The organism is Streptomyces sp. NPDC001852 (assembly GCF_042891825.1).
Classification (GTDB): Bacteria; Actinomycetota; Actinomycetes; order Streptomycetales; family Streptomycetaceae; genus Streptomyces.
In genome coordinates this window covers 283,513-339,211 of the sequence record NZ_JBIATN010000007.1, presented here as the reverse complement: position 1 = coordinate 339,211, position 55,699 = coordinate 283,513, and the positions used below count along the sequence as shown (strand labels likewise).

General features: G+C 70.5%; 53 protein-coding genes and 2 pseudogenes (2 of these 55 running past the window's edge). 36 read left to right on the top strand and 19 right to left on the bottom strand.

Going from position 1 to position 55,699, the window contains the following annotated elements; all coding sequences use genetic code 11:
* The 5 genes from ACFYZB_RS15470 to ACFYZB_RS15450 all read right to left on the bottom strand — a co-directional run.
* A protein-coding gene (locus tag ACFYZB_RS15470; RefSeq protein ID WP_351207887.1) for a dipeptide ABC transporter ATP-binding protein crosses the window boundary here: on the bottom strand, positions 1-316 show its 5' end (the start). Its footprint begins 743 nt before the window's first position; only the first 316 of its 1,059 coding nucleotides appear in the window; it begins with the start codon at positions 314-316; its stop codon lies beyond the left edge, outside the window.
* A gap of 26 nt (positions 317-342) precedes the next feature.
* Entirely contained in the window at positions 343-1,368 is a 1,026-nt protein-coding gene (locus ACFYZB_RS15465) for an ABC transporter ATP-binding protein (protein WP_388758555.1), read from the bottom strand.
* Between the two features lie 11 nt (positions 1,369-1,379).
* Entirely contained in the window at positions 1,380-2,363 is a 984-nt protein-coding gene (locus ACFYZB_RS15460) for an ABC transporter permease (protein WP_351207890.1), read from the bottom strand.
* 95 nt (positions 2,364-2,458) lie between these two features.
* The gene (locus tag ACFYZB_RS15455) at positions 2,459-4,246 is read right to left on the bottom strand and encodes an ABC transporter substrate-binding protein (RefSeq protein ID WP_351207892.1); all 1,788 of its coding nucleotides are present in this window, start codon (positions 4,244-4,246) and stop codon (positions 2,459-2,461) included.
* 80 nt (positions 4,247-4,326) lie between these two features.
* On the bottom strand, positions 4,327-5,358 hold the full coding sequence (locus ACFYZB_RS15450; protein WP_351207894.1) for an ABC transporter permease: 1,032 nt from the start codon (positions 5,356-5,358) through the stop codon (positions 4,327-4,329).
* Between the two features lie 511 nt (positions 5,359-5,869).
* Between ACFYZB_RS15450 and ACFYZB_RS15445 the strand changes: the two genes are divergently transcribed.
* The 5 genes from ACFYZB_RS15445 to ACFYZB_RS15425 all read left to right on the top strand — a co-directional run bounded on the left by ACFYZB_RS15445 (position 5,870) and on the right by ACFYZB_RS15425 (position 11,653).
* Positions 5,870-7,492 carry an ABC transporter substrate-binding protein gene (locus ACFYZB_RS15445; protein WP_388758552.1) on the top strand — a complete coding sequence of 541 codons (1,623 nt, stop codon included), beginning with the start codon at positions 5,870-5,872 and terminating at the stop codon, positions 7,490-7,492.
* A 5-nt stretch (positions 7,493-7,497) separates the two neighbouring features.
* On the top strand, positions 7,498-8,421 hold the full coding sequence (locus tag ACFYZB_RS15440; protein WP_351207898.1) for an ABC transporter permease: 924 nt from the start codon (positions 7,498-7,500) through the stop codon (positions 8,419-8,421).
* Complete coding sequence (locus ACFYZB_RS15435; protein ID WP_351207900.1) at positions 8,414-9,391, top strand: ABC transporter permease; 978 nt, start codon at positions 8,414-8,416, stop codon at positions 9,389-9,391. Before ACFYZB_RS15440 ends, ACFYZB_RS15435 begins: the two co-directional genes overlap by 8 nt.
* A gap of 242 nt (positions 9,392-9,633) precedes the next feature.
* Entirely contained in the window at positions 9,634-10,626 is a 993-nt protein-coding gene (locus ACFYZB_RS15430) for an ABC transporter ATP-binding protein (RefSeq protein WP_388758550.1), read from the top strand.
* Positions 10,601-11,653, top strand: a complete 1,053-nt coding sequence (locus ACFYZB_RS15425) for a dipeptide ABC transporter ATP-binding protein (protein ID WP_351207904.1) — start codon at positions 10,601-10,603, stop codon at positions 11,651-11,653. The genes ACFYZB_RS15430 and ACFYZB_RS15425 overlap by 26 nt, the downstream gene beginning before the upstream one ends.
* A gap of 178 nt (positions 11,654-11,831) precedes the next feature.
* Here ACFYZB_RS15425 and ACFYZB_RS15420 read toward each other — a convergent pair whose 3' ends face one another.
* Positions 11,832-13,970 (bottom strand): prolyl oligopeptidase family serine peptidase, encoded by a 2,139-nt coding sequence (locus ACFYZB_RS15420; RefSeq protein WP_388758548.1) that lies wholly within the window; start codon positions 13,968-13,970, stop codon positions 11,832-11,834.
* Positions 13,971-14,134: 164 nt separating this feature from the next.
* Between ACFYZB_RS15420 and ACFYZB_RS15415 the strand changes: the two genes are divergently transcribed.
* The 4 genes from ACFYZB_RS15415 to ACFYZB_RS15400 all read left to right on the top strand — a co-directional run bounded on the left by ACFYZB_RS15415 (position 14,135) and on the right by ACFYZB_RS15400 (position 21,113).
* Positions 14,135-14,329 (top strand): hypothetical protein, encoded by a 195-nt coding sequence (locus ACFYZB_RS15415; protein WP_055707280.1) that lies wholly within the window; start codon positions 14,135-14,137, stop codon positions 14,327-14,329.
* Between the two features lie 129 nt (positions 14,330-14,458).
* Entirely contained in the window at positions 14,459-18,055 is a 3,597-nt protein-coding gene (locus tag ACFYZB_RS15410; protein WP_388758546.1) for a DEAD/DEAH box helicase family protein, read from the top strand.
* Positions 18,052-19,521, top strand: coding sequence for a hypothetical protein (locus tag ACFYZB_RS15405; RefSeq protein WP_388758544.1), 1,470 nt, complete (start codon positions 18,052-18,054; stop codon positions 19,519-19,521). The genes ACFYZB_RS15410 and ACFYZB_RS15405 overlap by 4 nt, the downstream gene beginning before the upstream one ends.
* Positions 19,518-21,113, top strand: coding sequence for an N-6 DNA methylase (locus ACFYZB_RS15400; protein ID WP_388758542.1), 1,596 nt, complete (start codon positions 19,518-19,520; stop codon positions 21,111-21,113). Before ACFYZB_RS15405 ends, ACFYZB_RS15400 begins: the two co-directional genes overlap by 4 nt.
* A gap of 12 nt (positions 21,114-21,125) precedes the next feature.
* On the opposite strand, the gene ACFYZB_RS15395 is transcribed toward ACFYZB_RS15400, so the two are convergent.
* Both ACFYZB_RS15395 and ACFYZB_RS15390 read right to left on the bottom strand, forming a co-directional pair.
* A complete protein-coding gene (locus ACFYZB_RS15395) occupies positions 21,126-21,335 on the bottom strand; it encodes a DUF397 domain-containing protein (RefSeq protein ID WP_388758541.1) in 210 nt (69 codons plus the stop codon).
* Positions 21,332-22,216, bottom strand: a complete 885-nt coding sequence (locus tag ACFYZB_RS15390) for a helix-turn-helix domain-containing protein (protein WP_388758539.1) — start codon at positions 22,214-22,216, stop codon at positions 21,332-21,334. The genes ACFYZB_RS15395 and ACFYZB_RS15390 overlap by 4 nt, the downstream gene beginning before the upstream one ends.
* Before the next feature lie 214 nt (positions 22,217-22,430).
* On the opposite strand from ACFYZB_RS15390, the gene ACFYZB_RS15385 reads away from it, so the two are divergent.
* The 11 genes from ACFYZB_RS15385 (at position 22,431) to ACFYZB_RS15335 (ending at position 32,975) form a co-directional block, all read left to right on the top strand.
* Positions 22,431-22,838 carry an ATP-binding protein gene (locus ACFYZB_RS15385; protein ID WP_388758607.1) on the top strand — a complete coding sequence of 136 codons (408 nt, stop codon included), beginning with the start codon at positions 22,431-22,433 and terminating at the stop codon, positions 22,836-22,838.
* Between the two features lie 226 nt (positions 22,839-23,064).
* The gene (locus ACFYZB_RS15380) at positions 23,065-23,997 is read left to right on the top strand and encodes a helix-turn-helix domain-containing protein (protein ID WP_388758537.1); all 933 of its coding nucleotides are present in this window, start codon (positions 23,065-23,067) and stop codon (positions 23,995-23,997) included.
* 52 nt (positions 23,998-24,049) lie between these two features.
* Positions 24,050-24,676, top strand: a complete 627-nt coding sequence (locus ACFYZB_RS15375) for a Uma2 family endonuclease (RefSeq protein ID WP_388758535.1) — start codon at positions 24,050-24,052, stop codon at positions 24,674-24,676.
* Between the two features lie 144 nt (positions 24,677-24,820).
* Entirely contained in the window at positions 24,821-25,495 is a 675-nt protein-coding gene (locus ACFYZB_RS15370; RefSeq protein WP_388758533.1) for a hypothetical protein, read from the top strand.
* Between the two features lie 20 nt (positions 25,496-25,515).
* On the top strand, positions 25,516-26,373 hold the full coding sequence (mshB, locus tag ACFYZB_RS15365; RefSeq protein WP_351207914.1) for an N-acetyl-1-D-myo-inositol-2-amino-2-deoxy-alpha-D-glucopyranoside deacetylase: 858 nt from the start codon (positions 25,516-25,518) through the stop codon (positions 26,371-26,373).
* A 20-nt stretch (positions 26,374-26,393) separates the two neighbouring features.
* Positions 26,394-26,786, top strand: coding sequence for a DUF6113 family protein (locus ACFYZB_RS15360; protein ID WP_388758606.1), 393 nt, complete (start codon positions 26,394-26,396; stop codon positions 26,784-26,786).
* 158 nt (positions 26,787-26,944) lie between these two features.
* Positions 26,945-29,344 carry a hypothetical protein gene (locus ACFYZB_RS15355; RefSeq protein ID WP_388758530.1) on the top strand — a complete coding sequence of 800 codons (2,400 nt, stop codon included), beginning with the start codon at positions 26,945-26,947 and terminating at the stop codon, positions 29,342-29,344.
* A gap of 157 nt (positions 29,345-29,501) precedes the next feature.
* Positions 29,502-30,428: an ABC transporter ATP-binding protein gene (locus ACFYZB_RS15350; RefSeq protein ID WP_388758529.1), complete on the top strand. Its 927-nt coding sequence runs from the start codon at positions 29,502-29,504 to the stop codon at positions 30,426-30,428.
* A complete protein-coding gene (locus tag ACFYZB_RS15345; RefSeq protein ID WP_388758527.1) occupies positions 30,425-31,168 on the top strand; it encodes an ABC transporter permease in 744 nt (247 codons plus the stop codon). The genes ACFYZB_RS15350 and ACFYZB_RS15345 overlap by 4 nt, the downstream gene beginning before the upstream one ends.
* A 5-nt stretch (positions 31,169-31,173) precedes the next feature.
* On the top strand, positions 31,174-32,364 hold the full coding sequence (locus ACFYZB_RS15340) for a sensor histidine kinase (RefSeq protein WP_388758604.1): 1,191 nt from the start codon (positions 31,174-31,176) through the stop codon (positions 32,362-32,364).
* Positions 32,361-32,975 carry a response regulator transcription factor gene (locus ACFYZB_RS15335; RefSeq protein ID WP_228623333.1) on the top strand — a complete coding sequence of 205 codons (615 nt, stop codon included), beginning with the start codon at positions 32,361-32,363 and terminating at the stop codon, positions 32,973-32,975. Before ACFYZB_RS15340 ends, ACFYZB_RS15335 begins: the two co-directional genes overlap by 4 nt.
* A gap of 4 nt (positions 32,976-32,979) precedes the next feature.
* On the opposite strand, the gene ACFYZB_RS15330 is transcribed toward ACFYZB_RS15335, so the two are convergent.
* On the bottom strand, positions 32,980-33,846 hold the full coding sequence (locus ACFYZB_RS15330) for a SirB1 family protein (protein ID WP_388758525.1): 867 nt from the start codon (positions 33,844-33,846) through the stop codon (positions 32,980-32,982).
* Between the two features lie 532 nt (positions 33,847-34,378).
* Positions 34,379-35,377: pseudogene (locus ACFYZB_RS15325) on the bottom strand (GNAT family N-acetyltransferase); the annotation flags it as partial.
* Positions 35,378-35,517: 140 nt separating this feature from the next.
* Here ACFYZB_RS15325 and fdxA point away from each other — a divergent pair.
* Complete coding sequence (fdxA, locus tag ACFYZB_RS15320; protein ID WP_023546973.1) at positions 35,518-35,838, top strand: ferredoxin; 321 nt, start codon at positions 35,518-35,520, stop codon at positions 35,836-35,838.
* 136 nt (positions 35,839-35,974) lie between these two features.
* Positions 35,975-37,066: a bifunctional succinyldiaminopimelate transaminase/glutamate-prephenate aminotransferase gene (locus ACFYZB_RS15315; protein ID WP_388758522.1), complete on the top strand. Its 1,092-nt coding sequence runs from the start codon at positions 35,975-35,977 to the stop codon at positions 37,064-37,066.
* Between the two features lie 88 nt (positions 37,067-37,154).
* On the opposite strand, the gene ACFYZB_RS15310 is transcribed toward ACFYZB_RS15315, so the two are convergent.
* Both ACFYZB_RS15310 and ACFYZB_RS15305 read right to left on the bottom strand, forming a co-directional pair.
* Entirely contained in the window at positions 37,155-37,559 is a 405-nt protein-coding gene (locus tag ACFYZB_RS15310; RefSeq protein WP_351207928.1) for an ATP-binding protein, read from the bottom strand.
* 287 nt (positions 37,560-37,846) lie between these two features.
* Positions 37,847-38,839: a heavy metal transporter gene (locus ACFYZB_RS15305; protein WP_388758520.1), complete on the bottom strand. Its 993-nt coding sequence runs from the start codon at positions 38,837-38,839 to the stop codon at positions 37,847-37,849.
* Positions 38,840-38,934: 95 nt separating this feature from the next.
* Here ACFYZB_RS15305 and dapE point away from each other — a divergent pair, with 95 nt between their 5' ends.
* Together dapE and ACFYZB_RS15295 are read left to right on the top strand one after the other, a co-directional pair.
* A complete protein-coding gene (dapE, locus tag ACFYZB_RS15300; protein ID WP_388758519.1) occupies positions 38,935-40,014 on the top strand; it encodes a succinyl-diaminopimelate desuccinylase in 1,080 nt (359 codons plus the stop codon).
* A gap of 140 nt (positions 40,015-40,154) precedes the next feature.
* On the top strand, positions 40,155-40,913 hold the full coding sequence (locus ACFYZB_RS15295; protein WP_351207934.1) for a TIGR00730 family Rossman fold protein: 759 nt from the start codon (positions 40,155-40,157) through the stop codon (positions 40,911-40,913).
* Between the two features lie 90 nt (positions 40,914-41,003).
* On the opposite strand, the gene folP is transcribed toward ACFYZB_RS15295, so the two are convergent.
* Positions 41,004-41,864 carry a dihydropteroate synthase gene (gene folP / locus ACFYZB_RS15290; protein WP_388758516.1) on the bottom strand — a complete coding sequence of 287 codons (861 nt, stop codon included), beginning with the start codon at positions 41,862-41,864 and terminating at the stop codon, positions 41,004-41,006.
* Positions 41,865-42,001: 137 nt separating this feature from the next.
* Here folP and ACFYZB_RS15285 point away from each other — a divergent pair, with 137 nt between their 5' ends.
* From ACFYZB_RS15285 to ACFYZB_RS15275, 3 genes are read left to right on the top strand one after another with little or no spacing between them, the layout of a single operon-like run.
* Positions 42,002-42,358 carry a DivIVA domain-containing protein gene (locus ACFYZB_RS15285; protein WP_388758514.1) on the top strand — a complete coding sequence of 119 codons (357 nt, stop codon included), beginning with the start codon at positions 42,002-42,004 and terminating at the stop codon, positions 42,356-42,358.
* Positions 42,355-42,945, top strand: a complete 591-nt coding sequence (locus ACFYZB_RS15280) for a DNA-3-methyladenine glycosylase I (protein ID WP_388758512.1) — start codon at positions 42,355-42,357, stop codon at positions 42,943-42,945. Before ACFYZB_RS15285 ends, ACFYZB_RS15280 begins: the two co-directional genes overlap by 4 nt.
* Before the next feature lie 4 nt (positions 42,946-42,949).
* Positions 42,950-43,594, top strand: coding sequence for a GNAT family N-acetyltransferase (locus ACFYZB_RS15275; protein WP_388758510.1), 645 nt, complete (start codon positions 42,950-42,952; stop codon positions 43,592-43,594).
* A gap of 160 nt (positions 43,595-43,754) precedes the next feature.
* Here ACFYZB_RS15275 and ACFYZB_RS15270 read toward each other — a convergent pair whose 3' ends face one another.
* The gene (locus tag ACFYZB_RS15270) at positions 43,755-44,558 is read right to left on the bottom strand and encodes an enoyl-CoA hydratase/isomerase family protein (RefSeq protein ID WP_388758508.1); all 804 of its coding nucleotides are present in this window, start codon (positions 44,556-44,558) and stop codon (positions 43,755-43,757) included.
* A 62-nt stretch (positions 44,559-44,620) separates the two neighbouring features.
* On the opposite strand from ACFYZB_RS15270, the gene ACFYZB_RS15265 reads away from it, so the two are divergent.
* Complete coding sequence (locus ACFYZB_RS15265) at positions 44,621-44,785, top strand: hypothetical protein (protein ID WP_388758507.1); 165 nt, start codon at positions 44,621-44,623, stop codon at positions 44,783-44,785.
* Between the two features lie 144 nt (positions 44,786-44,929).
* Positions 44,930-45,097: a DUF3117 domain-containing protein gene (locus tag ACFYZB_RS15260; RefSeq protein ID WP_018544333.1), complete on the top strand. Its 168-nt coding sequence runs from the start codon at positions 44,930-44,932 to the stop codon at positions 45,095-45,097.
* 87 nt (positions 45,098-45,184) lie between these two features.
* Here ACFYZB_RS15260 and ACFYZB_RS15255 read toward each other — a convergent pair whose 3' ends face one another.
* Positions 45,185-45,883 (bottom strand): O-methyltransferase, encoded by a 699-nt coding sequence (locus ACFYZB_RS15255; RefSeq protein WP_351208140.1) that lies wholly within the window; start codon positions 45,881-45,883, stop codon positions 45,185-45,187.
* Positions 45,884-46,117: 234 nt separating this feature from the next.
* Between ACFYZB_RS15255 and sigE the strand changes: the two genes are divergently transcribed.
* The 5 genes from sigE to ACFYZB_RS15230 all read left to right on the top strand — a co-directional run bounded on the left by sigE (position 46,118) and on the right by ACFYZB_RS15230 (position 52,001).
* Positions 46,118-46,828, top strand: coding sequence for an RNA polymerase sigma factor SigE (sigE, locus tag ACFYZB_RS15250; protein ID WP_351207948.1), 711 nt, complete (start codon positions 46,118-46,120; stop codon positions 46,826-46,828).
* Positions 46,825-47,886, top strand: a complete 1,062-nt coding sequence (locus ACFYZB_RS15245) for a zf-HC2 domain-containing protein (RefSeq protein WP_388758505.1) — start codon at positions 46,825-46,827, stop codon at positions 47,884-47,886. The genes sigE and ACFYZB_RS15245 overlap by 4 nt, the downstream gene beginning before the upstream one ends.
* Positions 47,887-48,635: 749 nt before the next feature.
* Positions 48,636-50,531, top strand: a complete 1,896-nt coding sequence (locus ACFYZB_RS15240; RefSeq protein WP_388758602.1) for a S1C family serine protease — start codon at positions 48,636-48,638, stop codon at positions 50,529-50,531.
* An 84-nt stretch (positions 50,532-50,615) separates the two neighbouring features.
* Positions 50,616-51,077: a sec-independent translocase gene (locus ACFYZB_RS15235; protein ID WP_388758503.1), complete on the top strand. Its 462-nt coding sequence runs from the start codon at positions 50,616-50,618 to the stop codon at positions 51,075-51,077.
* Between the two features lie 258 nt (positions 51,078-51,335).
* A complete protein-coding gene (locus ACFYZB_RS15230) occupies positions 51,336-52,001 on the top strand; it encodes a hypothetical protein (protein WP_351207954.1) in 666 nt (221 codons plus the stop codon).
* Between the two features lie 136 nt (positions 52,002-52,137).
* Here ACFYZB_RS15230 and ACFYZB_RS15225 read toward each other — a convergent pair whose 3' ends face one another.
* The gene (locus tag ACFYZB_RS15225) at positions 52,138-52,626 is read right to left on the bottom strand and encodes a tyrosine-type recombinase/integrase (protein WP_388758600.1); all 489 of its coding nucleotides are present in this window, start codon (positions 52,624-52,626) and stop codon (positions 52,138-52,140) included.
* Positions 52,621-52,740 (bottom strand): annotated as a pseudogene (locus ACFYZB_RS15220) (transposase domain-containing protein); the annotation flags it as partial. The pseudogene ACFYZB_RS15220 and the gene ACFYZB_RS15225, both read right to left, overlap by 6 nt.
* 365 nt (positions 52,741-53,105) lie before the next feature.
* On the opposite strand from ACFYZB_RS15220, the gene ACFYZB_RS15215 reads away from it, so the two are divergent.
* On the top strand, positions 53,106-53,321 hold the full coding sequence (locus ACFYZB_RS15215) for a hypothetical protein (protein ID WP_388758501.1): 216 nt from the start codon (positions 53,106-53,108) through the stop codon (positions 53,319-53,321).
* A 51-nt stretch (positions 53,322-53,372) separates the two neighbouring features.
* Positions 53,373-53,672 carry a hypothetical protein gene (locus tag ACFYZB_RS15210; RefSeq protein WP_388758500.1) on the top strand — a complete coding sequence of 100 codons (300 nt, stop codon included), beginning with the start codon at positions 53,373-53,375 and terminating at the stop codon, positions 53,670-53,672.
* A 259-nt stretch (positions 53,673-53,931) separates the two neighbouring features.
* Here ACFYZB_RS15210 and ACFYZB_RS15205 read toward each other — a convergent pair whose 3' ends face one another.
* Positions 53,932-54,369 (bottom strand): hypothetical protein, encoded by a 438-nt coding sequence (locus ACFYZB_RS15205; protein ID WP_355903474.1) that lies wholly within the window; start codon positions 54,367-54,369, stop codon positions 53,932-53,934.
* Between the two features lie 200 nt (positions 54,370-54,569).
* Positions 54,570-55,699 carry the 3' portion of an Mrp/NBP35 family ATP-binding protein gene (locus ACFYZB_RS15200; protein ID WP_388758498.1) on the bottom strand. 4 nt of this gene lie beyond the right edge of the window, so 1,130 of the gene's 1,134 nt are visible here — the last part of the coding sequence; its start codon lies off the right edge, out of view; it ends in the stop codon at positions 54,570-54,572.

Sequence of the window (55,699 nt, the reverse complement as noted above, 5' to 3'; positions counted from 1 at the left end):
ACGGGTCCTGGAAGATCATCTGGATCTCGGAGCGGATCGGCGCCAGCTCCTTGCGGCCCGCGTGCGTGATGTCCTGCCCGCGGTAGGTGATCTTGCCGCCGGTCGGCTCCAGCAGGCGCGTGATCAGCCGGCCCGTGGTCGACTTGCCGCAGCCCGACTCGCCGACGAGGCCCAGGCTCTCGCCCTCGCCGACCTGGAAGTCCAGCCCGTCCACGGCCTGCACCGCGCCGACCGTACGGCGGATCGGGAAGCCGCCCTTGATCGGGAAGTGCTTGGTGAGCCCGGAGACGTCCAGGAGGGGGTTCGTGTTGCTCATGGTCGTGAAGTCCCGTCTGCTGTCCGTCAGTTGTGCCGGGTTCCGGCGAAGTCGGAGAAGAGATCCCGCTTCTGCTCCGCCGTGAGGTGGCAGGCGGAGCCGCGGCCCTCGACCACCTCCAGCTTCGGCCGCTCGGCCGAGCACAGACCGCCGTCGACCTTCTCGGCGAACGAGCAGCGCGGGTGGAAGCGGCAGCCGGAGGGCGGGTTGAGCAGCGAGGGCGGGGAGCCGGGGATGGGGGAGAGCGGCACGTCGACCGGGCCGTCCAGGCTCGGCATCGAGTTCAGCAGGCCCAGGGTGTAGGGGTGGTCCGGGGTGCGGAGCACATCCTGCTTGGTGCCGCGCTCCACGCACCGGCCGCCGTACATCACCAGCACGTCGTCCGCGATGTCGGCGATGACGCCCAGGTCGTGCGTGATGAAGATGATCGCGGTGCCGAACTCCTGCTGGAGGTCCTTGAGCAGGTCCATGATCTGGGCCTGGACCGTCACGTCCAGGGCCGTGGTCGGCTCGTCGGCGATCAGCAGCTCGGGGTCGCAGACCAGCGCCATGGCGATCATCGCGCGCTGGCGCATACCGCCGGAGAACTGGTGCGGGTAGTCGTCCACCCGCATGTCCGGCTGGGGGATGCCGACCCGGCGGAGCATCTCGATCGCGCGGTCCCGGGCCTCCTTCTTGGAGCAGCCGGTGTGCTTGCGGTACGTCTCCGCGATCTGCACGCCGACCTTGTGGTACGGCGACAGGGAGGCCAGCGCGTCCTGGAAGATCATGGACATCTTGTTGCCGCGCAGCTTCTCCAGCGTCCGCTCGGAGGCGGTGAGAAGCTCCTGCCCGTCGAGCAGGATCTCGCCCTCCAGGGCGGTGCGCTCACGGTTGTGCAGGCCCAGGATCGCGAGGTTGGTCACCGACTTGCCGGAGCCGGACTCGCCGACGATGCCGAGGGTCTTGCCCTTCTCCAGGTCGAAGGAGAGCCCGTCGACGGCCTTGACGATGCCGTCCTCGGTGGAGAAGTGCACGCGCAGGTCGCGGACGGAGAGGAAGGGGGTGCTCATCTTGTCTCTCCTTAGGCGAGGCGGACGCGCGGGTCGATGAGGGCGTACACCGCGTCGACAAGGATGTTGAAGACGACGATCGCGGCTGCGGCCACCAGGGTGACACCGAGCAGCATCGGCAGGTCGTTGTCCTTCACGGCCTTCACCGAGACGGCGCCGATACCGTGCAGACCGAAAGTCTGCTCCGTGATGACCGCGCCGCCGAGCAGTGAGCCGAGGTCCAGACCGAGGATCGTCACGATCGGGCCCATCGCGCCGCGCCAGGCGAAGCGGAAGAACACGGTGCGCCAGGCGAGGCCCTTGGCCCGCGCGGTGCGGACGTAGTCCTCGCTCAGCGTCTCGACCAACTGCGAGCGGGTCATACGCGTGTAGTTGGCGGTGAAGATGATCGCCAGCACGAACCACGGCAGAATGAAGCCCCCGAACCAGGAGCCGGGGTTGTCCGTGAATCCGGAGTTGTCGTTCGGGCGGGGCAGGATGTGCCACTCGTCGGACAGGTAGAACATCGCGACGATACCGACGATGTAGATCTGCAGCGAGGAGCCGATCAGCGAGGCCGAGGAGGCGATCTTGTCCAGCGCCTTGCCCTGCTTGACGGCGGCGACCATGCCGGTGCCGACACCGAAGACGAAGAAGACGACCGCGCTGCCCAGCGCCAGGGAGATCGTGGTCGGGAAGCGGTCCAGGATGATGCCCGTGACCGGCTCACGGTTGATGAACGAGTAGCCGAGGCACGGGGCGTTGCAGTGTCCGAACGAGGCGTAGTCGCGGCCCACGAAGACGCCTTCGAGCCAGTGCCAGTACTGCACCGGCAGCGGATCGTCGATCCCCAGGTTGTGCTTGACCAGCGCCAGAGTCTGTGGCGTGCAGACCTTGCCGCAGGCGACCCGGGCGGGGTCACGCGGAGCGACGTAGAAGAGGAAGAAGGTGATGGCACTGATGATCAGCAGGATCACCGCTGCGCCGATTGTCCGGCGGACGAGAAAGCGGAACATGGCGATGGGATTCCCTGGGCGACGCCGTGGTGGGGGCGGAGGGGGACGGGCGGGGCGCCGGTGTGTGGCGCCCCGCCCCTGGACTGGCTTGGTCGTCAGGCCTTCACGTACAGCTTGTACATGACGAACGCCGAGAACAGCGGGTCGAACAGCGCGCCGCCGACCTTCGAGCCGTGCAGGTAGAACCGGCGCTGGAAGGTTTCGGGGATGATCGGCGCGAGCTCGGTCATGATCTTCTTGTCCAGCGCCTCCCAGGCCTCGCCGGCCTTCTTCGGGTCGGTGATGACGGCGTTCGTCTTGATCGCGTCGTTGACCCAGCTCACGTTCAGCTGCGAGACGTTGTTGGAGCCGTTGGCGATGGTGGCGCCGTCGAACAGCGGCTGCATGACGGTGTAACCGGTCGGCCAGTCCGGGGACCAGCCGAACCACATCACGTCGAAGCTGTTGTTGATCTGCTGGACCTGGTCGTAGTAGCTGGTGGAGTCCACCGGCTTGACGACCGGGTCGAAGCCCGCCGCCTTCAGGGCGTTGGTGATGACGACCGCCGTCTTGGTGTAGGCGTCGTTGCTGCCCTTGGGGTAGGTGTAGACGATCTTCTGGCCGAGCTTGCCGGCCTCCTTCAGCAGCGCCTTGGCCTTCTCCGGGTCGCCCTGCGGCGTCTTCAGCTTGCCGTAGACGTCCTGGTGCTCGTAGCCGAGGATGTCCGGGCTGATGATGGAGGTCGCGTAGTCACCTGCGGCCTGGCCACCGTAGATACGGCGGATCTGCTCCAGCGGCCAGGCGTAGTTGAGGGCCTGGCGCACCTTCGGGTCGGTGATCCGCTTGCAGTTGATGGCGTAGTAGTACAGACCGCTGAGCAGGCCGTTGATGGTGCGCTGCTTCAGCTGGGCGTCGCCCAGGACCTTCTGCAGACGCTCGGCCGGGACACCGCTGTAGGCCATGACCGCGTACTGGTCGTCGCCGCTCTCGGCGATCAGACGGTCGGTGGCCGGCAGCGACTCGGTTCCGAACTGGAAGGTGAAGCTGTCCGGGTAGGCGTTGCGGATCGAGTCCGTGGCCGGGTCCCAGTGCGGGTTGCGCACGAGCTTCAGGGACTTGTCGACGGAGTGCTGGGCGATCTTGTACGGGCCGGCGGAGACCGGGTCCTTGTCGTACTTGTCCTTGGTGTCGTGGCTGGCCGGCACGGCGCCGTAGGAGTGCATCGCCAGCGTGAAGTTGAGGTCCGGACGGGCCACCTTCAGCTTCAGCGTGATGGTCTTCTTCGTGTCGTCGGTGACGATCGAGTCCAGGTGCTTGCCGCTGAACGGACCCTTGTACTTGGACCGGAAGTCGCTGGAGCCGACGAGCGCGGACTGGACGTACTGCGCGCCCTCGGTGGTGAAGCTGGCGAAGCCGCGCTCGATGCCGTGGCGGACGTCCTCGACGGTCAGGTCGCTGCCGTCCTCCCACTTCAGACCGTCCTTCAGGGTGAAGGTCCAGGTCTTGCCGCCGTCGGTCATGGTGCCGGTGTCGGTGGCGAGGTCACCGACCAGCTTCATGGAGCCGTCCATGGCGATCTTGTAGCCGGTCAGGGCGCGGATGTACAGGTTGCCGACCGTGGAGTTCCACGCGAAGTAGATCCGCTGCGGGTCCAGGTGGGAGAAGTCGTCCGGACCGATGCCGATGATGTTGCCGCCCTTCTTCGCACCCGGGATCTCGGGTGCGGGGCCGGTCGAGTCCTCCTTCGTACCGACGGTCACGTGACCGGTGTACGTGTTGGTGCCGGCGTGGGCGCCGCTGCCGCTGTTCCCGCCACCTCCGCCGCTGCTGCACGCGGAGAGGACCATGGAGCCGCCGGCCGCGACCGACGTGGCGATGACGAAGTTTCTGCGGGAAAGGGACATGGTTTCCTGCTCTGGTCGAGGAGAGATACGAGCTTCTCCGGCGGGCCCCGTCGCCCGGACCGGAAGATGGAACGGGAGGTTCAGCGCCCGGCCTTGGGGTCCAGCGCGTCGCGCACCGAGTCACCGAGGAGGTTGAAGGCGATCACGAAGATCACCATCGTCAGGCCCGGGAAGAGCATGTACGTGATGTCGTCCTGGTAGTACTTGGACGCGTTCTGGACCATGACACCCCAGTCGGGCGTCGGGTCGGAGAGGCCGACTCCGAGGAAGGCCAGACCGGCCTCCACGGTCACGTACATCGGGAGCGCCAGGGTCGCCTGGATGAGGATCGGCGTCCACAGGTTGGGAAGCAGTTCCTTGAAGATGATGCGGCCCGGGGAGGCGCCGGTGACCTTGGCGGCCTCCACGAACTCCCGCTCGCGCAGGGCGAGTACCTCACCGCGCAGCAGCCGGGCGATGGGTGCCCAGCCGAACGCGGTCATGATGGTGATCAGGGAGACGACGATGAGCCAGGTCGGGGTCGCCTCGTCGGGCGCGACCAGGATCGTGAGCATCACCGGGAAGAAGCCGATGAAGAACAGGGTCTGCGGGAAGGCCAGGAGGATGTCGATGATCCGTCCGACCAGGTAGTCCGTCCTGCCGCCGAGGTAGCCGGCGGTGATGCCGATGACCACGCCGAAGAAGGCCACCAGTACGGTCGTCGCCGTCGCGATCAGCAGCGAGTTGCGGATGCCGTACAGCAGGAACGTGAAGACGTCCCGGCCCAGCTGCGGGTCGATGCCGAACCAGAAGTCCCCGCTCATGCCGCCGTTGGGCTTGACCGGGAAACCGAAGTCGTTGAGCAGGCTCGGGTCGTTCTGACCGTAGGTGGTGTAGGGGTCCTTGCCGTACACCTTGGCGATCAGCGGCGCGGCGATGCCGATGACGAAGAAGAAGATCACCACGAAGGCGGATATGACGCCCGTCCGGTCCCGCTTGAAGCGGGTCCAGGCCAGCCGTCCCGGAGAGCGGCTCTCGGTGCCCTTGGGGTTGCCGGGCTTCGCCGAAGTGGCGCTGTCTTCTTCGGTCACCTCGAGTGCGGCGGCCGGGGAAGGGGATGCGGGGGTGGTCATGATGCTCCGTGCCTTGTGGGTCAAGGCTCCGCAGGGCGCTCCCCTACGGGCTACGCCGGACTTTTTCAACGCAATTCATTCAAGGTCAATAAATTCTCGGTCGCCTTGGTTGCGTCTTTACCTTCTTTACTCGTACTTGATCATTCCGTAGCTACGCGGGTAGTACGCCGTAATCAATCCGTGCTTCACATCGGACCAACCGGGCGAATCAGGCAAGAAGTTCGATATGCGGACGGTGGGGTGTCGAAATGCGTACATCGACACGTCGCAATCCAACGTTTCGGCATCGTTGTCCGAAGATCTGTTGCGCGACTCCGGAAGATCGTCCGTCCGTGCCCGGTGAGATCGTCCGCCCCCTCCCGGCGGCCGCGCGCGTACGGGTCACGCGTCCCGCGCGCGTACGGGTCACGCGTCCCTCCAACGGCCCCTCGATTCGGCGGCACTCGCGCGGTATGTGTCGTATTAGCCGATATTGTCCGGTATTGGATCAGTGATCGCGGAGGAGGCAGCCATGCGGGGTACCACGCGCGCCCGATGGGCCGCCTGTGTGATCGCCGCCGGCCTGATGTGCGCCACCGGATGCGGGGGCGGCGCCGGATTCGGCGGACCCGGCGTGCTGACCTCCTCCTGGGGCGACCCGCAGAACCCCCTGGAGCCCGCCAACACCAACGAGGTGCAGGGCGGCAAGGTCCTCGACATGATCTTCCGGGGGCTGAAGAAGTACGACCCCAGGACCGGCAAGGCGCAGAACTGGCTCGCTCGGTCCATCCACACCACGGACTCGCAGAACTTCACGATCAGGCTGAAGGACGGCTGGACCTTCTCCAACGGCGAGAAGGTGACCGCCCACTCCTTCGTGGACGCCTGGAACTACGGGGCGAGCCTGCGGAACAACCAGAAGGACGCCTACTTCTTCGCCTACATCGACGGGTACGACAAGGTCCACCCCGACAGCGGCGCCCAGACCGCCGACACCCTGTCCGGACTCCGGGTCGTCGACGACCGCACCTTCACCGTCCGGCTGAGCCAGAAGTTCTCCAGCTTCCCCGACACCCTCGGCTACGCGGCCTTCGCCCCGCTGCCCCGCGCCTTCTTCACCGACCACGCCGCCTGGCTGAAGAAGCCGGTCGGCAACGGGCCGTACCGGATCGAGTCGTACACCAGGGGCTCGGCGATGAACCTGAAGAAGTGGGACGGCTATCCCGGCCCCGACAAGGCCCGGAACACCGGGGTGACCCTGCTGGTGTACACCGACAACAACACCGCCTACACCGACGTCCTGGCCGGCAACCTCGACCTGGTCGACGACGTGCCCTCCACCCAGCTCAAGAACGTCGGGACCGACCTGAACGGCCGCTACATCAACACCCCGGCCGGCATCCTGCAGACCCTCGCCTTCCCGTACTACGACCCGAAGTGGAACACCAGCGGGGCGCGCAAGGTCCGCACCGGCCTGTCCATGGCGATCAACCGCAAGCAGATCACCGACACCATCTTCCGCGGCACCCGCACCCCCGCCACCGACTGGACCTCCCCGGTCCTCGGCGCGGCCGGCGGCTACAAGCCCGGGCTGTGCGGGCACGCCTGCGACTACGACCCCGCGCAGGCCAAGAAGCTCATCCGGGAGGGCGGCGGATTCCCCGGCGGCCAGCTGAAGATCACGTACAACGCGGACACCGGCTCCCACAAGCAGTGGGTGGACGCCGTGTGCAACTCCGTCAACAACACGCTCGGCAACGACAAGGCCTGCGTGGGCAACCCGGTCGGCACCTTCGCCGACTTCCGCAACCAGATCGGGCAGCACAAGATGACCGGTCCCTTCCGGGCCGGCTGGCAGATGGACTACCCGTTGATCCAGAACTTCCTGCAGCCGCTGTACTACACGGGCGCGTCCTCCAACGACGGCAAGTGGTCGAACAGGCAGTTCGACCGGCTCGTCGACCGGGCCAACGCCGAGACCGGGCAGGCCGCGGCCGTCCGGCTGTTCCAGCAGGCCGAGGAGGTCGTCCGCGACAACATGGCGGCCATCCCGCTCTGGTACCAGAACGGCAGCGCCGGCTACACCTCCCGGCTCTCCGACGTGGCGCTCAACCCCTTCAGCGTGCCGGTCTACAACGAGATCAAGGTCGGCTGAGCGGCATGGGGCGCTATGTCGCACGGCGGCTGCTCCAGATGATCCCCGTGTTCATCGGGTCCACCCTGCTGATCTTCCTCATGGTCAACGTGATGGGGGATCCCATCGCCGGCCTGTGCGGCGAGCGGGCCTGCGATCCGGCGACGGCCGCCCAGCTGAAGCGGGAGTTCGGCTTGGACAAGCCGCTCTGGCAGCAGTACCTCACCTACATGGGGAACGTCTTCACCGGAGACTTCGGTACGGCGTTCAACGGCCAGCCGGTCACCGAGCTGATGGGGACGGCGTTCCCCGTCACCATCCGGCTCACGATCGTCGCCATCCTCTTCGAGATCGTCATCGGTGTGACCCTGGGCGTGCTCACGGGCCTCAGGCGCGGCCGGCCCGTCGACACCGGGGTGCTGCTGGCCACCCTGGTGGTGATCTCCGTCCCCACCTTCGTCACCGGTCTGCTGCTCCAGCTGCTGCTCGGCGTCCAGTGGGGCTGGATCAGGCCGTCGGTGTCGGCGTACGCGACCTTCGGCGAGCTGATCGTGCCCGGCCTGGTCCTCGCCTCCGTCTCCCTCGCCTACGTCACCCGGCTCACCCGCACCTCCATCGCGGAGAACAAGCGGGCCGACTACGTCCGTACGGCGATCGCCAAGGGCCTGCCCCGGCACCGGGTCGTCGTCCGTCATCTGCTGCGCAACTCGCTGATCCCCGTGGTCACCTTCATCGGCGCCGACATCGGCGCGCTGATGGGCGGTGCGATCGTCACCGAGCGGATCTTCAACATCCACGGCGTCGGCTTCCAGCTGTACCAGGGCATCCTGCGCCAGAACACCCAGACGGTCGTCGGCTTCGTGACGGTCCTCGTCCTCGTCTTCCTCGTCGCCAACCTCCTCGTCGACCTCCTGTACGCCGTACTCGACCCGAGGATCCGCTATGCCTGACCAGTACGAGCCCGAGCGCGCGATCGCCGGGACCGGCATGGGCGGCGCGATGGACCTGGGCGCGAGCGAGGCGGCCACACTGGAGCGGACCCCGGGCGGCCCGGAGGGCACGGGCCCGGCCGGCAGGCCGCGCTCTCTCTGGTCCGACGCCTGGCGGGACCTGCGCCGCAACCCGGTCTTCCTGATCTCCGCCGTGGTGATCTGCTTCCTGGTCTTCATCTCCCTGTGGCCCTCGGCGATCGCCTCCGGCAGCCCCCTGACGTGCGACCTCGCCAAGGCCCAGGACGGCGCGGGGCCGGGCGCGCCCTTCGGGTACGACGGCCAGGGCTGCAACGTCTACACGCGCACGGTGTACGGCGCCCGTACCTCCGTCACGGTCGGCGTGCTGGCGACGCTCGGGGTGGCCGTCGCCGGGTCGGTACTGGGGTCCCTGGCGGGCTACTTCGGCGGCTTCTGGGACTCGGTCCTGTCCCGGATCACGGACATCTTCTTCGCCATCCCGGTCGTCCTCGGCGGTCTCGTCCTGCTGTCGGTGGTGACGAGCAACACGGTCTGGCCGGTCATCGGCTTCATGGTGCTGCTCGGCTGGCCGCAGATCGGCCGCATCGCCCGCGGCTCGGTCATCACCGCCAAGCAGAACGACTACGTCCAGGCCGCCCGCGCGCTCGGCGCCTCCGACTCCCGCATCCTGCTGCGCCACATCGCGCCGAACGCCGTGGCCCCCGTGATCGTCGTCGCGACCATCGCCCTCGGCACCTACATCGCGCTGGAGGCGACCCTGTCGTACCTCGGCGTGGGGTTGAAACCCCCCAGCGTCTCCTGGGGCATCGACATCTCCGCCGCCTCCCCCTACATCCGCAACGCCCCCCACGCCCTGCTGTGGCCCTCGGGCGCCCTGGCCGTCACGGTCCTGGCCTTCATCATGCTCGGCGACGCGGTCCGCGACGCCCTCGACCCGAAGCTGAGGTGAAGGACGTGCTACTGGAGGTGTGCGGTGCGGGCGGCGGGCCGGTGGGAGGGGCGTGGTGCGCCCTGCCGCAGCCCTCGGAGGTGCCGGCGGTCCGGCCACCGGCTCTCTCCTGCCCGGCGACGCGATCCGGCGACGCCCTCGACCCGAAGCCGAGGTGAGGGACGTGGCACGGGACGTGCGGGGTGAGGGTGGGGAGTCCGGAGTCCGTGAGGCCCTCGATCCGAAGACGAGGTGATGGTGGCGTGCTGCTGGAAGTGCGGGACCTGAAGGTGGAGTTCCGGACCCGGGACGGGGTCGCGCACGCCGTCAACGGGGTGAGTTACGAGGTGGCGGCGGGGGAGACCCTGGCCGTGCTCGGCGAGTCGGGGTCGGGCAAGTCGGTGACCGCGCAGGCCGTGATGGGCATCCTCGACACCCCGCCCGGAAAGGTCACGGGCGGCCGGATCCTGTTCCAGGGGCGGGATCTGCTCACACTGAAGGAAGAGGAGCGGAGGAGGATCCGCGGCGCCGGAATGGCGATGATCTTCCAGGACGCGCTGTCGGCCCTCAACCCCGTCATCCCCGTGGGGGACCAGCTCGGCGAGATGTTCGTCGTGCACCGCGGGATGTCGAAGAAGGACGCGCGGGGCAGGGCCGTCGAGCTGATGGAGCGGGTGCGCATCCCGGGTGCCGCCCAGCGGGTGCGGGACTACCCCCACCAGTTCTCCGGCGGTATGCGCCAGCGCATCATGATCGCCATGGCGCTGGCCCTGGAACCGGCGCTGATCATCGCCGACGAACCGACGACGGCGTTGGATGTCACCGTCCAGGCCCAGGTCATGGACCTGCTCGCGGAGTTGCAGCGCGAGTACCGCATGGGGCTCATTCTCATCACCCATGATCTGGGGGTCGTCGCGGACGTGGCCGACCGGATCGCGGTCATGTACGCCGGGAAGATCGTCGAGTCCGCGCCCGTCCGTGACATCTACAAGGCGCCGGCCCACCCGTACACCCGCGGCCTGCTGGACTCCATCCCGCGCCTGGACCAGAAGGGGCAGCAGCTGTACGCCATCCAGGGCCTGCCGCCGAACCTGATGCACATCCCGCCGGGCTGCTCCTTCCACCCGCGCTGCCCGATGGCGAGGGACGTCTGCCGCACCGACGAACCCCCGCTGTACGAGGTCTCCGGCACCCGCGGCAGCGCCTGCCACTTCTGGAGGGAGTGCCTCGATGGCCTCGACGACCTCGGTGACTGAGCCGATCCTCGAAGTGACCGGACTGGTCAAGCACTACCCCCTCACCCGGGGCATCCTGTTCAAGCGGCAGATCGGCGCGGTGAAGGCCGTCGACGGCGTCGACTTCACCCTCGCCAAGGGCGAAACCCTCGGCATCGTCGGCGAGTCGGGCTGCGGCAAGTCGACGGTCGCCAAGCTGCTCTGCAACCTGGAGCGGCCGACGGCGGGGTCCATCAGGTTCAAGGGCGAGGACATCACCAGGCTGTCCGGCAAGGCCCTGAAGGCCGTACGCCGCAACATCCAGATGGTCTTCCAGGACCCGTACACCTCCCTCAACCCCCGGATGACGGTCGGCGACATCATCGGGGAGCCGTACGACATCCATCCCGAGGCCGCACCCAAGGGCGACCGGCGGCGCAGGGTCCAGGAACTGCTGGACGTGGTCGGCCTCGACCCCGAGTACATCAACCGCTATCCGCACCAGTTCTCCGGCGGCCAGCGCCAGCGCATCGGCATCGCACGGGGTCTGGCGCTGCGCCCGGAGGTGATCGTCGCCGACGAACCGGTCTCCGCCCTCGACGTCTCGGTCCAGGCCCAGGTGATCAACCTCCTGGCCCGTCTCCAGTCGGAGTTCGACCTCTCCTATGTGTTCATCGCGCACGACCTGTCCATCGTCCGGCACATCTCCGACCGGGTGGGGGTGATGTACCTCGGGCGGATCGTGGAGATCGGCGGGGACGCCGAGATCTACGACCACCCCACCCACCCCTACACCCAGGCCCTGCTCTCGGCGGTCCCGGTGCCGGATCCCGAGGCCAGGGAGCAGCGTGAGCGGATCATTCTCAGCGGGGACGTGCCGTCGCCGACGAACATCCCCTCCGGCTGCCGCTTCCGCACCCGCTGCTGGAAGGCGCAGGAGCGCTGCGCCCGGGAGGTACCGGCCCTGGCGGTGCCGGCCGTCTTCCGTGACACGTCCGGCCCGGCGGCCCACGCCTCGGCCTGTCACTTCGCCGAGGAGAAACGGGTCGTTCCGGCGGAGGAGGCGTAGGCGGGGGGAATCCGGAAGCGGGGGATCCGTGGGAGTGCGCGTACGGCAGCGGGCCGGGATGACATGGCGCACCCCGGCCCGCTTACGGCACCCGCACGGCCGTACGCTGATCAGCCTCGCGCGTCCGTATATCGGTACCGCTTCCGTGAAGTTGCCTGCGCGTTAACGCGGTTCACGGTCATTTTCCCTGATCGGGCAGCGCACGCCGGAGGAAGTCCAGCTGCAGCCGCAGCAGGTTCTCCGCGACCGTCTCCTGCGGGGTCATGTGCGTCACCCCGGACAGCGGCAGCACCTCATGCGGGCGGCCCGCGGCGAGCAGGGCGGAGGACAGCCGGAGGGAGTGGGCCACGACGACGTTGTCGTCCGCGAGACCGTGGACGATCATCATCGGCCGGTGCGGCTCCGCCGCGCCGACCAGGCCCGCGTCGTCGATCAGCGAGTTGCGGCGGTAGACCTCCGGCTGCTCGTCCGGGAGGCCGAGGTAGCGCTCCTGGTAGTGGGTGTCGTACAGCCGCAGATCGGTGACCGGGGCGCCGACGACGGCCGCGTGGAAGACGTCCGGGCGGCGCAGCACCGCCAGCGCCGCCAGATAGCCGCCGAAGGACCAGCCGCGGATCGCCACCCGGCCCAGGTCCAGCGGGAACTGCCCGGCGAGCGCGTGCAGCGCGTCCACCTGGTCCTGGAGCACGACGGCCGCCAGCTCGTCCCGGACCGCCTTCTCCCAGGCCGGCGAGTGCCCCGGAGTGCCCCGCCCGTCCGCCACGACCACCGCGAAACCCTGGTCGGCGAACCACTGGGAGGTGAGGTGGGGGTTGTGCGCGGCGAGCACCCGCTGGCCGTGCGGGCCGCCGTAGGGGTCCATGAGGACGGGCAGGGGAGTGTCGCCGTGGTAGTCCCGTGGCATAAGCACGGCGCACGGAATTCGACGTGCGCCCCCCTGGGTGAGCGTCACCCGCGGGGACAAACCGGGATCTTCGGCGTACGACCGGACACTCGCCGCCGGTTTTCCGTCACGCAGCACCTGGACACGGGAGCCCGGAGTGTCCGGCGTCGCGGACACGAGTACGGTCACGCCGCCGCCGCGCACCGCCGAGTGGACCCCGGGCTCCTGTGACACGCGCTCCACGCCCAGCTCGTTCACCCGGTACACATGGACCTGGCCGATCTCGGGCTCCGGTGCCTCGGGGCCGGCCGAGGCGGAAACAAGCACGTCGTGGTCGCCCACGTCCAGCACTGCGCGGAGGTGCAACTGGGCGCTGGTCAAGGGGCGTTCGCCGACCGTCAGCACCCGCGCGCCGCCCTCGTCCGCGATCCGGACGAGCTGCCCGGACGGGCTCCAGCACGGCACCCCAGGGAAAAGTTCCAGCCAACTTGGATCTTCGTCGGCGTGCACCATCCGGGTGGCCCCCGTGTCCGGGTCCACCGCCAGGAACAGCTGGCTGCGCTGGTCCCGCGCCTGCACCAGCAACAGCGGCGCTCCCGCCCCTGACCAGTGCACACGGGCCAGATACGGATAACGGTCCCGGTCCCACGCGACCTCCGTGCGCTCCCCGTCGAGCCCCAGCACGAACAGCCGTACGTCCGCGTTGGGGGTGCCGGCGGCCGGGTACGCGATGTTGTTCGGCTCACGTTCCGGGTGGGCCGGATCGGCGATCCACCACCGCCGCACCGGCGTGTCGTCCACGCGCGCCACGAGCAGCCGGCGCCCGTCCGGAGCCCACCAGAACCCCCGCGAACGCCCCATCTCCTCGGCGGCGACGAACTCCGCGAGCCCGTAGGTGACCCGCCCCGGTCCGTCCGTGGGCTCCGGCTCGGCGAGCGCCCGGTCGCCCTCGCCCCCGGCGTCCACCACCCGCAGCGCCCCCTGCGCGACGTACGCGACATGCGTGCCGTCGGGCGACGGACGCGGGTCGATCACCGGCCCCGGGACCCGGAGTTCACGCGCCGTACCCGCCTGCAGCTCGGCGACGAAAAGCCGCCCTGACAAGGCGAAAGACGCCAACTCCAGGGCGGTGTCGGTGGCATAGCCGACGATGCCGGCACCTCCCTCCCGGCTGCGCTCCCGGCGCGCCCGCTCCTCGGCGGAGAGTTCTTCCAGGGCGCCGCCGAGCAGGGCGCCGGGATCGGCCGCCAGGCGCTCCGCGCCCTCCGGAAGGTCCAGGATCCACAGGGAGTTGGCCCGGTCGGTGCCGGAGCCGGAGCGCAGGAACGCGACACGCGTACCGTCGGGTGCCACCGTGAACGCGCGCGGCGCGCCGAGCGTGAACCGCTGCGTCCGGGCGTGCCGACGGGGGAAGGAGTCAGACTCGGTCGTCATACCCCGACCATATTGGCCATGCGCCCCCTTGTGCGGCCGTGCGCCGAGCGATGCGCGAGCACGGATAGTTATGATCACTACCGCTGTGTGGGTATGAACCTGCTGGCGTCTGCATGGATTTGCTCAACTGATCTAGATCTGGCGATCTTTGGAGGTGAGCCGCCGTGGCACTCTCGATTTCGGCGGTGGTGCTGCTGGCGATCATCGTCTTCCTGTTGATCAAGAAGTCGGGGCTGAAGGGCGGTCATGCGCTCGTCTGCATGCTGCTCGGCTTCTACCTCGCCTCCTCGACCGTCGCCCCCACGATCAGTCAGCTGACGACCAACGTCGCCAGCATGATCAGCAGCATCAAGTTCTGACGGCCGCCGTGGCGGCGGCTGGACGGCTGACCACCCGATCTGGTCGCCAGCTGTCCGATTCCGCTGCCTGTAACCACCCGACTCCGTAAGCTGTGCCGTCCTGGACGAGCGAGGCTGGGGGGCCGGAGGGTGGACGACGAGAGCGTGGACAAGCGGCTTCGGGAGCTGGCGAAGGCGTCCCCCAACTTCGGACGTCTGTACGGATACCAGCCGCTGCTCGCCATCTACGGCTCCCAGGCCGAACTCACCGTCTTCACCAATCCGAACGCCGCCTACGTCAGCGCTGGCCAGTTCGGTGAGGTGCTGGCCGAGGAGTTCGTCACGCGGACGGGTACGCGCGTGCAGGGGACGAACCAGGTCGACCGCATCAACGCTCTGACCCGGGCCGGCGTCCTCGTCGGCTGGAGCCGTGACGCCTTCCACAAGCTGCGCCGGGGCCGCAACGACGCCGCGCACAATCACCTCTTCGACACCACCAGGGCTCTGGAAGCTCTGAAACTGTGCTGGCAGCTCGGCGACCTCTTCGACCGCGCCATGGGCGGCACCCGCGCGGTGACCGCGTTCGTCCCGCCCACGCTCCCAGCCGAGACGCCGGAGACCGACCCGCAGGAACTCGCGGAGCTTCGCGAGACGCTGGAGGGACACCAGCGCACGCTCGCCGAGTCCCGCGTGAAGCTGTCGGAGGCCGGCGACCGCCTGGAGGCAGAGCGCCGGGCCCGTGCCGAGGCCGAGAGGATCATCGCCAGCGCCGAGCAGGCCAAGGCGACGTACGCCGCACAGGTGGAGGAACTGCGGGCGCAGGTCGCGGAACTGAGGGCCACCCACCAGCAGCGGTACGACGTCGAGCGGCTCAAGCCCCGACCGGTCGCCTCCGCCGCCCGTGACGCGATCGTGGAGCGCGCCCAGCGCCCCGCCCCGCTCAACGAGGTGCAGGCACGGGAGAAGATCGACACCATGCTGGCCAAGGCGGGCTGGCTGATCCAGGACAAGACGGACGCCAATCCACTGGCGGGTACGGGCGTCGCCATCCGCGAGTTCACCCTCGCCACCGGCCGTGCCGACTACGTCCTCTACGTCGGCGGGAAGATCGTCGGCGTCATCGAGGCCAAGCGCGAGGGGACCCCCCTGGCCGGTGCCCTCGCCCAGAACGAGCGGTACGCGGCGGGCGTGCTCAAGGAGCACGCCATGGCCGTGTGGCGCCGCGACGAGCCCTTCGCGTTCCGCTACGCCACCACCGGCACCGAGACGTACTTCCTCAACCGTGTGGACCCGGACGCCCGCTCCCGCGAGGTCTTCACCTTCCACCGCCCGGACACCGTCCTCGCGTGGATGCGGCACGCCGACGAGCACCCGGACGCGCCGACCTTCCGAGCGGCCCTGCGGACCCGCATGCCGCTGCTGGAGACCCACGGCCTGCGCATGGCTCAGGTGGAGGCCATCACGGGTCTGGAGGGCTCCCTGGCGGCCGACCAGCCGCGCGCCCTCATACAGATGGCCACGGGCGCCGGCAAGACGTTCACCGCCGTCACCGAAACCTACCGGCTGCTCCGGTACGCCGGTGCCCGCCGGGTCCTCTTCCTCGTCGACCGCAACAACCTCGGCCGCCAGGCCCGCGCGGAGTTCGACAAGTACCGCACGCCGGACGAGAACCGGAAGCTCACCGACCTCTACAACGTCGACATGCTGGGCCGCGGCGGCCTCCAGGAGACCTCCTCGGTCGTCGTCTCGACGATCCAGCGGATGTACGCCCTCCTGAAGGGCGAGCCGTTGGAGGACGGGCCGGAGACCGAGGACCGCGAGGACGACGCGACCTCGCCCCTGGACGAGTCCTACGTGGCGGACGAGCCGATCACGGTCGAGTACAACCCCGATGTCCCGATCGAGTCCTTCGACGTGATCGTCGTCGACGAGTGCCACCGCTCGATCTACGGCCTGTGGCGCGGGGTCCTGGAGTACTTCGACGCCCACCTCGTCGGCCTCACCGCCACGCCCACCCGCCAGACCAAGGGCTTCTTCGACCACAACGAGGTCTCGCGCTACACCTACGAGCAGGCCGTCGCCGACGGCGTCAACGTCGACTTCGACATCGTGCGCATCAAGACCGACCTGCGGGACGAGGGCGCCGTCGCGACGATCGAGGCGGGCACGACGGTCCGCATTCGCGACCGGCAGACCCGTGCCCAGCGGTACGAGGAGCTGGACGAGGACTTCACCTACACCGCCCCGCAGATCGGCCGCACGGTCATCACGGAGGACGAGGTCCGTGCCGTGCTGACGGTCTACCGGGACAACTGGAAGCGCTGGTTCCCCGGCCGTGCCGACGTCCCCAAGACCCTGATCTTCGCCGGCCCCTACGACGACCACGCCGACGAGGTGCTCAAGCAGGTCAAGCAGGTCTTCGGCCGGGGCGACGAGTTCGCCAAGAAGATCACCTACCGCTCCCGCGACAACGGTGACGACCCCGAGGCCCTGATCAACGACCTGCGCAACTCGCCTCGGCTGCGCGTCGCGGTCACCGTCGACATGATCGCCACGGGCACGGACGTGAAGCCGCTGGAGTGCGTGATCTTCCTGCGGTCGGTGAAGAGCCCGGTGATGTTCGAGCAGATGAAGGGGCGGGGCGCCCGCTCCATCGACGCGGACGATCTGAAGGCGGTCACCCCGGACGCGGCGCCCGACCTGAAGAAGGACCGCTTCGTCCTCATCGACGCGGTCGGCGTCACCGACTCCCCGCTGGTGGACGCCCGCCCGCTGATCCCGGCCGGGGCACAGCGCGGCATCCCGCTGGCCAAGCTCCTCGACAAGGCCGGCACGCGGTCCCTGACGGCCGACGAGGCGGAGACGCTGGCCCGCCGCCTGGCCCGTATCGACCGACAGCTGGGAGACGAGGAGAGGACGCTCCTGGCCCAGACGTCCGGGGGAGTGAGCCTGGCCGACCTGGCCCGCCGCATCACGGACGCGGTGGACGTGGACACCCAGGACCGTGCCCGGCACGAGGGCGGCCCCGAACTGGCGCAGAAGCTGGTCCAGGACGCGGTGGCGCCGCTCACCGCCCGCCCGGAGCTGCGCAAGCTGATCCTGGAGATCCGCCACCAGCAGGACCTCACCTACGACGAGACGACCGAGGTGAAGGTCACAGAGCTGCGCGAGATCCCGAGGGAGGAGCGGGCACGCAAGGAGATCGCCGAGTGGAACGCCCTCTTGGAGAAGGAGCAGCGCGACGAGAACGCGGCGATCCGGGTAGCGCTGGGCAGCGGGGTGAAGGTGCCTCCGCGCGAGGCACGGGCGGCGCTGAAGGAACTCGCGGGCCGCATCCGTGCGACGAACCGTTCCTGGACGACGGGGGTCCTCTGGGACCACTACGAACAGCTCGGCAGGGCGGCGGCCGGCCCCGGCAAGGAGGCGGGTCTCGGCGATCTCATGCGGATCATCCGCTTCGAACTGGGCGCGGACGACGAGCTGCGGCCGTACCGTACGGTGGTCGAGGAGCGCTTCGAGGGCTGGCTGCTGCGGCAGCGGCAGGCGGGCGTGGAGTTCACCGACGACCAGCTGTGGTGGCTGGAGCGGATAAAGAACGCCATCGCCGTCGACGTCGGCATAGAGCCCGGGGACTTCTCCGTCGCACCCTTCTCGGAGCGCGGCGGAGGCCGGGGCTTCATGCGGGCCTTCGGCGACAAGGACCGGGCGCTGGAACTGTTGGATGAGCTGAATCAGGAACTGGCTTGAGCGAGAGCGGCGGCGTGGACGGGGAGAGCGAGCTTCCGGCGGGGTGGGCTTGGGCTGAACTGGGTGACTTGCTTCACCGCATTGAAGCCGGTAAATCCTTCACCTGCGAGCCGCGTCCTGCCCTTCCTGAGGAGTGGGGCATCATCAAGGTGAGCGCCATGACGTGGGGCTCCTTTGATCCTGACGAGAACAAGGCTGTTCCGGCAGGGCGCGACATAAATCCCGCTTATGAAATCTCCCCGGGTGACATGCTTGTAAGCAGGGCCAACACCAAGGCATACGTTGGTGCCCCAGTTTTGGTCGGGCCTTGCCGCCCTAGGCTGCTTCTGTCGGATAAAAGCTTGCGTCTGATTCCGCGGGAGTTTGTCGATAAACGCTGGCTTTTGCATTTCTTGCGCTCCCCTCAGGCCCGCGCCTACGTCGAGGAAAAAGCGAGCGGTACCAAGGATGCGATGCGCAACCTCTCGCAGGATGCTTTGCGAGGAATGCCAGTCGCGTTGCCGTCTCTTTCGGAGCAGCACAGGATCGTCGAGGCTCTGGAAGTGCAGTTGTCGCGGCTTGACGTGGCCGTTGGCAGCCTGAATGTGGGTCAGCGACGAGCCCGAGGGCTGAAGTCCGCGGCCCTGGCGGCTGCGCTGGAAAAAATTGGCGATGTTCCCGTCAAGCGACTCGGCGACCTGCTGAAGGAACCACTGCGCAACGGGCACTCCGCTAAGGCGACCACGGACTCGTCCGGTATTCGTACGCTCAACCTGACAGCAGTTACGCAGGGAGATTTCAGCGACGCGAATACGAAATTGACAGTCGCTGACCCGAATCGAGTGCGGGATCTGTGGCTGACCTCAGGTGACATCCTTGTTCAGAGGTCGAACACGCCGGATCTCGTCGGTACGGCCGCCCTATACACCGGGCCTGATAACTGGGCCATCTACCCGGACTTGTTGATCCGCGTCCGAGTGAACGAGGACGTACTTCCCGCGTACGCGACTCTGGTTTTGCAGAGTCGTCGTGGGCGCTCTTATTTCAAGTCGCGAGCCAAAGGGCTCGCCGGCTCGATGCCGAAGATTGATCAAGCTGCGATCGAGGATTTCACCATCCCTGTTCCATCATTGGAGGAGCAGGAGCGTGTCGTTACAGAGGCAAAAGAGCAGTTTGACCGCGTTTCCCGTATCTCCGCAGAGCTGAATCGCGCACGGCGGAGGTCGGCCCGACTCCGGAACGCGCTGTTGGGCACGGCCTTCAGCGGCAAGCTGGTTCCGCAAAATCCGGATGACGAGCCTGCCCATGATGTACTGACCCGTCTCCGCGTCGAGCGCGCTGCTCAACCTAAGACCAAGCGCACGCGCAAAGTCGCGGCCAGGCAGCCGGCGAAGCCACCCGCCCAGCGAGCCGCCGAGCCAGCCGCTCCGGCCCCCCAACCGACCCCCGTCCCCGCCCTCGCCGTACAGCAGGAGTTCGACCTGTGACCGCCCCCGCAGACGCCCAGCAGCCCGCCGCAGAGCCGGTCAAGACGGCCAAGGCGGTCGCCCAGACGAACACGCTCGTCGCCAAGCTCTGGAACTACTGCAACGTCCTCCGGGACAACGGCATGTCCACCATCGAGTACGTCGAGCAGCTCTCCTACCTGCTCTTCCTCAAGATGGTCGACGAGATGGAGAACGACCCGTGGGACGGGAGGGACATGAGCGCGATCGTGCCCGCCGAGTACAACTGGCAGTCCCTCGTCACCAAGCGCGGCCCCGAGCTGGAGAAGCACTACCGGGCGGTCCTGGAACACCTCGGTCGCCATCCCGACACCACCATCGGGACGATCTTCGCCGAGGCCCAGAACCGGATCACCAAGCCCGCCCTCCTCGAAAAGCTCGTCGTCGACCTGATCGGCCGTGAGGAATGGATGGTGACCGGCACCGACCTCAAGGGCGACGCCTACGAGGGCCTGCTCGCGAAGGGCGCCTCGGACACCAAGACCGGCGCCGGCCAGTACTTCACACCCCGGCCCCTCATCGACGCCATGGTCGACGTCATGCAGCCCGGCCCGGACGACACGATCACCGACCCGGCCTGCGGAACCGGCGGCTTCCTCATCGCGGCCCACGCCTACATCCGCGACCACCACATGAAGACCATGTCGCTGGACGAGCGCAGGACCTACGACGAGGGTCGCAAGATCTGGGGCAATGAACTCGTCACCGGCACCGCCCGCCTCGCCGCGATGAACATGCTCCTCCACGGCATCGGCAAGAGCGACGGCCCGAACCTGATCACCGTCGGGGACGCCCTCGCGGACAAGCCCAGCGGCAAGCACGCCACCCTGGTCCTCGCGAACCCGCCCTTCGGCCGCAAGTCCGCGATCACCGTGATCGGTCAGGACGGCGAGGTCGAGAAGGACGACGTCCAGTACGACCGCGACGACTTCACCGCGACGACCACCAACAAGCAGCTCAACTTCCTGCAGCACATCATGTCGCTGACGGCGGTCGGCGGACGCGCCGCCGTCGTTCTGCCGGACAACGTCCTCTTCGAGGGCGGCGCGGGCGAGAAGGTCCGCCGCAAGCTGCTCGACGAGTTCGACCTGCACACCATCCTGCGGCTGCCCACGGGCATCTTCTACGCGGGCGGCGTGAAGGCGAACGTCCTCTTCTTCGAGAAAAAGCCCCCCCGCGCGGACGGGAAGCCCCACACCACCGAGACGTGGGTGTACGACTTCCGCACGGGCCAGCACTTCACGCTCAAGCAGCGCCCGCTCACCCGCGCCCACCTGGACGACTTCGTGGCGGCCTACCGACCGGGCGAGCCCCGCTCCTCCCGTGTCGCGTCCGAGGGCGAGAACGGGCCGTTCAAGAAGTTCAGCTACGAGGACCTGATCGCCCGCGACAAAGTCAACCTCGACATCACGTGGATGAAGGACCCCGCCCTCGACGACGCCGACAGCGGTCTGCCGCCCGAGATGATCGCCGAGGAGATCGTCCGCGACCTCCAGTCCGCCCTGACGGAGTTCACGGCCATCGCCCGCTCCCTGGGCGGCGACGTGGACGTACCGGAGGCCGAGGTCGAGTAGAGGCCCGCTGGATCAGCCCTCGACCGCGTGCGGCACGAAGCAGCCCCACGCGGCGGGGGCGAAGGCCAGCCGGGGACCCTCGACGTTCTTGGAGTCGCGGACGTGGACGGTGCCGGGCTCGGTGGCGACCTCGACGCAGGAGTCTCCCTCGCTGCTGCTGCTGTAGCTGCTCTTGAACCACGCCAGGTCGGAGGCGTCCCCGGACGAGGTCTTGCGGCTCATGTCTCCCCCAGCAGTTGCTCGATGAATGAGGCCGACTCACGCGGCGTGAGGGCCTGCGCCCGGATGATTCCATACCGGAGTTCCAGGATACGGAGCTGCCTGGGCTCGGATACCGGTCGACCGTTGGCGACCGCCGGTGAGCGCCCCACCATCGAACCGTCCTCGAACTTCAGCACCTCGATGCCGCCCGCAAGACCGGCATGCTCCTCGCGCTCCATCGGCATCACTTGCAGCTCGACGTTCCGCAACTGTCCGACTTCCAGTAGGTGTTCCAGTTGTTGACGCAGCCTTTCCTTCCCGCCCAACGGACGCCGAAGTGTCCACTCCTCCAGGACGAAACTGAGCTCTGGGGCAGGGTCCCGTTCAAAGACGGCTTTGCGGGCCACTCGCGCTGAGATGAACCGCTCCACCTCATCCGCTGGGTAGGCGGGGCGCCTCATGAGGAGCAGTCCGCGTGCGTAATCAGGCGTCTGCAACAGCCCGTGGATGTTCAAGGGATCGTAGAGCTGAAGCTCCACCGCCCGCGCCTCCATCTGCGCCAGATCCCTCACCTTCTTCGGGTACCGGACCTTCTTCACGTCCTCCCTCATCGCCGCGATGAGGCCCTTGGCGTCCAGCACCTCGTCCGCCGTGTCCAGATACTCGGGCCGGGGGATGCGCTTCCCGGCCTCGATCTTGTAGACGAGATCCTCGCCGTACCCGACCGCCACCGCGAACTCGCCGACCCGCATGCCGGCCGCCTCCCGGCGGAGCCTCAACTGCCGTCCCACCGTGGCCACCACGGCGAGCGCCCAGTCGTCGTCCGGATCCACCTCCCAGCCCGGCTCGTCGGTCTGCTCCGTTCCGGTCTCGACCCGCACCGCCTCACCGTTCACCGACATGCGTGCCCCTCCGTAGCGCTGCTCCGTACCGTCACGTCCCGCGCGCACGAGCCGTGCCGACAGTCCGGACAGCACCGGACAAGCCTTGGACGATCACCGTACGCAACCCCGTGATTACTCCTCACGGTATGCCCGGTCGGCCACGCTGAGTGACGTGAATCAGGAATTCGCCGAGACCAGGACCCAACCCGACGGCAGGGTCCGCAACTTCAGCATGCTGCTGTCCTGCACCCCGCGCGGTGCCCGCCTCGCCCGGCTGCTCGCGGTGAACGCGCTGCGGAACTGGGGGCTCCCGGACGAGCGGGCGAGTCACGTCGTCGCCGAGCTGGCGGCCAACGCGGCCACCCACGGCCGCGTCCCCGGCCGCAGCTTCCGCCTGACGCTCTACGTGGTCGGCGGCACGCTCCGCATCGAGGTCACCGACACACGCGGTGACCGGCGGCCCGTGCTGCGGGAGCCCGGAGCCGACGCCGAGTCGGGCCGGGGGCTGCTCCTGGTGGACGCACTCGCCGACCGGTGGGGAACCAGCGAAGGGCGCTTTCCGCGCAAGACCGTCTGGGCGGAGATCGGCCTCACGTCACCGGAACCCGACTCCACGCGCTCCGGTGCCGTCGGCGGCTGAAAGACAAAGAACGCTGGGGGAAAGGACCCCGCCAAACCCCACCCCTCCCGCCCGTGGTCGCACTCACTCGGGCGGGTGAACATCTCCGGTCCGACTGGATTTCGCAGCCGCCAAGGCTCGACGCTCAGCGCAGCGCACCACCACAACCGCAGACATGAGACGGCCCCCGCCGGGACGGCAATCCCAGTGCGAGGGCCTGACCACCGAGGAAGGAATCAGCTTCCCGATGGGTACCCAGAACCCTAGCGTGCCGCCGCACGCCCAGGCCCGGATTGCGGGCGACAAGCACCCGAACCGGCGTCCCGGCACGGCCCACCGCTCCGGCGGGCTCCAGCACGACAACTCCCGTCACACCACGCGCTTCACGGTGGTCGGCAACCACCTGGCCCAGCACAGGGAACTATCGCTCCTCGCGATCGGACTTGGCGTGCACCTCCAGTCGCTGCCGCAGGGTGCCCCGGCCGACATCAAGACCCTCGCTGCCCGGTTTCCCGAGGGAGCCACACGTATCGCCGCCGCCCTGCGCGAGCTGGAGGCCCACGGCTACTTGCGGCGCGAGCGCCACCGCACCCCCACCGGTCGCATCGTCACCCGCACGGTCTCCTGCAACCAGCCGGCCGCGGCCCGCCACCCCACCGTGGTCCCCGGCCGCCCCCGGACCCGGGCGGCGGAGACCTCGCAGATGCAGGAGGTTTGCGAGGGCAGCACGCCGCGCGGGACGCGCGAGAAGCCGGCTCCCCGCAAACCGCTCCCCGCCGTGCCGAGCCCCGCGTTCGCCGCCCCCGCGCTCCTGGAAGCCGCCGCCAGCCTCCTCGCGGACCTCCACCGCCACGACCCCCGGCTGCTCCTCTCAGCCCGCGACACGGCCCACCTGGCCCCCGGCGTCGCCGCCTGGCTGGAACGGGACGTCACCCCCGCCGCCGTACGCCGTGCCTTGACCGCCGACCTGCCGCCGGAGGGCGTTCGACGCCCCGCGGCGCTCCTGGCGCACCGCCTGACCGCCCAGCTACCGCCTCCGCCGCCGTTCCGGGCGCCAGCCGTCCCGCAGCCACCCCGGCACCCGATGCGGAACTGCGACGGCTGCGACCGCGCCTTCCGCTCACCCGACCCCGGAACCCGCTGCCGCGACTGCCGAACCGATCTCCTGGAGGCCGCCTAGCATGAATGCGACGATCCTTGCCCCTGGGCACAGACGACGAGGAGCGAGCGCCATGACCGTTGCACCGGACAACCCCAGGCAGGGCGCTTCCCACCTGTACCGGACCATGCGGGACGTCATCCAGTCGATGGATGACGTCATCCCGGGGAAATTCGAAATCACCAAGGAAGGGATCGTTCACGACATGATGTCGCCCGGGGGCCCACACGAAGTCACGGCTGCATATGTCAGCCGCCGTCTGGAGAGGGAGATGCCGGACGAGCTCTTGGCCCACAACGGCACACCTGATGTGGAAGACGAGCCCGAGAACCTCATGCGGCACCCGGACGTCATGGTGATCGCCTGGACCGACCTCAATGTCGAAGGTTCCATCGATCCCCGTACGGTCTTCGCGGCCATCGAAGTCGTCTCCCGCTCCAACCCTGACAACGACTGGGTGGGCAAGGTCCGTGACTACCCCCTGATGGGCATCCCCGTCTACGCGATCTTCGACCCCCGTACCGGCACCGGCGCCGTCTTCACCGACATCCACCCCACCCCGCACGGCCCCCGCTACGCCACCCGCAAGGACTTCGTCTACGGCGAGGACGTCACGATCGCCGACTGGACCATCTCCACCGACGGACTGCCGCGCTACAAGGACGAAAGCTCCCCGGAAGAACCACAGACCTCACGCTGAGGGGTGTCTTCCGGATACGGATGAGCAGGTTTCGGCCACCTTGGCCCGTGGCGCCATCGCCCGTCTTGACTGACCCCCCTCCGTCTCGGGAATCGTTCTCGTGAAGATCGAAGATCGTCGCGATGAATTCCCACGGGGTAGGGCATGGCCGTTTCCACACCGCAGACACGCCAGTTCGAGGCGTTCATGACGAACCTGTCCTACGCCCGGCGCATGGTCCGAGCCGGCGGGATGCTGTCCCCGTTCCGGTCCCCGACGATCGACATCGACGACTTCTACCGGGCGGCCTGGGTGCAGGCGGTCGCGGCCATAGACCACTGGCTCCATGAGGAGGTCCTGCGCCGGGTCGCCGAGCTGGCGGCCAAGGGCAGCCCCGAGATGCCGTACCAGCTCAGGGTCTACGAGCTTCCCCTGCACCGGGTGGAGGCAGTGCGGCGAGGGGACGTGACCCTGTCCGAAGCCGTGGTCGAGCACTTGCGGGAGAAGCTCGCGCCCCAGGCACTCCAGCACCCCGGAAAGATTTCCGAGGTGCTGAAGCTCGTGACCGAGAAAAAGGTCTGGTACGAGGCCGCGGGATGCATCAACAAGGAGTTCTTCCAGGGGCGTACCTCGCTCAACGAGAAGAGACTCCGCAGCCGCTATCTGGAGATCACCCAGCGGCGTAACAAGATCGCGCATGACGCCGACCTGATCGACGGCGACCTGAAGCAGCGGCGCCCCATAGACGAGGCAGAGGTGACGGACGCCATCGACTGGATCGAGCGGATCGCGCTGGCCATCGCTCATGTCCTCGACGGCGAAGACGCAAGTCCCTCGTAGGGACCTCGTAGGGTGGACCCATGACGGAACTCCCCGCCCGGCGTCTCCTCCTGGTGCACGCGCACCCGGACGACGAGTCGATCAACAACGGCGCCACCATGGCCAGGTACGCGGCCGAGGGTGCGCACGTCACCCTGGTCACCTGCACCCTCGGGGAGCGGGGCGAGGTCATCCCGCCGGAGCTGCGGCACCTGACCGGGCCCGCCCTGGGTGCGCACCGGCGCGGGGAGCTGGCCGGCGCCGTGCGCGCGCTGGGGGTGACGGACGCCCGGCTGCTGGGCGGCGCGGGGCGGTACGGCGACTCCGGGATGATGGGCATTCCGGACAACGACGACCCCGGGTGCTTCTGGCAGGCCGACGTCGACGCCGCCGCCGGGCAGCTCGCCGAGGTGATCCTGGAGGTTCGCCCCCAGGTTCTCGTGACGTACGACGACAACGGCGGCTACGGCCACCCGGACCACATCCAGGCCCACCGCGTCGCCATGCGCGCCGTCGAACTGGCGGACGAGCGCGGGCACCGGACCGACAAGGTCTACTGGAACCGCGTCCCGCGCTCCGTCGCCGAGGCCGCCTTCGCCCGGCTCCAGGACGAGCTGGCCGTACTGCCCTTCGAGAAGAGCGCCAGCGTGGCGGACGTACCCGGCGTGGTCGACGACGAGCGGGTCACCACCAGCGTGGACGGGAGCGCCTTCGCCGCCGCCAAGGCCGCCGCGATGCGCGCCCACGTCACCCAGATCGAGGTGGCCGAGCCCTACTTCGCGCTCTCCAACGAACTGGCCCAGCCGCTGTTCACCACCGAGTACTACGAGTTGGTGCGCGGCGAGGCCCGGCCCGGGGAGACCGACCTGTTCGCGGGCATCGAGGAGGCGGGGGCGTGAGCGGCAACGGACAGGGCCCGATGCTCGCCCAGCCGCTCGGGCGGCCCTCGGCCGGACGGATCGCCGCCTATGCCGGCCTTTTCCTGCTCGGTGCCGTCATCGCTACCGCCGGCACCCTCGTCCAGGCCGCCTGGTTCCCCGGCGGGCTGCTGCTCGCCCTCGCGGGCGCGGCCGGGCTGTTCCTCGGCGGGGCGTACGCCACGGGCGGCCGGGCCGGGGCGGTCGCACCGGTGGTGGGCTGGATCATCACGGTCATCTTCCTCACCACCGCGCGCCCGGAAGGCGACTTCCTGTTCGGCGCGGGACTCGGCTCCTACCTCTTCCTGCTCGGCGGCATGGCCCTCGCTGTGATCTGTGCCACGCTGGGCGCCGGGCGGCAACCTCAGGGCGGTCCCGCCCGACTTGGCAAGTGACGTACCACTTCGCGGTGCGGCGCACGTGCGAGTCCGGTGTGGGTTTCCTCAGCGGTCCTGGGATGAGCGCGAGAAGTGGCCAGTATGGTGGTGCGCGCCGCCGAGCCGCCCGAGCAGTCAGGTCGTAAGGGCGGCGGAGCCAACTGGGAGAACCTGCCTTGAGTCGTGAAACTGACACTCCGTCCTCCGGGCCCAACGGGCGCGGCGGAGCCGCATACCCCTCTGGCACGCCGCCGTACGGGACCCCCATGGCTTCCGACGACGGTACGGACGCCGGCCGTTCGGCCACGCGGCCGGAGGAGAAGAAGACCGAGACCACGCTGACGACGAGGATCCGGATCAACATCCCCGGATCCAGGCCCATCCCGCCGGTCGTCGTGCGCAAGCCCGTCGGGGACACCGACGGCGCCGGGGACGAGGCGCCCGCCCGTGACACGCGGCCCGCGGCCGACCAGACGGCCCCCGGCACCGCCGAGCCGCCCGCCGAGCCCGCGGCCCAGGCCGAGGACAAGACCAGCGACTGGTTCGCGCCCCGCAAGTCCTCCGCCGGCAAGGGCGGTCCGGGAGGTGGCGGCACGAACGGGACCGGCACGCCCGGCGGTTCCACCACCGCCCCCGGCACGTCGGGCACCCGTCCGGGTGGTCCGGGAGCGTCCGGTACGTCCGGTACCACCGGCGCACGCTCCGGTGGACGCCCCGGCGGTGTGGTCGGCGCCATGAGCGTCCCGGGCGCCACCCGCTCCGGCAACGGCAAGGGCCTGCCCGGCGCCACCGGCGGCCCCGTCGCCCCCGGACACGGCGGCGGCACCGGCTCCTTCGACGTGACCGAGGCGCTGAACGCGGGTCCGCTGGCGGGCGGCTCCCGCCCCGGCGCGCCCGGCGGTGAACCGCGCCGCGACGACCTGCCGTACTTCTCGGAGAACGGCGGTCAGGACGGCTTCGACGGCACGGGCACGGCCGGTGCGGGCGGCCACGACGGCTTCGGCGGCACCCCGGGTGCCAACGGCCAGAACGGCTTCCCCGGCGCCCCCGGCACGAACGGCCTCGGCGGGCTCGGCGGCCCCGGTGGTCCCAGCGGCTTCAACGGCCCGCACGGCCACGGCGGTCCCGGCGGCCCCCAGGGCCCGGCCGGTCCCACCAGCGGCCCGGTCACCGGCGACGGCCCCCTCGTCCCGTCGGCCGGCGAACCCTTCGACGGCCTGTCCGGTACGGGCGGTCACGGCGGCCAGGGCACCCCGTCCGGCCGGCCCCCGCGCAGCGCCATCACCGACATCGCCGGCCTCGAAGGGCCCGCCGGCCCCGGCCGCCCCGGCGGCGGCCCCGCCGGACCCGGCGCCCCGGCGGCCGGCCCCGGCCCCACCGGTCTCGGGCCGGGCGGCGGGCTCAGCGACGACACCGCGATCCTCACCCCGCAGAAGCCGGCCCCCGAACCGGGCACGCCCGGCTACCGCCCGGACAACGTCTCCGGACACACCGTCACCAGCGGCATCCCGGTCGTCCCCGGCGGCGGTGACTCCCCGTTCGGCGGCACCCCCGCCGGCGGCACGGCCGCGCAGGCCCCGTCCCGGCCGGAGCCGTCCGGCGCGCCCAAGGCGCAGGCCAAGCCGAAGAAGAAGGGCCGCAGCAAGCTGGTGCTGCTGGGCGCCGGCGTGGTCGTCGTGGTGGGCGGTGCCTACGGCGCCGGACTGCTGATGAACCACACCGACGTGCCCAAGGGCACCACGGTGCTCGGCGTGGACATCGGCGGCGGCACCCGGGACGACGCCGTCAAGAAGCTCGACGACGCCTTCGGCGGCCGGGTGAACAAGCCGCTGAAGCTGTCCGTCGGCGGCAACACGGTCAGCATCACCCCGGAGAACGCCGGTCTCCAGTTCGACTTCCAGGCCACCGTGAGCAAGGCCGCGACCAGCGACTACAACCCGGTCCACGTCATCGGCTCGCTCTTCGGGCAGAAGCGGGTGATCGACCCCGAGATGCCGGTGGACGAGGAGAAGCTCCAGGCCGCCCTCCAGCAGGCCGGCGGCGGCTCCGGCTCGGTCGTCGAGGGCGGTATCGACTTCAAGCCGGGCCGGGCGGTCGCCGTCTACGGCAAGGCGGGCAAGGCCATCGACGCAGCCGGGTCCACCCAGGCGGTCGAACAGGCCTACCGCACGCTGGTGGAGACGGGCACGCCGACCCCGGTCACCGTCCCGACGACGACCAGGCAGCCGACGGTGTCGAACGCGGCGGTCGACCAGGAGATGAAGCTCTTCGCGAAACCGGCGATGTCGGCCAAGGTGACCGTGTCGGCGGGCGCGGGCCATGTGGTGCTGATGAGCCCGGAGAAATCGCTCTGGAAGTTCCTCAAGGTGGTGCCCACTTCGGACGGCAAGCTGGTCGACAAGCCCGACCTGAACGCCCTGAAGCAGCTCTACGGCGGGGCCTTCGACGGCGTGCTCATCACCCGCGGCAACGGCAGCAAGACGCCCGTCACCCCGCAGGACGTCTATGTCGCCCTGCGCCAGGCCCTGATGAGCACGACCAACCGGGTCGCGGTCATCTCGACCCACCCGAGTTAGCCGCGTCACACACGACAGGGGGCGTCCGGCGTTCGGCGGGCGCCCCCTTCGGCATGCCCGGCACGCGACGTCACCCGAACGGCATGACATCTGTCATCCGGCACTCAGGACCCCCGACACTGCCGGGCCCCGGCCCCGTGCCGCGACCATGGACGCCATGACGACAACTGCGGCACCGGCCACCACCCCGGTGGTCGGCTTCGACCAGGTGAGCAAGACGTACGGCAGCGTGCGGGCCGTCGACGGGCTCTCGCTCCGGCTGTACCCGGGCGAGACCGTCGCCCTCCTCGGCCCGAACGGCGCCGGCAAGTCCACCACCCTCGACCTGCTCCTCGGCCTCAAGCAGCCCGACGGCGGCACGGTGAGCCTCTTCGGCGGCACCCCGCGCGAGGCGATCGTCGCCGGACGGGTCGGCGCGATGCTGCAGAGCGGCGGGCTGATGGACGAGGTCACCGTCGAGGAACTGGTCAAGCTGGGCTGCTCGCTGCACCCGAAGCCGTACAAGGCCGCGGACGTCATGGCCCGCGCGGGCATCGCGCAGATCGCCGACCGCAAGGTCAACAAGCTCTCCGGCGGCCAGGCCCAGCGCGTCCGCTTCGCCCTCGCCACCGCGGGCGACAGCGACCTGATCATCCTGGACGAGCCGACCACCGGCATGGACGTCTCCGCCCGCCAGGCCTTCTGGGCCACCATGCGCGAGCAGGCCGACCAGGGCCGTACGGTCCTCTTCGCGACCCACTACCTCGAAGAGGCCGACGCCATCGCCGACCGGGTCCTGGTGCTGCACCGCGGCCGGCTCCTCGCCGACGGCACCGCCGCCGAGATCAAGGCCAAGGCCGGCGCCCGCCGGGTCTCCTTCGACCTGGAGGGCGAGATCGACGAGGCCGCCCTGCGCGGCCTGCCGTTCCTGACCTCGATAGACGTGTCCGGCCAGACCGTCCGCATCCAGTCGTCCGACGCCGACGCCACCGTGCACGCCCTGTACGGCCTCGGTGTCTACCCCCGCAATCTCGAAGTCGCCGGTCTCGGTCTGGAGCAGGCCTTCGTCGCCATCACGGAGGCCGAGGAGGCCAAGCAGTCATGAACGCCCTGATCAAGCTGGAACTGGCGCGTGCCCTGCGCAACAAGAAGTTCCTGTTCTTCTCGGTGCTCTACCCGGCCATCCTGTTCCTGATCATCGCGGGCAACGCCAAGGACACCTCCAAGGTCGACGACGGCACGGGCCTGAGCGTCGCGACGTACATGATGGTCTCCATGGCCTCCTTCGGCGCTCTGACCGCGGTGCTGATGGGCAACAGCGAGCGCATCGCCAAGGAGCGCGAGGGCGGCTGGGTACGGCAGCTGCGGCTGACCCCGCTGCCGGGCCGCGGCTATGTCCTTGCCAAGACGGCCAGCGCCGCCGTGGTGAGCCTGCCGTCGATCGTCGTGGTGTTCCTGGCCGCCGCCGGGATCAAGCACGTCCGTCTGGACGCCTGGCAGTGGGCCGCCCTCACCGGGGTCATCTGGGCGGGCAGCCTCGTCTTCGCCGCGCTCGGCGTCGCCATCGGCTATGTCGCCTCCGGTGACGCGGTCCGTCCGATCACGATGATCATCTACTTCGGCCTGTCGATCCTCGGCGGCCTGTGGATGCCGACCACGACGTTCCCGCAGTTCCTGCAGGACATCGCGAAGTGGCTGCCCACGCACGCGTACGCTGCACTGGGGCGGGCGATCGAACAGAGCCAGGCCCCGCACGCGACGGACGTCGCCGTCCTCGCCGTCTACTTCGTCCTCTTCGCGGGCGGCGCGGCCTGGCTGTACCGGAAGGACACGCTGAAGGCGTGAGCACGATGACGGAAGACCCGCGGACCGGCGAGCGGCGGCAGGAGCCCCAGGTGCGGATCGGCCAGGGGCCGGGCAACCGGCGCGAGCTCGTGGTCAAGTCGCTGTGGATCGGGGTCTGGCTGATCTTTCTCAGCTCCCCGGTCCAGGATCTGACCAGCGGCCGGCACACCACGGGCGGCACGGTGGCGGGCGCGCTCGGCCTGACCGCCTTCGTCGTCACCTACCTGTCGCTGGTCTTCCGGAACATGGGACGGCCGTTCTCGCCGAGGACCGTCGTCTCGATGATCTCGGTCATGGCCGTCCTCGCCCCCCTCCTGGTCTACACCCTCGGCCCCGCCTGGCTCGGCCTGTTCGTCTACCTCTCCGTCGCCTGCGGGGCCACCATGCCGGTCCGGGCCGCGTTCTGGGCGATTCCCGCGGCGACCGTGGCGATGGCCCTCGTCGGACTGCGCTGGCACGAGAAGCCGGACGTGACCCTGCTCCTCGTCCCGATGATCGGGTTCGCGATGATCGGCGTCGGCCAACTGGTCCGTACGACGATCGAGTTGCGCAAGGCCCGGGCCACCGTCGCCCAGCTCGCCGCGAACGAGGAGCGGCTGCGGCTCGCCCGCGACCTGCACGACCTGCTCGGTCACTCGCTCTCCCTGATCACCCTGAAGAGCGAGCTGGCCGGCCGGATGCTGCCCGACCACCCCGACAAGGCGGCGCAGCAGGTCGCCGACATCGAACAGGTCAGCCGGCAGGCCCTGGTCGACGTCCGGGAGGCCGTCACCGGCTACCGGCGCGCCCGGCTCGGCGCCGAGCTCGCCGGCGCCCAGGTCGCCCTGACCGCCGCCGGCGTCACCGCAGAGGTGCCCGCCGAGCCCGCTCTCGACGGCGTCCCCGAGGAGTCCGAGTCCGCGCTCGCCTGGGCGCTGCGCGAGGCGGTCACCAACGTGGTCCGGCACAGCGGCGCCGACAGGTGCCTCGTGCAGCTCACCCACCGCCAGACCCTCGACGGCGCCCTGCTCGAACTCTCCGTCGAGGACAACGGATCCGGCGAGGCCGGCGGGATCCCCGGCAACGGCCTGAGCGGGCTGATGGAGCGGCTGGAGAAGGCCGGCGGCACCCTGGAGGCGGGCCGGATCAAGCACGGATTCCGGCTGGTCGCCCGCGTCCCCGCGGCCCCTGCGGGGGACGTAGGATCCGGGGCATGACGAGCACGATCAAGGTTCTCCTGGCCGAGGACCAGTCGATGGTCCGCGAGGCCCTGGCCGCGCTGCTCGGCCTGGAGGAGGACATCGAGGTCGTCGCCCAGGTCGCGCGCGGGGACCAGGTGCTGGCGGCCGTCGGCGCGCACGGCGTGGACGTGGCGCTGCTCGACATCGAGATGCCCGGCTGCACCGGTATCGAGGCGGCCGCCCAGGTCCACCGGGAGTTCCCGCAGGTCAAGCTGGTCGTGCTGACGACCTTCGGGCGCCCCGGCTATCTGCGCAGCGCCATGGAAGCAGGCGCCGACGCCTTCCTCGTCAAGGACGCCCCGGCCGCCCAGCTCGCCGAGGCGATCCGCAAGGTGCTGTCCGGCGAGCGGGTCATCGACCCCACGCTCGCCGCCGCGGCACTCGCCGAAGGCGCCAACCCGCTCACCGAGCGCGAACGCGAGGTGCTCCGCGCCGCCGCCGACGGCTCCACCAACGCCGAACTGGCCAAGGCCCTCCACCTCTCCCAGGGCACGGTCCGCAACTACCTCTCCACGGCCATCCAGAAACTGGCGGTACGGAACAGGGCGGAGGCGGTACGCACCGCGCGGGAGAAGGGCTGGCTCTGAGCGGTCAGTTGAGCATCGCGCGAGCGGTATGGGCCTGTTGCCGTACCTTCAGCGCGGCCGGTTCGTCCACCACCTCTATCAAGTCGGCGTAGTACTCCAGCTCTTCCGCGCCCGACGCGAACTCACCCCGCTGCACCAGCAGTTGACCCTTCTCGTACCGCAGCCGCGCGGGATGCGCGGGCACCAGGAGGGCCAGCTCCACGGCCCACAGCGCCACGTCCGACCGCTCGGGCCGGGCCGCGGCCCACGCGCGGATGTTGTTCAGGATCCGCTGGACGACCTCCAGCGGCGTGGCCGGCTCCAGCATGGAGGGCTCCAGCGGCGCGCCCGTGGCCCCCACCACGAGCAGCTCCGCGTCGGACCCGGTCAGCACCCGGCCGCCGTCGAACGGATCGGCCAGCACCTGCTCCTCGGCCGGGCCGAAGCCCACCACGAAGTGCCCCGGCAGCGCGACCCCGTACACCGGGGCCCCGGCCCGCCGCGCGACCTCCAGCCACACCACCGACAGCAGGATCGGCAGCCCGCGCCGCCGCCGCAGCACCTCGTGCAGCAGGGAGGACTCCAGCCGCTGGTAGTCGCCGGGTGTGCCGTGGAAGCCGTAGCGCGCCCCGAGCAGCCGCCGTACGGCCTCCGCCCACGCGTGCGGCCCGCCGGGCCGGTACGGCAGCTCGCCCGCGAGCCGGTCCAGCTCCAGCTGGGCCGCGTCGATCCCGGCCTCGTCCAGCGTGCCGTCCCCCTCGGCGCCGATCAGCAGGCACAGCGCCGACAGATCCGGCCGCTCGGACCGCGCCTCCTCCGCGAACCTGCGGCGCAACTCGGCCGACCGCTCCGGCGGGGGCGGATACGGCGGCGGCAGATACGGGTGATGCATGCCAGGCTCATGCCCTTCCACAGGCGGTTCTACGACCCTCCCGGCCCGGAATCGTCCGGCACCCGCCTCCGACCCCGGCGAGCGCCGGTTCCCGACGGCCGGCGGGTGCGACGACACGGCTGGGGCGACCCAGGTCGTCCGTGACCGTTTCCCGATCACCGACCGCGCCCCGGGGTGTCTGGGCCGGGCTTTCGGGGCGGCCGGCCGCCGGGTCTTGGCGGTCGGTGGGTGGGGTGGGGTGGCTCGGGCGGCCGGGGGCGTTCGTGACCGTTTCCCGGTCGCCGGCCGCGTCCGCCGCACGGCCCGGGGCCTGGGCTGACTGCGGCTGACCTTCGGCCCTGTGGGCCGCCGGATCCTGGGGGTCGCTGGGTGGGGTGGGGTGGTTGCGCCCGCCGGCGGTGTCCGTGGCCGTCTGCCGGTCGTCGATCGTGGTCGTTGCCTGGCCGGCTGTCGGCCGGCTGCCGGTGGATGCTTCCTTCGGCCGGTTCCGGTCCGCGGACCCGCCCGTCTCGTCGTGCTGCTCCTCGGACGTCGCCGCGTCCGGTTCCCGGTAGTGGTGGTAGGCGTGGTGCGGCGTGAAGCCCAGTGCGGTGTACAGGGCCCGCGCAACCTCGTTGTCCGTCTCGACCTGCAGCCAGGCCGCCGACGCGCCCTCGTCCAGCGCCCGCCGGGCCAGCGCGGCCATCACCTCGGTGGCGAGTCCCTCCCGGCGCCGCCGGGGATCCACCTCGACCGCCGCGAACCCGGCCCACCGCCCGTCCACGACACACCGCCCGATCGCCGCCGGAGGCTCGCCCCCGGCACCGGGCACCGTCGCGAACCACACCGACGGACCGGCGCCGAGCACCCGCAGGGCCACCTCGCTCACCCCCTTGCGCCGGTACCGGGCGAGCCATGCCTCGTCCGCCTGCCGGGACAGCACCACACCGCTGCCCCCGGCCCGGTCCGCGACCGGCGCCAGGGCACCGGTCCACACCTCGGCGGTCACCTCCCGCACCCAGCCGCGCCGCTCCAGCTCCGCGCACAGCAGCTCCTGCGTGCCCTCGGCTCCGGTGGCCGTCTGGACGTAGGCGGGCAGGCCGCGCTCGCCGTACCAGCGTCGTACGGCGGCGAGGGCCGCGTCGAGGGGAAGGCCGGGGTCGCCGAGCGGCAGCACGCTGTTGGCCCGCCGGGTGAAGCCACCCGAGGCCCGCAGCACCCACGCGCCGAGCCGCTCGGTCTCCAGCGGCTGCCAGCCGCGCGAGGTGACGGGCGCCAGTTCCTCGTAGGAGGCGGCGGGTCCCCGGCGGCGCGCCGGCGCGGCCGGTACCACCTTGCCCGCGACCAGGGTGGACTCGGCGATCCGGACGCTCTGCCCGTCCCGCCGTGTGATCATGAGCACGCCGTTGTCCCATGATGTGAGAACACCCACCGTGTCGGTGAACTTCTCCTGCGCCGCTCCAGGTTCGCTCAACCGCCGTACCGACACCCGTTTTCCCACGTCAGCAGGGGTGATACGGACTTCAAGGCGTCCTGCAGCCGAGATTTCCACTGGTCAGTTCACCCCTCCTGTTCGGATCATGCTCCGGAACGGAGATACTAGGGGCGGGCATCGACGACGCCGCGCTCCCGCGCGCCAGGCGGCGGAGCCTGAGGAGGCCCGCCAGCGCCCTATCGAGGAGGAACGACAGCGTGACCTACGTCATCGCGCAGCCTTGTGTCGACGTCAAGGACAAGGCGTGCATCGAGGAGTGCCCGGTCGACTGCATTTACGAGGGCTCCCGGTCCTTGTACATCCACCCGGACGAATGCGTCGACTGTGGTGCCTGTGAGCCGGTCTGCCCGGTCGAGGCGATCTTCTACGAGGACGACGTCCCGGAGGAGTGGAAGGACTACTACAAGGCGAACGTCGAGTTCTTCGACGAGCTCGGCTCTCCCGGCGGCGCCAGCAAGCTGGGGCTGATCGAGCGCGACCACCCCTTCGTCGCCGCGCTGCCGCCGCAGGGCGAGTGACCGTCCAAGCGCCAAGCGGCCGCCCGTAAACCGCGCCGCCTCGGTCCCGTACGGCCCGATCAGCCCCCGCCGGACTGATCACCGCCGTACGGGACCGAGGCGTTTGCCGCACCGTACGAAAGTGAGCCTGATTCCCGTGTCCGCAGTCTCCGACCGCCTGCCGACCTTCCCCTGGGACAAGCTGGAGCCGTACAGGAAGACGGCCGCCGCACACCCGGACGGAATCGTCGACCTCTCCGTGGGCACGCCGGTCGACCCGGTGCCCGAACTGATCCAGAAGGCCCTCATCGACGCGGCCGACTCCCCGGGCTACCCCACCGTCTGGGGCACCCCGGCGCTGCGCGACGCGATCACCGGCTGGCTGGAGCGGCGGCTGGGCGCCCGCGGCCTCACCCACCGCCATGTCCTGCCGGTCGTCGGCTCCAAGGAGCTGGTGGCCTGGCTGCCGACCCAGCTGGGTCTCGGCCCGGGCGACAAGGTGGCGTACCCGCGCCTCGCCTACCCCACCTACGAGGTCGGCGCCCGCCTGGCCCGCGCCGAGTACGAGGTCTACGACGACCCGCGCGACCTCGACCCGGCCGGCCTGAAGCTCCTCTGGCTGAACTCCCCGTCCAACCCGACGGGGAAGGTCATCTCCCAGCGGGACCTGACCGACATCGTCGCCTGGGCCCGCGCCCACGACATCCTGCTGTTCTCCGACGAGTGCTACCTGGAACTGGGCTGGGAGGCCGACCCGGTCTCGGTCCTGCACCCGGACGTCAACGGCGGCTCCTACGACGGCATCGTGGCCGTCCACTCGCTCTCCAAGCGCTCCAACCTGGCCGGCTACCGCGCCGCCTTCATCGCCGGCGACCCGGCCGTCCTGGGCCCGCTGCTGGAGATCCGCAAGCACGGCGGCATGATGACCCCGGCGCCCACCCAGGCGGCGGTGGTGGCGGCCCTCGGCGACGACGAGCACGTCCGCATCCAGCGCGAGCGCTACGCCGCCCGCCGCGAGGCCCTGCGGGCCGCCCTGCTGGGCCACGGCTTCCGCATCGAGCACAGCGAGGCGAGCCTCTACCTCTGGGCCACCCGCGACGAGTCCTGCTGGGCCACGGTCGCCCACCTGGCGGACCTGGGCATCCTCGTCGCCCCCGGCGACTTCTACGGCGAGGCGGGCGAGACGTTCGTACGGGTGGCCCTGACCGCGACGGACGAACGCATCCAGGCGGCGGTCGGCCGACTCTGACCCAGCTCGGCCGTCTGCGACCCACAACGGAACGGGGTCCAGGGAACACCCTGGACCCCGTCACCGTGGGGGGCGACTGCAGCCGAGCTCAGCTACCCAGCGGCAGGCTCTGCACCGGCAGGTTGGGCGTGGCGTGGGACGCGGCGCCCCCGAGGACCTGCCCCGCCGCCCCGGCGGCGCCACCCGCGGCCTGCTGCGCCACCGGCGCCGTCTTCTTCGCGGCACCGCCGACGGTCTTGCCCGCGGTCGGCACCGTCTGCTCGACCGCCTTGCCGCCCGTGTGGCCCGCGAGGGACGTGGCGGTCTGCGCGGCACTGTCGACGGTGTTGCCGGCGTGTGCCGTGTCCAGGGCGGACAGACCACCCACGTTCGGGGCCGCCGCCGGCAGGTTCGTGGCCGCACCGGCGGAGCCGGCCGCACCGACCCCGGCTGCCGCTCCCGCTGCGACGAGCAGCGCGGCACGGGCGATCCGGCGGGTCAGAGGGAGGGACATGATGCTCCATTCGACGGGAGAGAACGGTATGTGTGTCCGGGTCCGTGTCGTGGCTCGGACGCCGTGACTACCGCTCGAAGCCCGCGAAGGTTGCGGACGCCCCGGGTAAAGAATGGATAACGCATCGCATTATCAGGTGTGGATAAAAACGGGCAAAGAACGTCCGCCCGAAATTCCGCAGAATCCTTACGGCCCTTGATTTCCAAGGGATCCCGGAAACGGCACGCCTCCCGCCCGGACCGCCGCCCGGACCGGCGCCGTACAACACCTGGGAGTGATGCCCCGTACTACTGTCCGGTCACGATCCGGACGGCCCCCAGGGGCGCCCCCGCGCCGCGGGCCCCGTCCGAAGCGGCCGGCTTCCACTGCCCGCCGCCGCTCCCCGCGGCCCACTCCCGCCCCGCGTACGACACCCGCTGGATGTGCAGGGCCGAGGAGTTGGCCACGGCCCACTGCGCCAGCTGCCAGCCCCGCTGCCGCTCGCCGCGCCCGATCGCGTCCACCTTGGCGCCCTGCGGCACCGGCACGGTGACGGTCCGCCCCTCGGCGGTCGCGGTGACGCTCGGCGAGGGGGAGGGCGAGGGCACGGGCGTACCGCCCACCTGCGCACCGGTCTCCTGCAGCGCGTCCCGCCCGAAGTCCCGTACCAGCGCGGCCCGTACCGCGTCCGGACCCGTCGCCGAGGCCGTGGTCTCCGGGCGCCCGTCGCAGGTCAGCGCGGCCGCCGCCCGCCCGGTCAGCGCCGCTGCCAGCAGCTTCGCGTCCGGCTCGTGCTTGGCGTACGCCTCCGGGTAGCCGCTGCGCTGGACCTCCTGGGCCGCCTCGGTCAACGGCAGAGCGGTGTAGTTCGGCACCTTGGCGAGGTGGGCGTAGAAGATGCCCGCCGCGTAGGCGGGGTCCATGATCTGCTGCTCGGTGCCCCAGCCCTGGGAGGGCCGCTGCTGGAACAGGCCCAGCGAGTCCCGGTCGCCGTGCTCGACGTTGCGCAGCCCCGACTCCTGCAGGGCGGTCGCCAGCGCGATCGTCACCGCCCGCTCGGGCATCCCGCGCCCGGTGCCGACCGCCGCGATCGTGGCCGCGTTCACCGCCTGCTCCGGGGTGAACTCGTACGACGTCGCGTCACCGTCGGCCGAGACCACCTTGCAGCCGCGCGGTCCGCCGCCTCCGGTGACGTACTGCACCACGAGGTACGCGGCGACGCCGCACAGGACCAACAGGGCCGCGCCGAAACGGAAGAGGCGGCCGCGACGCTTGGGACGGGTGGGGGACGGCTCTGGCACGCCTACAAGGTACTGGAGGCCCGACGGGCCCTCACGTGGGGTTACCGGACAGCGCTTACTCCGGCCCGGGCGAGCGGCGCGTTAGGGTCGACGCCATGGCCGACACCTCGCTTGACCTCGCGCTCGACGCCGCCGCGCTCACCGCACAGCTCGTGGACTTCCCCTCCGAGAGCGGCACCGAGAAGCCGCTCGCGGACGCGATCGAGACCGCCCTGCGCGCCCTGCCGCACCTCACGGTCGACCGCTACGGCAACAACGTGGTCGCCCGCACCCACCTGGGCCGCGCCGAGCGCGTGATCCTGGCCGGCCACATCGACACGGTGCCGATCGCGGACAACGTGCCCTCGCGCCTGGACGAGGACGGCGTGCTGTGGGGCTGCGGCACCTGCGACATGAAGTCGGGCGTCGCGGTGCAGCTGCGCATCGCGGCCACGGTCCCCGCCCCCAACCGCGACCTGACCTTCGTCTTCTACGACAACGAGGAGGTCGCCGCCGAGCTCAATGGCCTCAAGCACATGGCCGAGGCCCACCCGGAGTGGCTGGAGGGCGACTTCGCGGTGCTGCTGGAGCCCTCCGACGCCGAGGTCGAGGGCGGCTGCCAGGGCACCCTGCGGGTGCTGCTGAGGACGAAGGGCGAGCGGGCCCACTCGGCGCGCGGCTGGCTGGGCTCCAACGCCATCCACGCGGCGGCGCCCGTCCTGGCCCGCCTGGCGTCCTACGAGCCGCGCCGGCCGCTGATCGACGGCCTGGAGTACCGCGAGGGGCTGAACGCGGTGGGCATCAGCGGCGGGGTCGCCGGCAACGTCATCCCCGACGAGTGCGTGGTGACGGTCAACTTCCGCTACGCCCCCGACCGCACCGAGGAGGAGGCGATCGCGCACGTCCGCGAGGTGTTCGCGGACTGCGGTGTGGAGGAGTTCGTGGTCGACGACCACAGCGGCGGCGCGCTGCCCGGCCTCTCCCACCCGGCCGCCGCGGCCTTCATCGAGGCGGTGGGCGGCACTCCCCGCCCCAAGTACGGCTGGACGGACGTCTCCCGCTTCTCCGCGCTCGGCATCCCGGCCGTCAACTACGGCCCGGGCAACCCGCACTTGGCGCACAAGCGGGACGAGCGGGTGGAGACGGCGAAGATCCTCGCGGGCGAGGAGCGCCTGCGGAACTGGCTCACCGCGTAGGCCGCCGAGGTCGGCCGCCGCCGTAAGCCGCCGCAGGACGCCCGTACGGCGCACGCGTCCCGGACATACATATGTCCCCCCTCCGTAACCGGCGTGGATCTACGCTGAGGTGGAACCACCCCCGAGCGGAGGGAGCGCACATGCCTACCGGCAACCCCGAGGGGAAGAAGATCCCGCCGGACGAGCAGCGGCTCGGACCGGTCCTCCGACGGCGCGGACAGGTCACGGCCAGTACGACCGACCAGCGGCTGCTGGACGCCGGTGGCCCCTCGGACTGGGTCCACACCGACCCCTGGCGCGTGCTGCGCATCCAGTCGGAGTTCATCGAGGGCTTCGGCACGCTGGCCGAACTCCCGCCCGCCATCAGCGTGTTCGGCTCGGCACGTACGCCGGTGGACTCGCCGGAGTACGACGCCGGGGTGCGGCTCGGACGGGGGCTGGTGGAGGCCGGCTGGGCCGTGATCACGGGCGGCGGTCCGGGCGCGATGGAGGCGGCCAACCGGGGCGCCTGCGAGGCGGGCGGCGTCTCGGTCGGCCTCGGCATCGAACTGCCCTTCGAGCAGGGGCTGAACCCCTATGTCGACATCGGCCTGAACTTCCGCTACTTCTTCGTCCGCAAGATGATGTTCGTGAAGTACGCGCAGGGTTTCGTGGTCCTGCCCGGCGGCCTGGGCACCCTCGACGAACTCTTCGAGGCGCTGACCCTGGTCCAGACCCAGAAGGTCACCCGCTTCCCGATCGTCCTCTTCGGCAGCGAGTACTGGGGCGGCCTGGTGTCCTGGCTGAAGAACACCCTGGTGGCCCAGGGCAAGGCCGCGGCGAAGGACCTGCTGCTGTTCCACGTCACGGACGACGTGGAGGAGGCGGTGGCCCTGGTGTCGAAGGAGGCGGGCCGCTAGGGCCTTCGGCCGACCCTTTTGCCCGCCCACCCGTTGGCCGACCGAGGCGGGCGGGCGAACGGGGGTCCAGGGGGCGGAGCCCCTGGGTGCTCAGGCCAGACCCCGGCGAGCCACCGCGGGGACACGGTGCCCGGCGATCGACACCACCATCTCCAGGACCTGCCGGGTCTCCGCCACCTCGTGCACCCGGTACACCTGCGCCCCCAGCCACGCCGACACCGCGGTCGTCGCCAGCGTACCGATCAACCGCTCCTTCACCGGCCGGTCCAGCGTCTCGCCCACGAAGTCCTTGTTGGACAGCGACACCAGCACCGGCCACCCCGTGGCGACCATCTCGTCCAGCCGCCGCGTCGCCTCCAGGCTGTGCCGGGTGTTCTTCCCGAAGTCGTGCCCGGGATCGATCAGCACCGACTCACGCGGCACCCCGAGCGCGACCGCCCGCTCGGCCAGCCCCACGGTGACCTCGAGGATGTCGGCCATCACGTCGTCGTACGTCACCCGATGCGGTCGCGTACGCGGCTGCACGCCACCCGCGTGCGTGCACACCAGCCCCACCCGGTACCGGGCGGCGACCTCCGCGAGCCCCGGATCGACGCCGCCCCACGCGTCGTTCAGCAGATCCGCCCCCGCCTCGCACACCGCCTCGCCGACCTCGGCCCGCCAGGTGTCCACGCTGATGATCACGTCCGGGAAGCGCCGCCGTACCTCGGCCACGAAACCGACCGTCCGCCGCGCCTCCTCCTCGGCCGTGACCTCCTCGCCCGGCCCGGCCTTCACCCCGCCGATGTCGACGATCGCGGCACCCTCGGCCACCGCCTGCTCCACGCGTGCGAGGGCCGGCTCGTCGCGGAACGTGGCCCCCTGGTCGTAGAAGGAGTCCGGAGTCCGGTTCACGATCGCCATGATCACCGGCTCGTGGGGCCCGAATTCCCGCCTGCCCAGCCTGAGCATCCGCTGTGACCTCTCCTCGTACGTCCCGCAGTGCAACCGTCTGTGACCCTAACTGTCAGACTCGCATGGCACGATCGGACCCAGACAGATTCAGCGTCCGGCCGAGCGGCCGGCACGGAGCGTGGGGACCCCTGGCGATGGTGATGTTCTTGTTCCTGGTCATCGCGCTGGCCGTCGTGGTCGCCGCGGTGACACTCGCCGTGGTGGGCGGCGGCGGGAGCGGCCCGCTGCCCGAGGCGGCACCGGAGCGACTGCAGGACCCGCTGCCCCCGGACCGCCCGGTCAACCGCGCGGACGTGGACGCCCTGCGCTTCCCCCTCGCCCCGCGCGGCTACCGCATGGCGGACGTCGACGACGCCCTCGGCCGGCTCGGCGCCGAACTCGCCGAGCGGGACGCCCGGATCGCCGACCTGGAGTCGGCGCTGGCCGGCGCCAGAGCCGCGGCGGCGCACGTCCACCTGGAGAAGCCCGAGCATCCGGAGGACCGGCGATGAGCGACGGAGCCGCCCTCGCCGGGCCGGACGGCGCCCTGCGCTGCCCATGGGCCCTGTCCACCGAGGACTACGTGTCGTACCACGACGAGGAGTGGGGCCGCCCGGTGCACGGCGACGACGCCCTGTTCGAGCGGATCAGCCTGGAGGCCTTCCAGTCGGGCCTGTCCTGGATCACGATCCTGCGCCGCCGCGAGGGCTTCCGCGCCGCCTTCGCCGGCTTCCGCATCGAGAAGGTCGCCGCGTTCACCGAGGCGGACCGCGAACGCCTGCTGGCGGATCCGGGCATCATCCGCAACCGCGCCAAGGTCGACGCCACGCTCGCCAACGCGCGCGTGCTCGCCGACTGGGCGGACGGCGAACTGGACGAGCTGATCTGGTCCCACGCCCCCGACCCGGCCGGCCGCCCGGCCCCGAAGACCCTCGCCGACGTCCCGGCCGTGACCCCGCAGTCCACGGCCCTGTCCAAGGCCCTGAAGAAACGGGGCCTCAGATTCGTCGGCCCGACGACCGCGTACGCGCTGATGCAGGCCTGCGGCCTGGTCAACGACCACCTGGCGGCCTGCGTGGCGCGAAAGACGGGGGCCTGACCGCATGCGCCGGACGCTGGCCGGCATCCTGGACGCGGCGGCCCGGGGGCGCTTCCCGGCGCCCGACGGCGGCATCACCGTGGTGCCGCAGCCCAGCCACCGCGACGCCGGAGTGATCGCCTTCACCGCACACTCGGTGGTGTTCACCGACGAGGACCCCGACTGGGTCCGCGGCACGCTCGCGTCCCTGGACTGCGACGAGCTGGCGGCGGCGATGAACCCCCGCTTCCTGGCCGCGTTCCTGGCCCGCACCGGGCGCAGGACGGACTGCGTCGACCTGCTCACCGTGGCGGGCTCCCTGCCCGGCGACCCCCCGCTGGAACTGCGTGAACTCACCGACCCGGACCACTCCCGCGTGCACAGCGCGCGAAAGCACCGGGACGACGTGCGCGTCTGGGCGGCGGACGGCGGAGTGCTCGTCCTCGGGCGGGGCGTGGCGGGCCGCTGGGAGACATCGGTCGAGGTGGACGAGGACGTACGGCACCGGGGGCTGGGCCGGGCACTGGCCACGGCCGCCCGGCACCTCGTTCCCCCGGGCGCGTGGGTCTGGTCGCAGCAGGCCGCCGGCAACGCCCGGAGCGTGCGGGCCTTCCAGGCGGCCGGCTACCGACCGGTGGGCGCGGAGGCCCTGCTCATCGCGCCCTCCTAGGCCCCGACGTCAAACTCCCTCCCCCAGCCTTCGGCCGGGGGAGGGGACCCCGGAGCGCGCACTCGCGGCAGACATCGGCCGCTCCGCGGCGGGCGCAGGGCCTGCCCTCCGGGCGGACGACGGGAGTGTGACGAGAGGGCCCTGGGCCGCCCCCTCGGCCTCAGCGGCCCAGGTACTTCGGCTTCTCCTTGTTCACGAACGCCTGCACGGCGATCGCGTGGTCCTCGGACCGGCCGGCCCGGGTCTGCAGCTCGTCCTCCTTCTCCAGCGTCTCGGCGAGGGAGTGCGAGAGGCCGTGGGCCACCGCCTCCTTGATGGCCGCGTACGCCACCGTCGGGCCCTCGGCCAGCGCCCGTGCCGTCTTCTCGGCCTCGGCGCGCAGCTCGGCCGCGGGGACGACCCGGTTGGCGATGCCCAGCTCCAGCGCGTCCTGGGCACTGATGTTGCGGGGGAAGAGCAGCAGGTCGGCGGCGCGACTCGGGCCGATCACCCGGGGCAGGGTCCAGGAGATCCCGGAGTCGGCGGTCAGGGCGACGCCCGCGAAGGAGGTGTTGAAGGCGGCCGTGTCGGCGACGACCCGGTAGTCGGCGGCGAGTGCGAAGCCGAAGCCGGCGCCGGCCGCGACCCCGTTCACCGCGGCGACCACCGGCTTGGGCGCCCCGGCGAGGGCCCGCACGATCGGGTTGTAGTGCTCCTTGACCGTGCTCATCGTCTGCCCGGACCCGGTCTCCCGGTCCGCCGCGAGCAGCCCGATGTGCTCCTTGAGGTCCTGGCCGACGCAGAACGCCCGCTCCCCGGCCGCGGTCAGCAGGATCGCCCGTACGGCCGTGTCCCCGGCCGCGGATTCCGCCGCCTCCCGGAGGGCGACCTTGGTCGCGATGTTCAGCGCGTTCATCGCCTCGGGGCGGTTCAGCGTGATCGTCGCGAGTCCGTCGCTCACCTCGTAGAGCACGGTGTCGGCCATGGGGTATCCCCTCCGGTTCGCGGGTGACGTACCGCTCAGTACGTCCTTGTGTGAAGGACAGCATGGCGGAGATCGCCGACCAAGGGCCGGACCGGACATGTGACCTGCATCAAAGAAAACCGGAGCAGAGCCGGTCGGCGGACGTCCGTGCGGTGGTGCAGTATCGCAGCCACATCGCCGAATTGGGTGGTTTTGCTCGCGCGCGTTGCCCAAGCGATGCCGACTGATGTTGGTCATCGGGTCCTGCGATGCGGGATAATGGCTGGGAAGCAATGTGTTCGATGCCGGTGTCGCGTGTCCGCTCCGGAACCGCGGAAGCCCTCCCGGGGCTCTCGGCAGACGGTGAGCTGGTTTCAGGAAGGGGAACGAGCATGGCGGCCATGAAGCCGCGGACGGGCGATGGCCCGCTCGAGGTGACCAAGGAGGGGCGGGGCATCGTCATGCGCGTTCCGCTCGAAGGCGGCGGTCGACTCGTCGTCGAGCTGACCCCTGACGAGGCCGAGGCGCTCGGCGACGCCCTCAAGAAGGTCGTCGTCTGACGTCCCACCGATCCTGTCCTTCCGACCGCCCCGGCACCGTACGCGGTGCCGGGGCGGTCGCGTTCCCGGGCTCGCGCGGCGGGGCGGTCACCGCTTGACGGCGCACAGCAGCCCGTCGCCCACCGGCAGCAGCGAGGGGACCAGTTCCTGGCTCTCGCGCACCGCGCGCAACAACTCCCGCAGCCGCAGCACCTCTGTCGGCTGCGGTCCCGAGTCCACCGTACGGCCGTTGGCGAAGACGCCCTCGAACACGACGAGACCGCCCGGCCGCAGCAGGCGCAACGATTCAGCTAGATAGTCCAGGTACTCCAGCCGGTCACCGTCGCAGAAGACGAGGTCGTACCCGGCGTCCGCGAGCCGGGGCAGCACCTCCAGGGCGCGGCCCGGGATGAAGCGGGCCCGGTTGCTGGCGAAACCGCAGGCGCGGAAGGCCTGCCGGGCGAACTGCTGGTGCTCGGGTTCCGGGTCGACCGTGGTGAGCACCCCGTCCGGGCGCATCCCGTGCAGCAGATGGATTCCGGACACCCCGCAGCCCGTGCCGATCTCCGCGACCGCCTTCGCGTCCACGGAGGCGGCGAGCAGTCGCAGCGCGGCGCCGGTGCCGGGCGACACCGAGCGCAGCCCTGCGTCGCGGGCCCGGTCGCGGGCCCACCGCAGCGCTTCGTCCTCGGCGACAAAGGCGTCGGCGAACGCCCAGCTCGTCTGCCGGTTGCCGGTAATGACCCTCTCCTGTCCCCGTGGTTGCCTGGGCGTGACTGTATCCGTTGGCGGTGGGAACCCGCAGATGGGACCGGGCGTTTATAGGGATGAGACGGAGGCCGGCGACGCGACGGGGGGCGAGAGGTGGATCAGACCGCCGAGCAACTGCCGACGCAGTCGCACGAGCCGTATCAGCGAGTATCAAATTCTCGTAAAACCGCTTATCCGGAGCTAACGGGCGAGGTGGCTATGGTAGGGGCTCCACTGGACACCACCAGAGCCGACAGGGGAGGTGCGGCTGCGCCCGGAGACCGGGGCGGAGTGCTGCGGCGCTTCCTCGGGTCGGCGGGCAGGCCGAAATCCGTGACCGACACCGCTGCTGACCACCACGCCGGTTTCGCCGCAGGCGAGGCCCAGACCGCGACCTTCTCCACCGACGCGGACGGGCAGGCGTGGACTCCGCCCACGTGGGAGGAGATCGTCAGCACGCACAGCGGCCGGGTCTACCGGCTCGCCTACCGTCTGACGGGCAATCAGCACGACGCCGAGGACCTCACCCAGGAGGTCTTCGTCCGCGTCTTCCGCTCCCTGTCGACGTACTCGCCGGGCACCTTCGAGGGCTGGCTGCACCGCATCACCACCAACCTGTTCCTGGACATGGTCCGGCGCAAGCAGCGCATCCGCTTCGACGCCCTCGGCGAGGACGCGGCCGAGCGCCTGGCCAGCCGGGAGCCCACCCCGCAGCAGCTCTTCAACGACGCGCACTTCGACGCCGACGTCCAGCAGGCCCTGGACACCCTCGCGCCCGAGTTCCGCGCCGCCGTCGTCCTGTGCGACATCGAGGGACTGTCGTACGAGGAGATCGCCGCGACCCTCGGCGTCAAGCTCGGCACGGTCCGCTCCCGCATCCACCGTGGCCGTTCCCAGCTCCGCAAGGCCCTGGCGCACCGCTCCCCGGAGGCCCGCGCGGCCGAGCGGCGCACCTTCCTGGCCCGTGTCCCCGCTCTGGGGGGAGGGGGCGCGACCGCGTGAGTGGAACCCGGCCCAAACCTGCGGAGGCACACCTCGCAGAGCAGCACCTGGGAGACCGGCTCTCCGCCCTGGTGGACGGAGAGCTCGGTCATGAGTCGCGTGAGCGGGTCCTCGCGCACCTGGCCACCTGTGCCCGGTGCAAGGCGGAGGCGGACGCCCAGCGGCGGCTGAAGAACGTGTTCGCGGAGGCGGCCCCGCCGCCCCCCTCGGCGAGCCTCCTGGCCCGCCTGCAGGGCCTCCCCGCCGGAGGTGACCTGGACGGCGACGGCATGTCGCCGCCCGGGGGACTCTTCGGCCGCGGCCCGGATGACGACGAGAGCACGGGGACGACGGGAGCCTCCGGTGTCTCGGGCGTCTCCGGGGTCTTCGGGGGGAGGCGCGGTGAGCGCTTCGCGTTCGGATACGTCCCCGCCCGTCCGCGCGGCACCGCGCATCCCGCGAGCCCTGTTCCCGCATCCGAGGAGCGAGGCTTCCGCATCCATCCCGTCGGCCGCCCGGACGACGGCCGCTCCGCCTCGCGCGGCCTGCGGTTCGCGGCCGCCGCCGCCGGCGCCGTGTCGCTGGCCGCGGTCGCCCTCGGCGGCGTGACCACCGCGATCCCCAGCGACACCGGCGCGGACGCCCGCGGTGGCTCCGGCACCGGCAGCAATGTGATCCCGGCGCGCTCGGCGGGTACCGGCACGGGCTCGGGGGCGGCCACGCCCGACAGCCAGCGCCGCCGCTCGGTGGGACCACTGTTCGCCCAGGGGGGTACACAGCTCGGACCGACGCCTGTCGTCCCGACCTCGATGACCGCGCCCCTGGTGCCCGGACTGCCGACCCCCGGCACCGGCAGGACCCGGGGCGGCGACGCCATCAGCGGCCTGACCGCGCCGGTGATGGCCGGTGCGGCCGCGGTCTCCCCGCTGATACGTCCGCTCGACGACACCGTGGTCTATCCGCTCACCGCCTGGTCCGCAGTTCCCGGAGTGACCGGCTCCGGCCTGCTGTCCGCCCCTGTCCCCGGCATCACCCCCGCTCCCACGCCGTCCTCCTCCGCGCCTCGCCAAACCCCCTGACCGGCCCCTGCGCCACGGCCCGCGAACCTGGTTGAATCCGGTGAGGGCCGTTCCCGCGGCGATGACCCGGGGGCGTAGTCGACGTTCCGTGGCCGCTGCCGAAGCGTGCGGCCGCGGCCAGCCGTGGGGAGACCATGAACGAGGCGAACCGTGTCCCACCGGAGAACGACCCGGAGGGAACGGCGGGGGCGACACCGACCGACCGGACCGACACCCCGAAGCGGGAGAGCGCCGGGCAGCCGGCGACACCGGGCGGTATCGAGCCGGCCGAGGCCACTTCGGCGAACTCCGACCCGACGGACCTCGCTTCGACCGATTTCCAGCCGGCACATCCGGAACCACCGACAAAGCCCGCGCCCCCGGCCGAGGGGGCGCCGGCGGGGGTGGGGGTGGCCGGGTCGGACCGTGCTGGCTCAGCGGATGCCAGGTCGGAGGACGCCGGGTCTGACACGGCTGGGTCGGTGCGGACCGGGTCTGAGAGGGCCGAGGTGGGCCACGCCGAGGCCCCGGGTGACGGGGACTTCGAGCTGGCCAAGCCGGTGACCCGGGTGACGGCCGGTGCCGAGGGGGATGGGGCCGCCCCTGCCAACGTGACGCCCGAGCCCGGAGAAGGCGCCTGGGCGGCTCCCACCGAGCGGCCGAAGCCGCTGCACGACCCGGATCCCTACGGCACCCCGCCGTACGGCGAGCCGGGCCCCTGGGCGCCCGCACCGCCCGTGCAACACCCTGCCGTCACCGCGGCCCAGACCATGCCTGTTCCTGCCCCCACGGCTCCACCGACGGCACCGCTGAGCACGGCACCCGGGGCCGCCACGCCCCCATCTACGGCGCCCCTGCCCGTACCCGAACCGCCCGCACCGGCAGCCGGCGCGTCAGCGCCGACACCCGTACCGGGGCCGCACACCCCGGCGCACGGAGTACCCGGCCCGGAGCCGACAGGGCCGCACACCCCCGCAACCGGCGTGCCCGTGCCGAGCGGCACCACTCCCATCGCGGCCCCCGAGGTGCCCGCACTCGGTGCTCCGGCCCCTGCGGCAGCCGTTCCCGGCCAACCGGCCCTCGGGGCGCCCGCCTCGGATACTCCGCCCCCTGCGGCGCCCGCGGCGGGCGCTCCAGTCGCCGGTGTTCCGGCCCCCGACCTTCCCGCCCCCGCGGCGCCCGCCTCCAGCCTTCCGGCCCCGGGTGCTCCCGCCCCCGAAGTCTCCGGCCCTGGCGTTCCTGGCCCTGCGGCGCCCGCCTCCAGCGTTCCGGCCGCTGGCGTTCCGGCTCCGGGTGCTCCCGCCCCCGGAGTCTCCGGCCCCGGCGTTCCCGCCCCCGCGGCGCCCGTACCCGGTGCTTCGGCCCCCGGCATCCCCGCCCCCGCCCCCGCCGCCCGCCCGGTATCCCCCGCCGACCCCTCGACACCCCCCGCCGCAGGTGCGGAGTCCAGTGGGCGTTATGACCCCTGGGCTGGTAGGTCGGCCGAGGAGCAGATGTTCGGGCAGGGGGCGCTGCAGCTGAGCGGTGTCCGGGTGTTGACGGATGAGCAGCGCAAGCGGCGGGGGAAGCGGCTGTTGGTCGTGTGGAGCCTCGTGGTGGCGCTTGTCTCCGCGGCTGTCGGCGGGGTGGCCGGCGCCTGGGTCGAGCGGCAGGGGCTGGGGGACGACGTGCGGCTGCCGCAGGCCGGGCACGTGCCGGCCGGGCGGGCGCCGGACAGCGTGGCCGGGATAGCCGCCCGCGCGCTGCCCAGTGTCGTCACCCTGCACGTCACCGGCACCGACCAGAGCGACACCGGCACCGGCTTCGTGCTCGACACCCAGGGGCACATCCTCACCAACAACCACGTCGTCGCGCCGGCCGGCTCAGGCGGCGAGATAGCCGTGACGTTCAGCAGCGGCGACACCGTCAAGGCCGAGGTCGTCGGCCGGGACAGCGGCTACGACCTCGCCGTCGTCCAGGTCCGCGGCATGGACGGTCTCACCCCGCTCCCCCTGGGCAACTCCGACGACGTCCGGGTCGGCGACCCCGTCGTCGCCATCGGCGCCCCCTTCGACCTCGCCAACACCGTCACCTCCGGCATCATCAGCGCCAAGGAGCGGCCCATCACGGCCGGGGGACAGAAGGCCGACGGGAGCGACGTCAGCTACGTCGACGCGCTGCAGACCGACGCCCCCATCAATCCGGGCAACTCCGGAGGCCCGCTCCTCGACTCCCGGGCCCAGGTCATCGGCATCAACTCCGCCATCCGCTCCGCCGACGGCGGCTCCGAGTCGGACAACAGCCAGGCCGGTTCCATCGGTCTCGGCTTCGCCATCCCCGTGAACCAGGCCAAGCGGGTCGCCGAGGAACTGATCAACGACGGCCACGCGACCCACCCCGTGATCGGCGTCACCCTCGACATGGCGTACACCGGCGACGGCGCCCGTATCGACAGCAGGAGCGCGGACGGCGGCCCCGCCGTGAGCAGGGGCGGCCCCGGTGACCGGGCCGGTCTCAAGGCGGGCGACGTCATCACCGAGGTCGACGGAGAGCGCGTGCACACGGCCGAGGAGCTGATCGTCAAGATCCGCGCCCACCGGCCCGGTGACCAGCTCCGGCTTACGGTCCGGCGCGACGGCACGGAACGGGACGTCCCGCTCCGACTGGGCGCGGCCGCGCAGAACTGACACAAGTCTCACCTCGGGACGGTACCGGTCGGACAGGAAGGCCGGGTACCGTTGAGCGACCGAGGACATCGCAAGGAGCGTCAGGTGTTCAATGACATAGGACCACTGGAGCTGTTGACGATCATTGTGATCGCCGTGCTCGTCTTCGGTCCGGACAAGCTCCCGAAGGTCATCCAGGACATCACGCGCACGATCCGGAAGATCCGCGAGTTCTCGGAGAGCGCCAAGGAGGACATCCGCAGCGAACTGGGTCCGGAGTTCAAGGACTTCGAGTTCGAGGACCTCAATCCGAAGACGTTCATCCGCAAGCAGCTGGACAACGACGAGCTGGGCCTGAAGGAGATCCGCAACGGGTTCGACCCCCTGAAGAAGGAGATGGCCGAGATCACGGACGTCGTGAACGGGCGGGAGAGCGAAGCCTCCGCCTCGTCCTCCTCATCGGCGCCGTCTTCGGGTTCGGCCTCCTCGGGGCGCGTCGACATGACCAAGAAGCCCGAGGAGCCCGGCCAGGACGAGCGGCCGCTCTTCGACGCGGACGCCACCTAGGCGCACCCCCGGCGCCGGCTCGCACCCCCGGCGCCGACACGCGCACGCGGGCGTACGCCGCGCACGTGACGCGTTTCATAGCGCGCCCCCGTCGCACACGGCCTGAACAGGCCGTTCGCGCGACCCACGCATCCAGCGCCTACCCTGAGGCTCTCACCGGTGTGGATATGCTGCCGAGTTGTTGTGCGGACCGGAGGAGTACGCCCGAAGGGGGGCGGGCCACCCCGGTCCGACGAGAGCGAGGAGGCGTCCGGGCAGATGGAGACGACGAGTCGGGTGGGCGCACAGGCGCCGGCCGCGGAGGGTGCGCAGCAGCTCCCCTCCGCCCGGCGTACGGTCGACGGTTATCTGCAGGCACCTTTCCCCTGGTACGGCCTCGACGAGGCGTTCACCGGGCCGCGCTGGCTGATGCAGGTCGGTACGGCGGCCGACGGTGCCGTGGAGCACGGGTCGATCGGGCACGGCGACGAGCCCTCCGTACGGGGCGAGGCCGGCTCCGCCGGTGAGCCGCGGGAGAAGTTCGCCGTGGTCGTCACCGTCGCCGCGCAGCCGTCCCGCAGGAGCGCCGACGGCACGGGTCTGCTGGAGGCCACGTCGGTCTCCTCGGCGGCGTGGCTGGCGGGGGTGGGGCTGCTGTCGTTCACGTGGCCCGGCCAGATGGACCACAGCCTGCGGGACGACTGGCTGGATCAGCAGACGGAGACCGCGTGGGCCTTGGCCGACGACCTGGAGGGGCCGGAGTGGAGCCGGCTCTCCCTGCCGGTGGACGGGGTGGCGGCCTCGTTCTACTACCGGGAGTCGGAGTTCGGCTGGGTGCTCGCCGGTACCACTGAGGCGGGGGTGCACCTGGGGGCGTACGGGCGCGGGATGAGCGCGTACGGGCTCGGGTTCGCCGTGGTCAAGGACATTGCCGCGTACGCGTGACGTCCGCTCCCGCATGACCGAAGGGGCACCGGCCGAGGTCGGCGCCCCTTCGTCATCGAGGGCTTCGGATCGAAGGTCTTCGAAGGCAGGGCCTCCGGAGAGTCCTCAGAACTTGTTCCTCTGATAAAGCAGCAGGTCACCGATCTTGCAGGGCATCCGGGGCCGTCTCCGGGCCGTCGTGGTGGGAGGACCCTTCAGCGAAGAGGGCATCTACAGCGGTCCGGGTCCGGCTGTCGCTACTGGGCATGAGGTGCGTGTACGTACGAAGCGTGAATGCCGGATCGGCGTGCCCGAGGTATTCGCTGAGAGCCTTGATGCTCTCCCCGGCATCGAGCAGGACCGACGCGTAGAAGTGCCGTAGCGCATGCATGCCGTTGCCTGGCCCGGGCTTGGCTCCAGCGGCCAGCAGCGCGGGACGCCAGTACTGCGCGTTGAAGTGGTTCCGGTCGATCGCCCTATCTGCCGAAGATCGACAGATCAGCGGGACGGAGACAGTCGGACCATCCAACGTCCGCCATGGCAGCTTTGCCTCAGAGATCGGGTACCGGGTCAGGTGGGCCGTCAAGGATGCGGCTACCGAATCCGGTAGAGGCACGGCCCGGACCTTGCCGCCCTTGGGCAGCACGAAGTACACCACCACCCGAGAGAGCAGCTTGCGCACACGTTTCTGAACCCGTCGAGTCAGGGCGAGTACTTCGTCCACCAGCTGCGGCGTGACGATCTGTGTCAGCTCTCCAAGATGCCCGGCAGCGAAGGCACTTCGGCCGACGGCGGGCATGCCGGACTGAACATGCAACGGGGCTCCTGCAGGAACGGTGTCTTGGTCGACTCCCGTCCTACGCGGAGCCCCGTTCGCCTACCCCGACTTCACCGAACCGCTTGACACCGCACCCAGCGGCCCAACTTCCCGGGCTTGGACTTTAGCCGGCCACTTTGGCGCGAGCCTCGAAGATCATGGCCCCAGCGTCGTGCTTTACCGGGCAGGTCCACAGACTGCCCGACGCGCCGGAAGCTTACGGGGCCATGATCACTCGCGCCAAAGCAGCTCCCGGCCAAAGTCGCTACACCGCCCGCGCGGTACAGTGCCGCTCCCCATAGACGGAGATGGCGATCATGGAGAACCCATTCAGGGATGGCGGACCGGCGGAAAAGGCGATGCCCTATCTAAGCCTGATCGTCTGCGCGATCCTCTTGGCAGCGGGCGTGAAGATGCACCGAGAGGGAGCGTCACTGTTCTGGCCGCTCGGTGCCGGACTCCTGATGCTGCCCGCATGTCACGCGATCTACCGACAGATACGTTCCCGGCGCGACCGCGCCTAGAGGGACCCCTGGCGTGCCTGATCGCACGTCGCCAGTTCATAGGGTGGTTCAATGCTGCACGTCATCTCACTGGTCGCCGTGGCGGCTGTCGTGGTGCTCTATACCGCGGCGGGTGTCCTGGCCATCACGACCGGCCGGGCCGTGCCATGGCAGCGGGGGTACATCCTGCGACCGCGGCTGTGGGGCTTCGGAGCCCTGATGTTCGGAGCGGGGACGGCGCTGGCCCGTTACGGCGGCACGGTGCGCGACCTCACCACCTCCGACGTCGTCTTCGCCTGCAGCCTGCTCATGCTGATCTGCGGTGGGGTGCTGCAGTACGTCGGCCAGCGCGTCGGCCGCCTTCGCGCATGACCGCTGCACGGCGCTCGTCCTCCCGAAGGACGCCGTCCGCAATGCGGTCCTGGCCAAACAGCGATGGGATGAGACAGCCCTTGTCTTGCGCCAAGAGGAACTTCACGGCCTGAGGTGCTGTGTCCCTTCCGTGCCCGAACGGTCAGCGACCAACGGGGAGCCACGGGGAACAACGGCGTTCGCGCAGGTCAACATCGCGCCAGGTGAGCACGGATCCGCATACGCGATCTTCCAAAGTCGCTACGCCGACCTCCGTGGCTCAGTGCCCGTAGATGTGGCCGCGTACCAACGGGTCGTGTTCCAGGATGAAGTCGGAAACGTCCCAGAACTCCGACACCCTCGGGTGCTTGAGGGCAGCTTCACGATCAAGCTTCACGCCGAACAATGGACCGTCGGGATGCGCGAGCCCGGCAGTCACCAAGGTCGAAGCCGGAGTGTCCTGCCCAACCACTGGCCCGACGCGGCAGGCGAACGAGACGTGATCAGTCCACCGCTCAGGGCCCGAGCCCCACGTACCGAAGATCACGTCTATCCACGCGTCGTGATCCTTGTCCTTGTGGTGGTAGCAGTTCGCGAAGTAGACGGCGTACGGCACGCCATCGGCGTGGATGAAGTTCCACGCCCGTTCAATCGGAGCTTGGCAGCAGTCACACTGAAACTCACGGGTCTGTCGGTCTGGGCCAAAGGTCAGTGCCATGACAGACATGATGCGGCACGGGAGATGACGGAAACCGAGAGCCCTCGACAGCCTCTATCCGGGAGCCACGGCCTGCATTGGGGCCGTCTCGGGGCCGTCGAAGGGCGCTCAATGACGACCAACGCTGACAAACGTCGACGGCTCCGCCGCTGGTCAGAAGGTTGACCAAGGACGGAGCCGCAGATCACAGGCGCCCGATTTCAGAACTTGTTCTTCGGGGTGATCCCCAGCGACAGGCCCGACAGACCCCGCTGCCTGCCGCCCAGCTTGCCCGCGATCGCCCGCAGCGCGCTGCCCGCGGGGGAGTCCGGGTCGGTCAGGACCACCGGCTTGCCCTCGTCGCCACCCTCGCGGAGGCGGACGTCGATCGGGATGTTGCCGAGGACCGGGACCGTCGCACCCGTGGTGCGGGTGAGGCCGTCGGCGACGAGCTGGCCGCCGCCCGTGCCGAAGACGTCGACCATCTCGCCGCAGTGCGGGCAGGGCAGGCCGGACATGTTCTCGACCACGCCGACGATCTTCTGGTGGGTCTGGACCGCGATGGAGCCGGCCCGCTCGGCGACCTCGGCCGCCGCCTGCTGCGGGGTCGTCACGACCAGGATCTCGGCGTTCGGGATCAGCTGCGCCACGGAGATCGCGATGTCGCCGGTGCCGGGCGGGAGGTCCAGGAGCAGGACGTCCAGGTCGCCCCAGTACACGTCCGCCAGGAACTGCTGGAGCGCCCTGTGCAGCATCGGGCCGCGCCAGACGACCGGGGCGTTGCCCGGGGTGAACATGCCGATGGAGATGACCTTCACGCCGTTCGCCGACGGCGGCATGATCATGTTCTCGACCTGGGTGGGACGGCCGTCCGCGCCCAGCATGCGCGGCACGCTGTGGCCGTAGATGTCGGCGTCGACGACGCCCACCTTGAGGCCGTCGGCGGCCATGGCGGCCGCCAGGTTCACCGTCACCGAGGACTTGCCGACGCCGCCCTTGCCGGAGGCGACCGCGTAGACGCGGGTGAGGTTGCCGGGCTTGGCGAAGGGGACCTCGCGCTCGGCCTGGCCGCCGCGCAGGGCCGCCGCCAGCTCCTTGCGCTGCTCGTCGCTCATCACGTCGAGCGTGACGTCGACGCGGGTGACGCCCTCGACGCGGGAGACCGCCTCGGTGACCCGCTGGGTGATGGTGTCGCGCATGGGGCAGCCGGAGACCGTCAGGTACACGGTGACGGCGACCGCGCCGTCATCCCCGATCTCCACCGATTTGACCATCCCCAGTTCGGTGATGGGTCGGTTGATCTCGGGGTCGTTCACCGTCGCCAGTGCCTCGCGCACCGCGTCTTCCGTAG

What these genes read in the sequence shown, in the direction of transcription:
- ACFYZB_RS15465 (WP_388758555.1), bottom strand. Translation starts at nt 1,368, where the DNA reads ATGAGCACCCCCTTCCTCTCCGTCCGCGACCTGCGCGTGCACTTCTCC.
- ACFYZB_RS15460 (WP_351207890.1), bottom strand. Translation starts at nt 2,363, where the DNA reads ATGTTCCGCTTTCTCGTCCGCCGGACAATCGGCGCAGCGGTGATCCTG.
- ACFYZB_RS15455 (WP_351207892.1), bottom strand. Translation starts at nt 4,246, where the DNA reads ATGTCCCTTTCCCGCAGAAACTTCGTCATCGCCACGTCGGTCGCGGCC.
- ACFYZB_RS15450 (WP_351207894.1), bottom strand. Translation starts at nt 5,358, where the DNA reads ATGACCACCCCCGCATCCCCTTCCCCGGCCGCCGCACTCGAGGTGACC.
- ACFYZB_RS15445 (WP_388758552.1), top strand. Translation starts at nt 5,870, where the DNA reads ATGCGGGGTACCACGCGCGCCCGATGGGCCGCCTGTGTGATCGCCGCC.
- ACFYZB_RS15440 (WP_351207898.1), top strand. Translation starts at nt 7,498, where the DNA reads ATGGGGCGCTATGTCGCACGGCGGCTGCTCCAGATGATCCCCGTGTTC.
- ACFYZB_RS15435 (WP_351207900.1), top strand. Translation starts at nt 8,414, where the DNA reads ATGCCTGACCAGTACGAGCCCGAGCGCGCGATCGCCGGGACCGGCATG.
- ACFYZB_RS15425 (WP_351207904.1), top strand. Translation starts at nt 10,601, where the DNA reads ATGGCCTCGACGACCTCGGTGACTGAGCCGATCCTCGAAGTGACCGGA.
- ACFYZB_RS15420 (WP_388758548.1), bottom strand. Translation starts at nt 13,970, where the DNA reads ATGACGACCGAGTCTGACTCCTTCCCCCGTCGGCACGCCCGGACGCAG.
- ACFYZB_RS15395 (WP_388758541.1), bottom strand. Translation starts at nt 21,335, where the DNA reads ATGAGCCGCAAGACCTCGTCCGGGGACGCCTCCGACCTGGCGTGGTTC.
- ACFYZB_RS15390 (WP_388758539.1), bottom strand. Translation starts at nt 22,216, where the DNA reads ATGTCGGTGAACGGTGAGGCGGTGCGGGTCGAGACCGGAACGGAGCAG.
- ACFYZB_RS15385 (WP_388758607.1), top strand. Translation starts at nt 22,431, where the DNA reads ATGCTGCTGTCCTGCACCCCGCGCGGTGCCCGCCTCGCCCGGCTGCTC.
- ACFYZB_RS15380 (WP_388758537.1), top strand. Translation starts at nt 23,065, where the DNA reads ATGGGTACCCAGAACCCTAGCGTGCCGCCGCACGCCCAGGCCCGGATT.
- ACFYZB_RS15375 (WP_388758535.1), top strand. Translation starts at nt 24,050, where the DNA reads ATGACCGTTGCACCGGACAACCCCAGGCAGGGCGCTTCCCACCTGTAC.
- ACFYZB_RS15370 (WP_388758533.1), top strand. Translation starts at nt 24,821, where the DNA reads ATGGCCGTTTCCACACCGCAGACACGCCAGTTCGAGGCGTTCATGACG.
- mshB (WP_351207914.1), top strand. Translation starts at nt 25,516, where the DNA reads ATGACGGAACTCCCCGCCCGGCGTCTCCTCCTGGTGCACGCGCACCCG.
- ACFYZB_RS15360 (WP_388758606.1), top strand. Translation starts at nt 26,394, where the DNA reads ATGCTCGCCCAGCCGCTCGGGCGGCCCTCGGCCGGACGGATCGCCGCC.
- ACFYZB_RS15350 (WP_388758529.1), top strand. Translation starts at nt 29,502, where the DNA reads ATGACGACAACTGCGGCACCGGCCACCACCCCGGTGGTCGGCTTCGAC.
- ACFYZB_RS15345 (WP_388758527.1), top strand. Translation starts at nt 30,425, where the DNA reads ATGAACGCCCTGATCAAGCTGGAACTGGCGCGTGCCCTGCGCAACAAG.
- ACFYZB_RS15340 (WP_388758604.1), top strand. Translation starts at nt 31,174, where the DNA reads ATGACGGAAGACCCGCGGACCGGCGAGCGGCGGCAGGAGCCCCAGGTG.
- ACFYZB_RS15335 (WP_228623333.1), top strand. Translation starts at nt 32,361, where the DNA reads ATGACGAGCACGATCAAGGTTCTCCTGGCCGAGGACCAGTCGATGGTC.
- ACFYZB_RS15330 (WP_388758525.1), bottom strand. Translation starts at nt 33,846, where the DNA reads ATGCATCACCCGTATCTGCCGCCGCCGTATCCGCCCCCGCCGGAGCGG.
- ACFYZB_RS15310 (WP_351207928.1), bottom strand. Translation starts at nt 37,559, where the DNA reads ATGTCCCTCCCTCTGACCCGCCGGATCGCCCGTGCCGCGCTGCTCGTC.
- dapE (WP_388758519.1), top strand. Translation starts at nt 38,935, where the DNA reads ATGGCCGACACCTCGCTTGACCTCGCGCTCGACGCCGCCGCGCTCACC.
- ACFYZB_RS15295 (WP_351207934.1), top strand. Translation starts at nt 40,155, where the DNA reads ATGCCTACCGGCAACCCCGAGGGGAAGAAGATCCCGCCGGACGAGCAG.
- folP (WP_388758516.1), bottom strand. Translation starts at nt 41,864, where the DNA reads ATGCTCAGGCTGGGCAGGCGGGAATTCGGGCCCCACGAGCCGGTGATC.
- ACFYZB_RS15285 (WP_388758514.1), top strand. Translation starts at nt 42,002, where the DNA reads ATGGTGATGTTCTTGTTCCTGGTCATCGCGCTGGCCGTCGTGGTCGCC.
- ACFYZB_RS15280 (WP_388758512.1), top strand. Translation starts at nt 42,355, where the DNA reads ATGAGCGACGGAGCCGCCCTCGCCGGGCCGGACGGCGCCCTGCGCTGC.
- ACFYZB_RS15275 (WP_388758510.1), top strand. Translation starts at nt 42,950, where the DNA reads ATGCGCCGGACGCTGGCCGGCATCCTGGACGCGGCGGCCCGGGGGCGC.
- ACFYZB_RS15270 (WP_388758508.1), bottom strand. Translation starts at nt 44,558, where the DNA reads ATGGCCGACACCGTGCTCTACGAGGTGAGCGACGGACTCGCGACGATC.
- ACFYZB_RS15265 (WP_388758507.1), top strand. Translation starts at nt 44,621, where the DNA reads ATGGCGGAGATCGCCGACCAAGGGCCGGACCGGACATGTGACCTGCAT.
- ACFYZB_RS15260 (WP_018544333.1), top strand. Translation starts at nt 44,930, where the DNA reads ATGGCGGCCATGAAGCCGCGGACGGGCGATGGCCCGCTCGAGGTGACC.
- ACFYZB_RS15240 (WP_388758602.1), top strand. Translation starts at nt 48,636, where the DNA reads ATGCCTGTTCCTGCCCCCACGGCTCCACCGACGGCACCGCTGAGCACG.
- ACFYZB_RS15230 (WP_351207954.1), top strand. Translation starts at nt 51,336, where the DNA reads ATGGAGACGACGAGTCGGGTGGGCGCACAGGCGCCGGCCGCGGAGGGT.
- ACFYZB_RS15215 (WP_388758501.1), top strand. Translation starts at nt 53,106, where the DNA reads ATGGCGATCATGGAGAACCCATTCAGGGATGGCGGACCGGCGGAAAAG.
- ACFYZB_RS15210 (WP_388758500.1), top strand. Translation starts at nt 53,373, where the DNA reads ATGCTGCACGTCATCTCACTGGTCGCCGTGGCGGCTGTCGTGGTGCTC.
- ACFYZB_RS15205 (WP_355903474.1), bottom strand. Translation starts at nt 54,369, where the DNA reads ATGGCACTGACCTTTGGCCCAGACCGACAGACCCGTGAGTTTCAGTGT.